This is a genomic window from Polaribacter sp. WD7 (assembly GCF_003335085.1).
Lineage (GTDB): Bacteria > Bacteroidota > Bacteroidia > Flavobacteriales > Flavobacteriaceae > Polaribacter.
The window spans coordinates 1-57,671 of record NZ_QPEJ01000018.1 but is presented as its reverse complement, the minus strand read 5'-3'; the positions used below and the strand labels follow the sequence as shown (position 1 = coordinate 57,671).

Annotated in this window: 53 protein-coding genes and 1 tRNA gene (1 of these 54 running past the window's edge); 19 read left to right on the top strand and 35 right to left on the bottom strand. The window is 30.1% G+C overall.

Annotation, left to right across the window (positions count from 1 at the left end):
* The 7 genes from DUT90_RS13375 to DUT90_RS09435 all read left to right on the top strand — a co-directional run.
* A protein-coding gene (locus DUT90_RS13375) for a DUF2452 domain-containing protein (RefSeq protein WP_181858181.1) crosses the window boundary here: on the top strand, positions 1-42 show its final stretch. The gene continues 384 nt to the left of window position 1, outside the view; only the last 42 of its 426 coding nucleotides appear in the window; its start codon lies beyond the left edge, outside the window; the stop codon is at positions 40-42.
* Entirely contained in the window at positions 43-399 is a 357-nt protein-coding gene (gene folB / locus DUT90_RS13370; RefSeq protein ID WP_181858180.1) for a dihydroneopterin aldolase, read from the top strand.
* Positions 400-459: 60 nt separating this feature from the next.
* Positions 460-531, top strand: a tRNA-Cys gene (locus DUT90_RS09455).
* A gap of 173 nt (positions 532-704) precedes the next feature.
* Entirely contained in the window at positions 705-884 is a 180-nt protein-coding gene (locus DUT90_RS09450; protein WP_114426941.1) for a hypothetical protein, read from the top strand.
* Positions 885-1,046: 162 nt separating this feature from the next.
* A complete protein-coding gene (locus DUT90_RS09445) occupies positions 1,047-1,889 on the top strand; it encodes an MBL fold metallo-hydrolase (RefSeq protein WP_114426940.1) in 843 nt (280 codons plus the stop codon).
* A gap of 13 nt (positions 1,890-1,902) precedes the next feature.
* Positions 1,903-3,597, top strand: coding sequence for a S8 family serine peptidase (locus tag DUT90_RS09440; protein ID WP_114426939.1), 1,695 nt, complete (start codon positions 1,903-1,905; stop codon positions 3,595-3,597).
* Between the two features lie 15 nt (positions 3,598-3,612).
* Positions 3,613-5,448: a M1 family metallopeptidase gene (locus DUT90_RS09435; protein WP_114426938.1), complete on the top strand. Its 1,836-nt coding sequence runs from the start codon at positions 3,613-3,615 to the stop codon at positions 5,446-5,448.
* A gap of 91 nt (positions 5,449-5,539) precedes the next feature.
* Here DUT90_RS09435 and DUT90_RS09430 read toward each other — a convergent pair whose 3' ends face one another.
* The 5 genes from DUT90_RS09430 to metG form a co-directional block, all read right to left on the bottom strand.
* Positions 5,540-6,205 carry a LysE family translocator gene (locus DUT90_RS09430; protein ID WP_114426937.1) on the bottom strand — a complete coding sequence of 222 codons (666 nt, stop codon included), beginning with the start codon at positions 6,203-6,205 and terminating at the stop codon, positions 5,540-5,542.
* Positions 6,206-6,352: 147 nt separating this feature from the next.
* On the bottom strand, positions 6,353-7,060 hold the full coding sequence (locus DUT90_RS09425) for an OmpA family protein (RefSeq protein ID WP_114426936.1): 708 nt from the start codon (positions 7,058-7,060) through the stop codon (positions 6,353-6,355).
* Position 7,061: 1 nt separating this feature from the next.
* A complete protein-coding gene (locus tag DUT90_RS09420; RefSeq protein WP_114426935.1) occupies positions 7,062-7,520 on the bottom strand; it encodes a lipocalin family protein in 459 nt (152 codons plus the stop codon).
* Positions 7,521-7,737: 217 nt separating this feature from the next.
* Positions 7,738-8,640 (bottom strand): histone deacetylase, encoded by a 903-nt coding sequence (locus DUT90_RS09415; RefSeq protein WP_114426934.1) that lies wholly within the window; start codon positions 8,638-8,640, stop codon positions 7,738-7,740.
* Complete coding sequence (gene metG, locus DUT90_RS09410) at positions 8,640-10,733, bottom strand: methionine--tRNA ligase (RefSeq protein ID WP_408962311.1); 2,094 nt, start codon at positions 10,731-10,733, stop codon at positions 8,640-8,642. Before metG ends, DUT90_RS09415 begins: the two co-directional genes overlap by 1 nt.
* Before the next feature lie 121 nt (positions 10,734-10,854).
* Here metG and DUT90_RS09405 point away from each other — a divergent pair, with 121 nt between their 5' ends.
* Positions 10,855-11,838 carry an LD-carboxypeptidase gene (locus DUT90_RS09405; protein ID WP_258848538.1) on the top strand — a complete coding sequence of 328 codons (984 nt, stop codon included), beginning with the start codon at positions 10,855-10,857 and terminating at the stop codon, positions 11,836-11,838.
* A gap of 1 nt (position 11,839) precedes the next feature.
* Here the strand turns inward: DUT90_RS09405 and DUT90_RS09400 are convergent, their stop codons facing one another.
* The gene (locus DUT90_RS09400) at positions 11,840-12,736 is read right to left on the bottom strand and encodes a DUF1207 domain-containing protein (RefSeq protein ID WP_114426931.1); all 897 of its coding nucleotides are present in this window, start codon (positions 12,734-12,736) and stop codon (positions 11,840-11,842) included.
* A 161-nt stretch (positions 12,737-12,897) separates the two neighbouring features.
* Here DUT90_RS09400 and DUT90_RS09395 point away from each other — a divergent pair, with 161 nt between their 5' ends.
* Together DUT90_RS09395 and DUT90_RS09390 are read left to right on the top strand one after the other, a co-directional pair.
* Positions 12,898-13,257: a YraN family protein gene (locus tag DUT90_RS09395; RefSeq protein ID WP_114426930.1), complete on the top strand. Its 360-nt coding sequence runs from the start codon at positions 12,898-12,900 to the stop codon at positions 13,255-13,257.
* A 69-nt stretch (positions 13,258-13,326) separates the two neighbouring features.
* Positions 13,327-14,226 carry a DMT family transporter gene (locus tag DUT90_RS09390; protein WP_114426929.1) on the top strand — a complete coding sequence of 300 codons (900 nt, stop codon included), beginning with the start codon at positions 13,327-13,329 and terminating at the stop codon, positions 14,224-14,226.
* Here DUT90_RS09390 and DUT90_RS09385 read toward each other — a convergent pair.
* Positions 14,221-15,582 carry a thioredoxin family protein gene (locus DUT90_RS09385; RefSeq protein ID WP_114426928.1) on the bottom strand — a complete coding sequence of 454 codons (1,362 nt, stop codon included), beginning with the start codon at positions 15,580-15,582 and terminating at the stop codon, positions 14,221-14,223. The genes DUT90_RS09390 and DUT90_RS09385 overlap by 6 nt on opposite strands.
* Positions 15,583-15,624: 42 nt before the next feature.
* Positions 15,625-15,981, bottom strand: a complete 357-nt coding sequence (locus DUT90_RS09380; RefSeq protein WP_114426927.1) for a hypothetical protein — start codon at positions 15,979-15,981, stop codon at positions 15,625-15,627.
* A gap of 80 nt (positions 15,982-16,061) precedes the next feature.
* Here DUT90_RS09380 and DUT90_RS09375 point away from each other — a divergent pair, with 80 nt between their 5' ends.
* Complete coding sequence (locus DUT90_RS09375; RefSeq protein ID WP_114426926.1) at positions 16,062-16,577, top strand: CvpA family protein; 516 nt, start codon at positions 16,062-16,064, stop codon at positions 16,575-16,577.
* 49 nt (positions 16,578-16,626) lie between these two features.
* Positions 16,627-17,007 carry a hypothetical protein gene (locus DUT90_RS09370; protein ID WP_114426925.1) on the top strand — a complete coding sequence of 127 codons (381 nt, stop codon included), beginning with the start codon at positions 16,627-16,629 and terminating at the stop codon, positions 17,005-17,007.
* Here DUT90_RS09370 and DUT90_RS09365 read toward each other — a convergent pair.
* A complete protein-coding gene (locus DUT90_RS09365; protein WP_114426924.1) occupies positions 16,994-17,929 on the bottom strand; it encodes a LysR family transcriptional regulator in 936 nt (311 codons plus the stop codon). The two genes, DUT90_RS09370 and DUT90_RS09365, sit on opposite strands and share 14 nt — an antisense overlap.
* An 86-nt stretch (positions 17,930-18,015) precedes the next feature.
* On the opposite strand from DUT90_RS09365, the gene DUT90_RS09360 reads away from it, so the two are divergent.
* Positions 18,016-18,978, top strand: coding sequence for a sodium-dependent bicarbonate transport family permease (locus tag DUT90_RS09360; protein WP_114426923.1), 963 nt, complete (start codon positions 18,016-18,018; stop codon positions 18,976-18,978).
* Here the strand turns inward: DUT90_RS09360 and DUT90_RS09355 are convergent, their stop codons facing one another.
* The 14 genes from DUT90_RS09355 to DUT90_RS09290 form a co-directional block, all read right to left on the bottom strand.
* Positions 18,979-20,529 (bottom strand): SulP family inorganic anion transporter, encoded by a 1,551-nt coding sequence (locus DUT90_RS09355; protein ID WP_114426922.1) that lies wholly within the window; start codon positions 20,527-20,529, stop codon positions 18,979-18,981. It abuts the gene before it with no gap.
* 185 nt (positions 20,530-20,714) lie between these two features.
* Positions 20,715-21,467, bottom strand: coding sequence for a tetratricopeptide repeat protein (locus tag DUT90_RS09350; RefSeq protein WP_114426921.1), 753 nt, complete (start codon positions 21,465-21,467; stop codon positions 20,715-20,717).
* Between the two features lie 2 nt (positions 21,468-21,469).
* Positions 21,470-23,233, bottom strand: coding sequence for a BatD family protein (locus DUT90_RS09345; RefSeq protein WP_309477134.1), 1,764 nt, complete (start codon positions 23,231-23,233; stop codon positions 21,470-21,472).
* 30 nt (positions 23,234-23,263) lie between these two features.
* Positions 23,264-24,073, bottom strand: a complete 810-nt coding sequence (locus DUT90_RS09340) for a tetratricopeptide repeat protein (protein WP_114426919.1) — start codon at positions 24,071-24,073, stop codon at positions 23,264-23,266.
* Between the two features lie 68 nt (positions 24,074-24,141).
* On the bottom strand, positions 24,142-25,188 hold the full coding sequence (locus tag DUT90_RS09335; RefSeq protein ID WP_114426918.1) for a VWA domain-containing protein: 1,047 nt from the start codon (positions 25,186-25,188) through the stop codon (positions 24,142-24,144).
* Position 25,189: 1 nt separating this feature from the next.
* On the bottom strand, positions 25,190-26,194 hold the full coding sequence (locus DUT90_RS09330; protein ID WP_114427654.1) for a VWA domain-containing protein: 1,005 nt from the start codon (positions 26,192-26,194) through the stop codon (positions 25,190-25,192).
* Positions 26,181-27,113: a BatD family protein gene (locus DUT90_RS09325; protein ID WP_114426917.1), complete on the bottom strand. Its 933-nt coding sequence runs from the start codon at positions 27,111-27,113 to the stop codon at positions 26,181-26,183. The genes DUT90_RS09330 and DUT90_RS09325 overlap by 14 nt, the downstream gene beginning before the upstream one ends.
* A 67-nt stretch (positions 27,114-27,180) precedes the next feature.
* The gene (locus DUT90_RS09320; RefSeq protein WP_114427653.1) at positions 27,181-28,050 is read right to left on the bottom strand and encodes a DUF58 domain-containing protein; all 870 of its coding nucleotides are present in this window, start codon (positions 28,048-28,050) and stop codon (positions 27,181-27,183) included.
* Positions 28,051-28,126: 76 nt separating this feature from the next.
* Positions 28,127-29,116, bottom strand: coding sequence for a MoxR family ATPase (locus tag DUT90_RS09315; protein ID WP_114426916.1), 990 nt, complete (start codon positions 29,114-29,116; stop codon positions 28,127-28,129).
* Between the two features lie 109 nt (positions 29,117-29,225).
* The gene (locus DUT90_RS09310) at positions 29,226-29,990 is read right to left on the bottom strand and encodes a UDP-2,3-diacylglucosamine diphosphatase (protein ID WP_114426915.1); all 765 of its coding nucleotides are present in this window, start codon (positions 29,988-29,990) and stop codon (positions 29,226-29,228) included.
* 36 nt (positions 29,991-30,026) lie between these two features.
* Positions 30,027-30,770, bottom strand: a complete 744-nt coding sequence (locus DUT90_RS09305) for an MbnP family protein (protein WP_114426914.1) — start codon at positions 30,768-30,770, stop codon at positions 30,027-30,029.
* On the bottom strand, positions 30,760-32,112 hold the full coding sequence (locus DUT90_RS09300; RefSeq protein WP_114426913.1) for a hypothetical protein: 1,353 nt from the start codon (positions 32,110-32,112) through the stop codon (positions 30,760-30,762). The genes DUT90_RS09305 and DUT90_RS09300 overlap by 11 nt, the downstream gene beginning before the upstream one ends.
* On the bottom strand, positions 32,112-33,347 hold the full coding sequence (locus DUT90_RS09295) for a choice-of-anchor B family protein (RefSeq protein ID WP_114426912.1): 1,236 nt from the start codon (positions 33,345-33,347) through the stop codon (positions 32,112-32,114). The genes DUT90_RS09300 and DUT90_RS09295 overlap by 1 nt, the downstream gene beginning before the upstream one ends.
* Complete coding sequence (locus tag DUT90_RS09290) at positions 33,334-34,770, bottom strand: choice-of-anchor B family protein (protein WP_258848536.1); 1,437 nt, start codon at positions 34,768-34,770, stop codon at positions 33,334-33,336. Before DUT90_RS09290 ends, DUT90_RS09295 begins: the two co-directional genes overlap by 14 nt.
* 106 nt (positions 34,771-34,876) lie before the next feature.
* On the opposite strand from DUT90_RS09290, the gene thiL reads away from it, so the two are divergent.
* Entirely contained in the window at positions 34,877-35,923 is a 1,047-nt protein-coding gene (gene thiL / locus DUT90_RS09285) for a thiamine-phosphate kinase (RefSeq protein WP_114426910.1), read from the top strand.
* 302 nt (positions 35,924-36,225) lie between these two features.
* On the opposite strand, the gene DUT90_RS09280 is transcribed toward thiL, so the two are convergent.
* From DUT90_RS09280 to DUT90_RS09270, 3 genes are all read right to left on the bottom strand, one after another.
* Positions 36,226-37,071 (bottom strand): hypothetical protein, encoded by an 846-nt coding sequence (locus DUT90_RS09280; protein ID WP_114426909.1) that lies wholly within the window; start codon positions 37,069-37,071, stop codon positions 36,226-36,228.
* A gap of 184 nt (positions 37,072-37,255) precedes the next feature.
* Entirely contained in the window at positions 37,256-38,704 is a 1,449-nt protein-coding gene (locus DUT90_RS09275; protein WP_114426908.1) for a serine hydrolase domain-containing protein, read from the bottom strand.
* 59 nt (positions 38,705-38,763) lie between these two features.
* Positions 38,764-39,597, bottom strand: coding sequence for a DUF5694 domain-containing protein (locus tag DUT90_RS09270; RefSeq protein ID WP_114426907.1), 834 nt, complete (start codon positions 39,595-39,597; stop codon positions 38,764-38,766).
* A 167-nt stretch (positions 39,598-39,764) separates the two neighbouring features.
* On the opposite strand from DUT90_RS09270, the gene DUT90_RS09265 reads away from it, so the two are divergent.
* On the top strand, positions 39,765-41,465 hold the full coding sequence (locus tag DUT90_RS09265; RefSeq protein ID WP_114426906.1) for an AraC family transcriptional regulator: 1,701 nt from the start codon (positions 39,765-39,767) through the stop codon (positions 41,463-41,465).
* A 38-nt stretch (positions 41,466-41,503) separates the two neighbouring features.
* Here DUT90_RS09265 and DUT90_RS09260 read toward each other — a convergent pair whose 3' ends face one another.
* The 8 genes from DUT90_RS09260 to DUT90_RS09225 form a co-directional block, all read right to left on the bottom strand.
* Positions 41,504-41,971, bottom strand: a complete 468-nt coding sequence (locus DUT90_RS09260) for a hypothetical protein (protein WP_114426905.1) — start codon at positions 41,969-41,971, stop codon at positions 41,504-41,506.
* A 109-nt stretch (positions 41,972-42,080) separates the two neighbouring features.
* Positions 42,081-42,248, bottom strand: a complete 168-nt coding sequence (locus DUT90_RS13365; RefSeq protein WP_181858179.1) for a hypothetical protein — start codon at positions 42,246-42,248, stop codon at positions 42,081-42,083.
* Positions 42,249-42,274: 26 nt separating this feature from the next.
* Positions 42,275-45,421, bottom strand: coding sequence for an Ig-like domain-containing protein (locus DUT90_RS09250; RefSeq protein ID WP_114426903.1), 3,147 nt, complete (start codon positions 45,419-45,421; stop codon positions 42,275-42,277).
* A gap of 144 nt (positions 45,422-45,565) precedes the next feature.
* Entirely contained in the window at positions 45,566-47,875 is a 2,310-nt protein-coding gene (locus DUT90_RS09245; protein ID WP_258848535.1) for a TonB-dependent receptor domain-containing protein, read from the bottom strand.
* A gap of 62 nt (positions 47,876-47,937) precedes the next feature.
* On the bottom strand, positions 47,938-48,999 hold the full coding sequence (locus DUT90_RS09240; protein ID WP_114426901.1) for a serine hydrolase: 1,062 nt from the start codon (positions 48,997-48,999) through the stop codon (positions 47,938-47,940).
* Positions 49,000-49,139: 140 nt separating this feature from the next.
* On the bottom strand, positions 49,140-50,255 hold the full coding sequence (locus DUT90_RS09235; RefSeq protein WP_114426900.1) for an AraC family transcriptional regulator: 1,116 nt from the start codon (positions 50,253-50,255) through the stop codon (positions 49,140-49,142).
* A 2-nt stretch (positions 50,256-50,257) separates the two neighbouring features.
* Positions 50,258-51,175 carry an AraC family transcriptional regulator gene (locus tag DUT90_RS09230; RefSeq protein WP_258848534.1) on the bottom strand — a complete coding sequence of 306 codons (918 nt, stop codon included), beginning with the start codon at positions 51,173-51,175 and terminating at the stop codon, positions 50,258-50,260.
* Between the two features lie 239 nt (positions 51,176-51,414).
* On the bottom strand, positions 51,415-52,200 hold the full coding sequence (locus DUT90_RS09225) for an alpha/beta fold hydrolase (protein WP_114427651.1): 786 nt from the start codon (positions 52,198-52,200) through the stop codon (positions 51,415-51,417).
* Positions 52,201-52,244: 44 nt separating this feature from the next.
* Here DUT90_RS09225 and brnQ point away from each other — a divergent pair, with 44 nt between their 5' ends.
* Positions 52,245-53,513 (top strand): branched-chain amino acid transport system II carrier protein, encoded by a 1,269-nt coding sequence (brnQ, locus tag DUT90_RS09220; RefSeq protein WP_114427652.1) that lies wholly within the window; start codon positions 52,245-52,247, stop codon positions 53,511-53,513.
* 501 nt (positions 53,514-54,014) lie between these two features.
* On the opposite strand, the gene DUT90_RS09215 is transcribed toward brnQ, so the two are convergent.
* Entirely contained in the window at positions 54,015-54,593 is a 579-nt protein-coding gene (locus tag DUT90_RS09215; RefSeq protein ID WP_114426898.1) for a Crp/Fnr family transcriptional regulator, read from the bottom strand.
* A 98-nt stretch (positions 54,594-54,691) separates the two neighbouring features.
* Between DUT90_RS09215 and DUT90_RS09210 the strand changes: the two genes are divergently transcribed.
* From DUT90_RS09210 to trxA, 3 genes are all read left to right on the top strand, one after another.
* A complete protein-coding gene (locus tag DUT90_RS09210; protein WP_114426897.1) occupies positions 54,692-55,831 on the top strand; it encodes a glycoside hydrolase family 26 protein in 1,140 nt (379 codons plus the stop codon).
* A gap of 53 nt (positions 55,832-55,884) precedes the next feature.
* Positions 55,885-56,724 (top strand): helix-turn-helix domain-containing protein, encoded by an 840-nt coding sequence (locus tag DUT90_RS09205; RefSeq protein ID WP_114426896.1) that lies wholly within the window; start codon positions 55,885-55,887, stop codon positions 56,722-56,724.
* Between the two features lie 291 nt (positions 56,725-57,015).
* The gene (trxA, locus tag DUT90_RS09200) at positions 57,016-57,330 is read left to right on the top strand and encodes a thioredoxin (RefSeq protein WP_114426895.1); all 315 of its coding nucleotides are present in this window, start codon (positions 57,016-57,018) and stop codon (positions 57,328-57,330) included.
* The last annotated feature ends 341 nt before the right edge of the window (positions 57,331-57,671 follow it).

The window sequence follows — 57,671 nt, the reverse complement described above, 5'->3', positions numbered from 1 at the left end:
AAGATGTGGGAAAAAATAGAAGTAGCTCCAAAAGAAGAATAAATGGGTACAATACAGGTAAATAACATCAAATTATATGCAAACCATGGCTGCTTAGAAGAAGAAGCAAAAATTGGTTCTTGGTATAGAGTAGATGTAACGGTAAAAGCAGATTTAAAAAAATCGGCCAAAACAGATAACTTAACAGATACTGTAGATTACGTGCATTTAAACCATATAGTAAAAGAAGAAATGGCAATACGTTCTAAATTATTAGAAGAGGTTGCACAACGTATTTTAGATCGTTTTTTTAAAGAAATACAAATGCTTAAAAAAGCCACTGTATCTGTTGCAAAAATAAATCCGCCTATTGGAGGAAACGTAGAAGAAGTAGTTATTATACTCTCAAAAAAGCGATAAGCACAAAAAATACTTGCAGTAAACTTAAAAAACTGTAAATTTGCAATCCTTTACAACTATGGTGTCGTGGCCGAGGGGCTTAGGCACTGGTCTGCAAAACCAGTTACAGCGGTTCGAATCCGCTCGACACCTCAAAAAGCTTCAGTTTTACTGAAGCTTTTCTTTTTCAGTTGATTACATAAATAAAGTATTTATATATTGTAATTTACAATTCACCGAAAACAATGTGTCTTTTATCGAAAAATGATAAAATAAACTTTAGTCTTATAATACCTTTGAAGAGCAAATTATAAATACTAAAAGTTATGTTTTTACAGATTTTACCAGCAGATAAATTAACATTTACAGAAATTGTATTAGAAAATCAACTTGCATTTGTTGTTTTAGGAATGGCAATTAGTGCTTTTGCAATCATTAGAGCTGCTAAATATTTAAGTAAAATTAAAATAGTTAGAGTTTCAAATAAACCAAGCTATACTTCTTAAACGAGATATATTTTAAGTGTAATAATTAGTTTTTTATTAACATAATCTCACATAATTTTCAACATCTTTGTGTTCTGTGTGCTCAAAAAGGAGCATTTAAAATAATTTGTATCATCATATTGTTATTTTTATAAATAATTTTAATGATGTTAATTATACAGAATGAAGATATATCCTATAGAAACTGGTAATTTTAAGCTAGATGGAGGTGCAATGTTTGGCGTTGTACCTAAAACTATTTGGCAAAAAACCAATCCTGCAGACCAAAATAATTTGATAGATATGAGTATGCGCTCTATACTTATAGAAGATGAAAATCGATTAATTTTGGTTGACACTGGTTTGGGTAACAAACAATCGGATAAGTTTTACAGCTACTACTATCTCTTTGGCGATTTTTCTTTAGATACATCATTAGAAAAACATGGTTTTCATAGAGATGATATTACAGATGTTTTTTTAACTCATTTACATTTTGACCATTGTGGCGGTGTAATAGAAAGAAACCAAAACGGGGTATTGGTTCCTGCATTTAAAAATGCAAAAGTTTGGAGCAATGATAAACATTGGAAATGGGCTACAGAACCCAATCCAAGAGAAAAAGCTTCATTTCTTTCAGAAAATATACTACCAATTCAAGAAAGCGGTCAACTAGAGTTTATTCATAGCAATTATAAAGAACAAATAGGTTTTGATGTCTTATTTGTAGATGGTCATACAGAAAAACAAATGTTACCTAAAATTAGTTACCAAGGCAAAACCATTGTTTTTATGGCAGATTTATTACCAACAGTAGGGCATATTCCGTTGCCATATGTAATGGGTTATGATACAAGACCTTTATTAACATTAAAAGAAAAATCAGCATTTTTAAATTTGGCTGCAGACCAAGACTTTTACCTTTTTTTAGAACACGATGCACAACATGAACTGTGTACGGTAAAACATACAGAAAAAGGAATAAGATTAAAAGAAACCTATTCATTTAAAGGCATATTTAATTAATATATAGTAGATTATGAGAATTATAAAACCAGTTTTATATACCGCAGTTGCGAGTTTGATAATAACAAGTTGTAAATCTATTTCTAAAATACCTGTTCCTAAAGGAGCAGAAAATGTAATAAGTATTCCGGCTAAAACAACACCGCTTTCTGAACAGGAAATGCAAAGATGGAGCCACTTAGATTTGCTTACAGACTCTATACCAGGAATGAGTATAGCTAAAGCCTACGATTTCATTTCAGATAAACAAGGTGTAGAAGTTATTGTGGCTGTAGCAGATTCTGGTATAGATGTGGAACACGAAGATTTAAAAGACGTAGCTTGGGTAAATCCAAAAGAAATAGGAGGAAACAAGATAGACGATGATAAAAATGGATACACAGATGATATTCATGGATGGAATTTTTTAGGAGACGCTTCTGGCAAAATGATTTACAAAGACCAGTTAGAAATAACAAGAATTGTAAAAAGAGGAAACGAAAAATTTGGGGATAAAAAAGCATCAGAAATTTCTGAAAAAGACAAAGCAGCGTACCAACAATATCTTAAATTAAAAGAAGAATTTAAAAACGTTGTAGATAAAAAAGAACAGGAAATAGAAAACCTTAAAAAAACAGAAGAAAGAATTCTACAAATAGAAGAGGCTTTTACAGCAGTAAAAAAACTAGCTGGTAAAGAGCGTATTACAGCATCTGATTTAAAAGATTTAAAGACAGATGATGCCAAACTTTCAGACCAATTAAACATGGTTACCATCATGATGGGTAGAGGAATGACAGCCGAAGGCCTTCAAGATTATAAAAAGCAGTTAAAAGACTATATGGACGGTCAGTTAAATGGTAAACACTACGATTTAGACTTTAACGAGAGAGCATCTTTAGGAGATGACTTGTATGATATTAATGATAAATATTATGGAAATAACAACGTTATTGGTTTCAAAGATTCAGAAAGTCATGGTACTCATGTTGCTGGTATTATTGCTGCAAGTAGAGACAATAATTTAGGTGTAAACGGAGTTGCTCAAAATGTAAAAATTATGGCAGTTAGGGTTGTGCCTGATGGAGATGAGCATGATAAAGATATAGCATTAGGAATTAGGTATGCGGTAGATAACGGAGCAAAAATCATCAATACTAGCTTTGGTAAAAGGTTTTCACCAAACAAAGAGTGGGTTTATGAAGCCATTAAATATGCTGCAAAAAATGACGTTTTAATTGTTAACGCAGCTGGTAATGATGGTAAAGATATAGATGTAAATAAAACATACCCTAACGACTCTAAAGACTTAATTAGCGAAATTTCTGATAATGTGCTAACCATAGGAGCTATGAGTTTAAATTATAACGAAAATTTGCCAGCCACATTTTCTAATTACGGAAAAATTAATGTCGATGTTTTTGCACCAGGAGTAGATATTTATGCTACTTTTCCTGCAGACGAGTATCAGGCAATTAGTGGAACGTCAATGGCAGCACCATCGGCAGCAGGTGTAGCCGCTTTGGTACGTTCTTATTATCCAGCACTTACTGCTAGTCAAGTAAAACATATTTTAATGAACTCTGGGATAAAAATTAATTTTGACGTTATCAAACCAGGGACTAAAGATGAAAAGATATCTTTTTCAGAACTATCTGTTTCTGGTAGAGTAGTGAATGCCTACAACGCCTTAAAAATGGCAGATAGAATGGTAAAAGGAAAAAAATAATTTAAAAATAATAAGATGAAAAAAATTTTATTTTTTGCATGTGGAATTTTGTTTCTAGTTGCCTGTGCACAAACAAAAAATGTTGCTTCTACTCAAAAAGCACAATCAAATACGTATTGGCAACAGCATGTAGACTATACTATGGATATAGACATGAATGTAGATACACATCAGTATAAAGGAATACAAAAATTAGTATATACCAACAATTCTCCAGATAATTTAGATAGAGTTTTTTATCATTTGTATTTCAACGCTTTTCAACCAGGATCTCAAATGGACGTTAGATCTTTAAACATTAAAGATCCAGATAAAAGGGTAGGAAATAGAATTAGCAAATTAGAACCTAATGAAATTGGGTACATTAAAGTAAACTCTTTAAAACAAAACGGAACTGAAGTAACTCATAAGACAGTGGGCACAATTTTAGAGGTAGAATTGAATCAACCCATAAAATCAGGAGAAAGTGTAGTTTTAGAGATGAGTTTTGATGCCCAAGTACCTTTGCAAGTAAGACGTTCTGGAAGAAATAATGCAGAAGGTGTAGCTTTGTCTATGTCTCAATGGTATCCTAAATTAGCAGAATATGACTTTCAAGGTTGGCACACTCCACCATATATTGGTAGAGAGTTTCATGGTGTTTGGGGAGATTTTGATGTAACCATTCATATTGATAAAAAATACACGGTAGGTGGCTCTGGATATTTACAAAATCCGCAAGAAATTGGACACGGTTATGAAGACAAAACAAAACCACTAAATGTTCCGGAAACTTCAAAATTATCATGGCACTTTAAAGCACCTAACGTGCACGATTTCATGTGGGCTGCAGATTCAAACTATAATCATGATGTGGTAACTATGAAAAACGGAATAGATTTACACTTCTTGTATAAAAAAGATTTAGATGGTAAATATTTAAAAAACTGGAAAGATTTACAACCCAAAACAGTTGAGTTAATGACTTATTTTAGTGAAAATGTTGGCCAATATCCTTACAAGCAATATTCCGTAATTCAAGGAGGTGATGGTGGTATGGAGTATGCAATGTCTACGTTAATTACCGGAAAACGTAATTTTGGTAGTTTATTTGGAGTTACTGCACACGAAATGGCGCATACTTGGTTTCAGTTTTTATTAGCATCGAATGAGAGTTTACACCCTTGGATGGATGAGGGTTTTACAACCTATATATCTAATAAAGCATCTCAAGAAATTTTAAATAAAAATAATGAAAATCCGCATCAAGGTTCTTACAGAGGATATAAATATGTGGTAAAAAACGGTATGGAAGAATCGTTATCTACGCATGCAGACAGATACAATACCAATACAGCGTACAGCATTGCAAGTTATTCTAAAGGTAATATCTTTTTATCGCAATTAGAATATGTAATAGGTAAAGAAAACGTAGCTAAAGGATTAAAAAAATATTTTACGGACTTTAGTTTTAAACATCCAACACCTAATGATGTACAACGTACTATGGAAAAAGTATCTGGTATTCATTTAGATTGGTATATGAATGAATGGACACAAACAACGCACACTATTGATTATGGAGTAAAATCTGTAAAAGGAAAAACCATTACTTTAGAAAGAATAGGTAAAATGCCAATGCCATTAGATATAGAAATAACTTATACAGACGGAAGCAAAGATAATTTTAATGTAGCTTTAGAGATGATGAGAGGTAACAAACCAACAAAAGCTATTCTTTTAAAAGATTGGGGTTGGGCGTATCCAACATATTCTTTTGAGGTTTCAAAACCAGTGCAGTCTGTTTATATAGATAAAAGTGGTTTAATGGCAGACATTGACTTAGAGAATAATGTGTTTAAGGTGAAATAATAAACTTATTTTTAATAAACAAAAAAGCGAGGTTTTTAACCTCGCTTTTTTGTTATGATACTTGTTAAGTATGCTTAATTTTAAAAGACGATTAATACATTAAATTATCGATTTTTTCATTGGGAATAAATCCTTTAAGCATTAAAAAAACGCCACAGACTATTAAAATTATCCCCATAATTCTCTTTAATCTATAAATAACCAAAGGAGTCATTTTTTTTTTAAGCTGCTTTGCTAGTAAAATTTTAGCAAAATCCGTAATTATATAGCTCGTAACTACGGTAGCAAAATACCAAAGTATGTACTTCGGATTCATGTCTAAAGTAGGTCCAACAACTACAACTATACCAAGCCAACCCGCTAAAACGCCCACATTGATAAAATTTAAAAAGAAACCTTTAAAAAATAATTTTACGTAATTGTTTTTTATAGGAACTTCTAAAATTTTGGCAGATTCAAGAGCTTCTTTTTTGTTTTGTTTATCAAAATAAGTAATAAGTCCATAAACAATAAGCACCAAACCCCCAATAAAAAATAATCTTGGATCATCTTTAATTTTTTCTAGTAATGTTTTACTACCAAAATAAGCAATTAAAATAAAGCAGATATCTCCTAAAACAACACCAAAATCAAAAACAACAGCTGCTCTTGCCCCTTTTAAAATACTAGTTTGTAAGAGCATAAAAAAAACAGGACCAATCATAAAAGCCATGAAAAAACCTATTAAAAAAGCATTTTTAAAATCGTAAAAGTCCATTGTTTAAAAATACTATTTTTAAATGAAAAGCTAAAATAAAAGCATATTTGGTAAAAGCTTTATTTTTTAGCTTGATAGAAAGTTTTGTACCCAAAAAAGAGCCATTTTAAAATGGCTCTTTGAGATTTAAATAAATACTGTAAAATGTTATTGTTTGTTGGCTTCTACTTTAGCTTCTTTTACCATTTTTTCGTTAGGTACAATGGCTAAATTTACTCTTCTGTTTTTTGCCCTTCCTTCTGCTGTAGTGTTGTCATATTTTGGTTTTGTTTCTCCATACCAAAGCGTTTCAAACCTGCTTTCTGCCACACCATCATTGATTAAATACGCAGTAACTGATTTTGCTCTCTTTTCTGATAAAATTAAGTTGTAATCATCTCTACCAGAACTATCTGTATGCCCAACAACTACAATTTTAGTATCAGGAAATTCTAAGAAAACCTTAGCTAGTTTATCTAGATTTGCTTTAGACTTTGCATTAATATCAGATTTGTTAGTATCAAAATAAACACCACTATTTTCATCAAAAGTAACTACAATACCATCGTCTACTCTTTCTACTTCAGCTCCAGGTACTTCAGTTTCAATTTTCTTAGCTTGGTCGTCCATTTTTTTACCAATTAAAACTCCAGCGCCACCACCAACAACGCCACCAATAACGGCGCCAATTTTACTGTTTTTACCGTTACCTACATTGTTACCAATAATAGCCCCTAAAAGAGCACCAGCACCGGCACCAATTACAGCACCTTTTTGTTTGTTATTTGCATTTTTAGTTGCTTCACAGCTGCTAAAAGAAACTGTAACTAATAGAGCTAATGCAACTATACTTATTTTGTTTATTGTTTTTCTCATCTTATTGTTTTGTAAAATTCATATTTATTAAAAATGGAGTTCCGTCTATAATGATTTTTTGTCTCCATAACATTTCCGTTTCTGTCAATTCTTTTAAATCTATTCTGTAGCCTAAATTGCCTTCATTATTTTTTGGTTTCAACATAAAATCGTAGTAACCAGAATTGGCATCTATTTCTTGAATGACAAAGATAAATTCTCTTTCTCCGGCTACACAACCAGATTCATTAATAGTATACACACCACTGTTGTTGTTTGGTACAAATTTCCAAGAGCTACCTTCTAAACAATCTTTGCTGGCATCACCAAAAAAAGTAACATTATAATTACCGGTTTTACTGTAGGTAATTTTTGATAAGGTCCAATTTCCTTTTATGGTTTTCTTTTTTGTTTTTAGGGTTTTTGTTGCTCCACAAGAAAACAGTGTAGCAGTTAGGACTAGTATTAGAATTTTTTTCATAATTGATAACTATAATTTTGTTCACTCAAAATAAGTTTAAATCTTATTAACTTTTTAACTCATACGATAATAAAGTTGATGTATTTCAGAGAAAAATATTTTTACGAGCTTAAAAGAAATAAACTTATTTAGTTTAGTTGATATCACAAAATTAGATAAATAATAAATGAGAAGTTAGAAAATTCGATGAAATGTAAGATAAACTCCTTATGAGGCATTAAAAGTATATTTCTTGAGCTAATCTAAAGGTGTTTGCATGTGCATTTACAATAATATTAATATCTTTAGAATAGCCACCGCCCATAGAACACATTACAGGTATTTTGTTATTAAAACAAGTTTGTAATACAAAATAATCTCTCTCTTTACAACCTTCTATAGTTAGTGCTAGTTTTCCTAATTTATCGGTTTCTAAGACGTCTACACCACATAAATAGTAGATAAAATCTGGTTTTTCTTTAAGAATCAATTTAGGTAATGTATTTTTTAAAGTAGATAAGTATTTATCATCTTTTGTATTGTTTTCTAAGGCAATATCTAAGTCAGATTTTTCTTTTACAAAAGGATAATTGCTTTTTCCATGCATAGAAAATGTAAATACAGAACTGTCATTTCCAAAAATTTCTGCAGTTCCGTTTCCTTGATGTACATCTAAGTCTACAACAAGCACTTTACTAACCAGACCTTTGTTTTGTAGATATTTTGCCCCAATTGCCTGATCATTTAACATGCAAAAAGCTTCTCCTCTATTAGAAAAAGCATGATGCGTACCTCCAGCTATGTTCATGGCAATACCGTATTGTAGTGCAAATTCTGAAGCTTTTATTGTGCCGTCTGCAATTATCATTTCTCGTTCTATAAGAACTTCAGATAGCGGAAAACCAATTTTTCTTGCTGCTTTTTGGGGCAGGGTAATGTTTAACAATTCAAAGAAATATTCTGGATCATGAACCGAGAAAAAATGTTTGTTATTTGGAATTTTTGGTTCAAAAAAATTTTCTGAATTGCATGTTCCTTCATACAACAACTGTTGCGGTAACAAATCATATTTTTCCATTGGGAAGCGATGTCCTTTTGGTAATGGGTGTTTGTATATAGGATGGTATGCTATTTTTAGCATTAACTTACCTGTTGCCCATCTTTAACCATTTTTTCAGGTTCTATAAAAGCCAATTTTCCATCAGGAGTATCTGTCATTAAAATCATACCCTGACTTTCTACTCCTCTTATTTTTCTAGGTGCTAAATTTACTAAAACAGAAACTTGTTGCCCTATAATATCTTTAGGAGAAAAACTTTCTGCAATACCAGAAACAATAGTTCTTGTATCTATACCCACATTAACCTTAAGTTTTAATAACTTTTTGGTTTTAGCTACTTTTTCTGCTTCTAAAATAGTACCAATTCTAATGTCTAATTTTGTAAAATCATCAAACTCTATTGTTTCTTTTTGAGGCTCTACAACCTTATTTTCTTGTTCATTAGACAATTTGGTAGCTTCTAATTTTGCCAATTGAGCATCAATGGTTTTGTCTTCAATTTTTGAGAATAGCAATTCTGCTTTATTGATTTGATGACCTGCAGGAATTAATATATCTTTTTGGGTAACGTCGTTCCAAGAGTTCTCGATACGATTCTCCTTTGTCGAATCACTCGAACTGACATTTAAAATTGATTTTAACTTTGTTGATGTAAATGGAATAAAAGGTTCAGAAACAACCGCTAAAGCAGTTGCAATTTGCAGTGCCACATACATAATCGTTTTTACACGCTCTTCATCAACTTTAATTACTTTCCAAGGTTCTTCGTCTGCCAAATATTTATTTCCAAGTCTAGCTAAATTTATTAATTCTTGAGAAGCTTCTCTAAAACGGTACCTCTCTATAGATTTACCAATTGTGTTTGGAAATTCTTTTACAGCAGCTAAAACATCTTCATCAACTTCTGAAAAGTTATTTGGAGCTGGAACAATTCCCGAGTAGTATTTATTAGTTAAAACTACAACTCTATTGATAAAATTACCAAAAATAGCAACCAATTCGTTGTTGTTTTTTGCTTGAAAATCTTTCCAAGTAAAATCATTGTCTTTACTTTCTGGTGCATTTGCTGTTAAGGTATAACGTAAGACATCTTGCTGATTTGGAAATTCTTCTAAATACTCATGCAACCAAACTGCCCAGTTTTTAGAAGTTGATAATTTATTGCCTTCTAAATTTAAAAACTCATTGGCAGGTACGTTTTCTGGCAAAATATAATCACCATGTGCTTTTAACATTGATGGAAAAATGATACAATGAAACACAATATTGTCTTTACCAATAAAGTGTACCATTTTGGTATCGTCTTTTTTCCAATAATCTTCCCAATTTTTACCTTCTCTTGCCGCCCATTCTTTGGTTGATGAAATATATCCAATTGGCGCATCAAACCAAACATACAACACTTTACCCTCTGCACCTTCAACAGGAACAGGAATTCCCCAATCTAAATCTCTGGTTACAGCTCTTGGACGCAAACCATCTTCAACCCAACTTTTTACTTGTCCGTAAACATTAGGTTTCCAATCTTTTTTATGCCCTTCTAAAATCCATTCTCTTAAAAAAGCTTCGTGCTTATCTAAAGGTAAAAACCAGTGTTTGGTTTCTTTTACAGTTGGCACATTACCTGTAATTGCAGATTTTGGGTTAATTAAATCTGTGGCGTTATGAGATGTTCCACAGTTTTCACATTGATCTCCGTAGCTTTCTTCAAAACCACATTTTGGGCAAGTACCTACAACAAATCTATCAGCCAAAAACTGATCTGCTTCTGCATCATACAACTGTGCTGTAACTTCTTCTACAAACTCACCATCATTATATAATTTTGTAAAAAATTCTGATGCAGTTTTATGATGAATTTCTGCAGATGTACGAGAATAGTTGTCAAAAGAAATCCCGAAATCTTCAAATGATTTTTTAATAATAGTATGATACTTATCTATAATGTCTTTAGGAGAAACACCTTCTTTTTTAGCCCTCATAGGTATGGCAACTCCATGCTCATCAGAACCTCCAATAAAAGCAACATCTTTACCAATACCACGTAAATAACGAGCATAAATATCTGCAGGAACGTAAACACCTGCTAAATGGCCTATATGAATTGGACCATTAGTGTAAGGTAATGCTGAAGTAATTGTGTATCTTTTTGGTGCACTCATGCGTTTCTCTATTTTGTGGACTGATTTTTGAACAGCAAAAGTACGAAAAAGCAATTTTTTAAAACCACTGAAAATAAATACATTTACCAATATTCTATTTTTAGATTTTTAACTATTAGAAATTAAACTTATTTTGAAAAAGTACTTCCTTTTGTATGGCTTTTTACTGATGATTTTACCATCTGTAACGGCACAAAAACAACAAATAAAACCACCCTATTTACAAAAGGGAGATAGTATTGTAATTCTAGCACCAGCAGGAATTTTAAAACCAAGCAGAAAACTTGTAATTTTGAAAGCCAAAAAATTAGCAGAAAGTTGGGGGCTACATGTTGCTTTAGGTAAAAATATGTTTCAGCAAGAGCATCATTTTTCGGGTACAGATGCAGAAAGAGCAGCAGATTTTCAGCAAGCGTTAAATAACACAAACATTAAAGCTATTTGGGCTGCAAGAGGTGGTTATGGATCTGTGAGAATTTTAGACAAATTGGCGTATTCTCAATTTTTAAAGCATCCAAAATGGATTATTGGGTATTCAGATATTACTGCTTTTCACAATCATATTCATAATTTAGGAGTAGAAACCATTCATGGAATGATGGCAACCAGTTTGGAAGGTAATCCTCAAGAAATTATTGAAACCATTTCAAGTTTCAAAAGTGCGCTTTTTGGTGAGAAACTAAGCTATACAATTACTTCCTCAAAATACAACAGAAAAGGTGAGGTAAGTGGACAAATTATTGGAGGAAATTTAGCCATTTTAACCTCAATGTTAGGGTCTAAAAGCCAGTTAAACACAGATGGAAAAATTTTGTTTATTGAGGAAATTGGCGAATATAAATATTCAATAGACAGAATGTTGCAAAGCTTAAAAAGAGCAGGGTATTTTAAAAATGTAAATGCTGTTATTGTAGGAAACATGTCATCTATCAAAAAAAATTCTACAAAATGGGGATCATCTATAGAGCAATTAATTTTAGATGTTTTGCCCAATAATATTCCTGTTATATTTGATTTTCCTGCGGGTCATGAAGCAGATAACAGATCTTTAATTTTTGGAAGAAGAGCTCAGTTGTCTATAAATGAGAATGAGGTAACTTTAGAGTTTGAAACGTAAATTACAATTCTAAATTGTAATAATAAGCCAAAGAAACCCAACTTGTTTTTACTTCTCTTTCTAACCTGCTGTAGGGTAGGTGGCCATTGTAGTATTCTAAACGTAAACTGTTATTATTTCTAAAAGCATAGCCAATTCCTCCATTAAAATCAGCATTAAAATTATTGTTTTCTAAAAAACGAACATCATATCCTATAAAAACTCTTTGCCAAAACTTACTTTGAGACCTAAAATTTTTAAAAACACCACCTGTTTGTAAGGTCAATTTTTTACGATTGCTATCTGTTCTAATAATATAAGATACACCTGTGTATACCCCTATATTTTTTGTGTTAAAAGCATATAATACTTCTATAGTTTCATAATTACTTGGGTCATTTGCCCAATAATCTGGATTGGTAATTGTGGTGAATTCATTTTTCAGTAGAAAATCATCACCTAAGTGTGATGATCTGTGGAATAAATTGATGCGTAAAAAGTTACGTTCATTCAATACAAAATCATTATGCAGATATAAAAAATAATCTGTATTAAACAAAGAATGTGTTATGCCACTAAATCTTTCTGAACGTTCTTCACGAAACACAAATTGATTGTCTATAAGACCACTAACTGCTAATTGAAAATTACCTTTAGTGTATAGTTTTTTAAAGACGTTTACCTTTAGATTTACCAAAACTTTATAGGAATTGAATTGAAATCCGCTTGCGGTTTTAGCCAAATTTGGTTTTACAGTAAACACACTACTATTGTCTGTAGGACTAAATACTAAAAAAGGAAAACTTCTGTCTTTTTGACTTAAAAAAGGTTCATAAATATTGTTGTTTTTTTGCGCAAAACAGAAAAAATAACATACAGAAAAACAGTAAAAAAGAAAGGTTTTTTTTGTGGTTGACATTACATATAATTTGATTTTAAAAGTACTAAAATCATTATTATCTACAAGTTCTTATTTTACTTCTGTATGATAGTTATTCTATTTTGTAAATACAATTTTAAAGAATTAAATAAGAAATATAAATGTAAAAGGAATACACATTTTTTTTATACATTAACATTATGGCACAACACAATGAATTAGGAAAAAAAGGAGAACAACTGGCTACAGATTTTTTACTTAAAAAAGACTATGTAATTCTTGAAAAGAACTATAGATACCTTAAAGCAGAAGTAGATATTATTGCACAGAAAAAAAATCTACTTTGTGTAATTGAAGTGAAGACAAGAAGCAGCGTTTATTTTGGAAAACCAGAAGAGTTTGTAAATCCCAAAAAAATAAAACTATTACTTTCTGCAATAGATAATTATGTTGTAGAAAGAGATTTAGATGTTGAGGTTCGTTTTGACATTATTGCCATTATTACAAATAAAAAAGAAACAAAAATTGAACACATAAAAGATGCCTTTTTGCATTTTTAAGTGGCTTAGGTATCGTAATTCTATGTTTATTAGATAAGCTAACGCTTTACCAATTGGTATTTTTAAGTAATGAAAGAAAAACGGTTTTGGATTGGTATTTTATTGGGGGTAATTGGTGTTGTTCTTTTTTCTTCTAAAGCAGTTATGGTAAAGCTGGCCTACAAATATAATGTAGATTCTATTACTATATTATTGCTTAGAATGTTGTTTTCTTTCCCTTTTTACGCTGTAATTGCCTTATTGTATAGTAAAGAAACGAATAATATTCTCATAAAGAAAATAGATTATGCATGGGTAGTTTTTTTTGGTTTGGTTGGGTATTATTTAGCAAGTTATTTTGATTTTGTTGGATTAAAATATATTAAAGCTAGTCTAGAAAGAATCATTTTATTTGTCTATCCTACAATAGTGATTATACTTAATAGGCTGTTTTTGCAACAACCGATATCAAAAAATCAAACAATAGCAATTTTTTTATCTTATTTGGGCATCATCATTGCTTTTTCTAATGAAATTGAAATTTCTGGGAACAATATTTACTTAGGAGGTTTTTTTGTACTGTTAAGCGCAATAACCTACGCATCTTATTTGGTAGGTAGCGGATGGTTAATTCCTAAATTTGGTGTTGTAAAATTTACAGCTTATGCAATGTTGGTTTCCTGTTTCTCAGTATTTATTCATTATAGTTTTATAAATGAAACAGACTTGTTTGCTCTACCTTGGCAAGTCTATGGTTTAGGACTTTTAATTGCAATTTTTGCAACTGTAATTCCTTCTTTTTTAGTAAGCACTTCTATAAAAATGATTAGTTCTTCAAATTTTGCAATAGTAGCAGGTATTGGTCCTATTTCTACGATAATTTTAGCTTCATTTTTCTTGGGTGAAGAACTTAGCCTAATTCAGTTTTTCGGAGCATTACTAGTTATCATAGGAATTATAATTACCTCTATTAAAAAAGATAAACTATAATTCTAAGAATGCTTTTACATCTTTTATAGTATCTGGTTTGGCAATAATTTTCTTGTTGGTATTTAGAATAAAATAGGTAGGTGTAGCCATAATATTATACGTTCTAGCTATTTTATTTTCCCATTTGTTGAGACCTAAAACATGATGCCAATTCGGTAAGTTTGGTATGTAGTTTTTCCAACCAAAATCATCATTTTCTAAAGAAAAAGCAACAACTTTTATAGCATTATTTTCTTGTAAATATTTATGTAACTGAGGTATTTCTCTAAGGCAATGAGAACAACTAGTACTCCAAAAAACCAAAACGTAAGTATCTGCTTCATTTAAAGTTGATAATGAAAAAACCTTATTAGCCTCTTTCCAAGTAAAATCAGGAGCAGTTCTACCAACTTCTGCCATAAAAAGTGCTAACTTTTCAGTTTTATATTTTTTATTCTGAACACCTTCAGGAAGTTTATCATAATAGTTTTCAAACAAATAATCAATTAGAGATACGTTTTTAGTCTTTTCAAATTCGCCAACTAAAAATTCTATTATATCTTTTTTAAAGATTACTTCATTAATTTTAGACATTACGGTATCAACGGATTCTTTAAATAGTCTTTCTTGTACCTCAGTATCATCAGAATAATTGATATAAAAAACGTAATCTGTAATTCTATCTACTAAAAAAGAAGAATTTAAAAGCGTTTTATCATTAAAATCTATTTTATCAAAAAAAGTGTTAACCAAGTTAGACATGTATTGTTGGGCAGATAAAATAAGTTTTTGAGAATTACTTCTAAAAGAGGCTTTTATAAAAGGTTTTATGTATAAATCTTTGGCATCTTCTAAAAAACTTTCTTGAATATTATCTGCTTTTAAAAGTGCATCTTTATATGTAGAGGTTAAATTTAAATCAGGATTTCTGAGAGAAGCAATTTGAACGGAATCTATACTTTGCTGAGCAACTGCAATAGCATCTAAATAATTTTTATAAAAGATATTTTCTTTAGATTCATAAAATTGAACAGATTGGTTTGGGTATTCTGGATGAAATCCAAAACGAACATCTTCTTTGTTAAATATAAAATCTACGAAACCAGAACTTTCTAACTGATAAGTTACTCTGTATGCACCAATCTTAGTATCTTTTGGTAAAGTAAAACTAAAATTACCAACAGCTTGTTTATTACCTTCAACTAAAATAGAATCTATGGTTATTTTAGTGTTTTGCACAAATTTCTGTTTTGCACCTTCAATTTTGTATAATATAACCCAATCGCTTTCTAAAGTTTTTGTCATGGTACCTTGCACAGTATATTGTGCAAAACAGCTAAAACTGAACAACACCAAAAAAGAGAGTATGTTTTTCATTCTTATATTTTTAAGTTAGGTAGTCAATAAGTATACCAAAATTTAATCTAGATAAGATAGTTTTTCAAAGTAATTTACAATGGCTTCTTTCATCAAGATAGTCTGTTCACCAGGTTTCAAATTGGGTAACGTTGTAATAGTTTTGTAGTGAGGCCAACCATCGTCATCAAAAAAATCAAATTCATAATATCCGTATGGCTCAAGTAGTTTGCAAATAGCAATGTGCATTAGGTTTACTTTTTCATCTTTTTTAAAAGTTCTATGACCTTGCCCTAACTCTTGTACACCTACTAAATAAATAATTGCGTCTATATTAAGCATATCACCATCTGCAAATTGAAGTGTTAGTTTTGCTAACAAAACATTCCATTTTTCTTTAAGTGATTTTATCTCTGGCATACTCCTTGTTTAAGAGGTAAATATACAACTCACATTTTTAAATTTTAAAAAAAAGATGTAGGTTTGACCAAATAATATAGATGAATATATTTGATATAGTTATAGCAGCTTTACTACTTTTTGGCTTTGTAAGAGGGCTTATGAAAGGCTTATTTGTAGAGGTAGCATCTTTGGTAGCTTTGGTTGGTGGTGTATATGGTGCTATTCATTTTTCATATTATGTGTCAGATTTTCTAAAAGAATCCGTATCTTGGAAACCAGAATATATAGCATTAACAGCTTTTGCTATAACTTTTGTTATTATTATTCTTTTGATAGCGTTACTTGGTAAAGTTTTAACTAAATTGGCAAACTTTGCTGCATTAGGTATTTTAAATAAGATTTTAGGAGGTGCTTTTGGAGCTCTTAAAATTGCTTTAATTTTGAGTGTTATCTTTATTTTTTTTGGTAAAATGAATGATACAATTCCCTTAATAGAAAAAGAAACGCTAGAAGAATCCATTTTATATTCCCCTGTAAAACAAATAGTACCTGCTATCTTTCCTTCAATAATAAAGAAAGAAAAACAGGTAAAAACCCCTGCTGAAATCGTATAAAATCAGGCAACTTTTTTGTAAATTGCTGCCGTTAAACAAACCATATAAAATGAAAAAAAGTTTTAAAATATTAACATTACTAGGGGTAATGATGTTAATGTCTTTTACTGCTGACAAATGTTTTATTCTAAAGAATAACACATTTACCTATAGAAATTCAAAGAAAGATGTATTAGTAATTTTTAAAGAAAACAAGCACGTAGAATATCATAATGATAAAGAACATTACATAAAGTCTGATATAGAATGGGTAACTAATTGCGAATACTACTTAATTATAAGAGAATGTAATTTGCCTAATTTTCCTTTTAAAATGGGTACAAAAATGCACATTGTAGTAGATAAGGTTAGTGGTAAGAAGGTATATTATACTTCTTCTTTAGGTGGAAGATCTTGGGAAGGAAGAATGACAAAGGTTAAGAAGAAGTAACCACGCTTTTTAACCAATTGAAGTAATTGTTAAAAACAGTTTCTTTTTCAGACTCAACGTACTCTAAAAAAGTTTTTGCTACTGGCGAAAGCTTTTTCTTTTTTAAATAAATAAGTTTCCATTGAGATTTTAAAGGTAAACCTTGAACAGGAATTACTTTTAATTCATTCTGCAATAACTCATTTTTAATACTTAACAAAGAAACAATAGAAACACCAATATCTGCAATAACAGCTTGTTTAATGGCTTCATTAGAAGTTAATTCTAGTTTTATTTTGGGTGATATTTTTGCTTTTCTAAAAAACTGTTGCATGGTATGTCTTGTTCCTGAGCCTTCTTCTCTATAAATTAGTGGAATAGAATTAAAAATAGAATCTCTTTTTTCTTTGTCTGTAAGTTGATTGTCTTTAGAAGCTACCAAAACCAATTGGTTCTCCATAATAGGATGTTCTTTAAGATCTAAATGACTAGGACTTACGGTTACCAGGGAAAAGTCTACTAAGTTTTGCTCCAAGTCTCTAATTACTTGTGTTTTGTTAGAAACATCCATAACCAATTCAACATTACGATGTTGTTTTAAAAAACCATTTAAAAAGAAAGGCATTACATAATTGCCTGTAGATACTACAGATATTTTGAGTTTGCCAGAAAGCAATCCTTTAAAAGCTTCTGTTTTGTATTGAATTTCTTCAGTTTTGTTTAAAATATCACGGGCAATTTGATAAATTTCTTTTCCAAAATCCGTTACATAAAATTGTCTTCCTACGACTTCAGAAAGTGAAATGTCAAATTGATCTTGAAAATTTTTAAGTTGAATTGATGCTGCAGGTTGCGTCATGTTCAACTCTACAGCAGCCTTAGTTATACTGCTATTTTCTACAATAGTGGTAAATACTTTTAGTTGATGTAATGTAAAATTCATAAAAAAAATTAATGTATCGTATAACAAATTTAAATAAAAATATATGAATTATTGCATATAGCTTTGCAGCAACAAAACTTAATATAATGAACATAGATGTATTAATTAGTAATTTAACAAACCCAGTACTCCTATTTTTTGTACTTGGAATTATTGCTACAACCTTAAAAAGTGATTTAAAAATTCCTGAGTCCTCCTCTAAATTTATATCATTATACTTATTATTTGCAATAGGATTTAAAGGAGGTCAAGAATTATCTCATAGTAGTTTTGATGCTGAAATTCTCTACTCTATAGCATTTGCAATTTTACTGTCTACAATTGTACCCGTTTATACTTTTTTTGCATTAAGAAAAAAAGTAGGTGTACCAAATGCAGGTGCTATTGCAGCAGCTTACGGATCTGTAAGTGCCGTAACTTTTGTAACAGCGGTGTCTTTTTTAGAAAATCAGGGTATTTCTTTTGGAGGGCATATGGTTGCTATTATGGCAATTATGGAATCTCCAGCAATAATAGTAGGTGTAGTTTTAATTGTACTTTTTGATAGATCTAAGAAACAAAATAAATCCATTCCTAAACTAGTAGCGCATTCTTTTACAGGAGGTAGCGTATTAATGCTAGTGGGTAGTTTGGTAATTGGTTTAATAGCAGATGCAAGTCAAGCTAGGGGTATAGAACCTTTTACAACGGATATTTTTAAAGGATTTTTATCATTATTTCTTTTAGAAATGGGAATGGTAACTGCAAGCAGAATTAAAGGATTTAAAAAGCACGGAATATTTTTATTCGTATTTGGTATTGTAGTGCCTTTATTAAACGGAATTATTGTTGCATATTTAAGTGGTTTTGTAACTGAAAGTGATGGAAATAGATTGTTATTTGCAATTCTTGGGGCAGGAGCATCTTATATTGCAGTACCAGCCACCATGAAATTGGCAGAACCCAGAGCAGATGCAGGTATTTATATACCTATGGCATTAGGAATTACATTTCCTTTTAATATAACTTTAGGAATGCCTATTTACTATGCAGTAATTCAGATGTTCTAATTATTTTTGAACTCTATCTGCTAAAGGATGATGAGATAGTGCCTGTAAATCTTCTAGATGTAAAATTTCTAAAACAATACCTTGTTGGTCTTTTCTGTTCTGTAAAGCTTTCAAATGTTTAACTACGGTATGTCCAACAAAGGTAGTTTGTTTAAAATTGATACTAATTTTTTTACAAGTTTTAGGCATACTATCTATCTGTTTTTTTAAAGACAAATAATTTGAAAAAGTTTGAGACCCTTCTAAGTTAATCACGGTTTCTGTATCGTTTTGAGCAATGCTTAATTTTGATTGAAAAAACTCGTTTAGTTTTGCACCATTTAGTATTGAAAAAACATAATTAGCTACTATACCAATAGCAATACCAACTATTAAATCTGTAGCTAAAACTGAAATAAGCGTAATGATAAATACTAGAAATTGAATTTTTCCAATGTTGTACATCTCTTTAAATTCTTTTGGAGACGCCAATTTAAAACCAGTAAATACCAACATAGCAGATAAAGCAGAAATAGGAATCATTTCTATAATTACAACACCGATAAAAAGATAAATGAGTAAAAATAGACCATGATAAAAATTTGCCCACTGTGTTTTTGCTCCGTAAGAAATATTAGCAGAAGAACGTACAATTTCAGAAATCATAGGTAAACCTCCAATTAAAGACGCTACAGAAGAACCTAGTCCCATAGCAACTAGATCTCTATCTAAATTAGACTCTCTTTTGTAAGGATCTAAGGTGTCTACGGCTTTGGCACTCAATAAGCTTTCTATACCAGATACCAAAGCAAAACCGATTACAGCTACCCAAAATGCAGATGAAGCAATTTTGCTAAAAGAAGGAAATTGAAACCCCTCATTACCAAATAAATCGTCTGGCATATCTACCATGCTCAAATGTTCTGTACCAATAATTGCAGCTGTAGAAATTGAAAAAATGAGAACCCAAAGCGGAGCAGGTATTGCTTGAAACCATTTCACTTTTACTTTTGGATGAACTATTAAAATGATAATTGTGCCTATAGCAATGAACAAACATTCGAGATTTGTTTCTGTTAATTTCTGTGGCAGCTGTAGTAGCAAAGAAAAGATACTTCCTTTTACAAATGAAATTCCTAATGCAGGAAACAATTGCTTTACAATAATAATGACGCCAATTGCAGCTAACATTCCGTGTACAGCAGGTAAAGGAAAATAGTCTCCTATTTTACCAACTTTCAAAAAACCAAAAGCGGCTACAAACAAACCAGCTACAAAAATTGCACCCAAAGCATTTGAATATCCTAAACTTTCAACAGCACCTAAAGAGATAACAATTAAACCAGCTGCAGGACCACTAATAGTTACAAAAGTGCCAGAAATTCTAGAAGCAAAAATACCGCCTACAATTGCAGTTACCAAACCTGCTAGAGGTGGCACTCCAGAAGCAATTGCAATACCTAAACACAATGGCAAAGCAATTAGAGAAACACTAAAACCTGAGATAATATCTGATTTGAAATGAGATTTTAATGCAGCAAATCCCTTTTTAGGTATATTAGAAGACTTCATTTTTTATACTTAAAAGCATCAAAACGAGCTAGCAATCTAAAAATTGCCAAACGTTTATTTTTTAAACAATTGAATTTAAACCTCTTATAAAACGAAAAAAGATTTTATAAGATGGTTTAAAAATAGAATTAAAAATTAATTTTCTGCTATTTTTAGAATATAAGTTTACAAGAATTAAGACAGCACTAAAGTTCTTTGATTTCAGAAGCAATAATCCAACCTAATTTACCGTCTGCTAATTTTATTTTTTTCCAATTATCAACAGCATCTAAAACCAATACTTTTGTACCTTCATGCAGTACAAAGATTTCTTCAGAATTTAATGTTGGTGCATTTCTTATCTCTGTCTTCTCTGCAAAAACAATTGCTTTTGTATTGTTTTTTGAAAAACTGAATTGGTTATAAGTAATAAAAATTGAACCAATCAATATTAAAAAACAAATGATACTAGTAATAAAAAACAATCTTTTTTTAGATGATGAATATGAAAAATAGTACAATAAGAAAAGTGTAGCAGCTAAAAATGAAAATAGAATAGATACAATTGCCCATTGATTATAGGAAAGCGTTTGTAAATAATTGGTATTTATTTTTTGAAATATAGTTTGAGGTAATGCCTCAATATTATCTAGAGCCAAACGTGTGGCAAATACCAAGTTGTTTGTAACGTCTTCATTTAGCGGATTCAATTGCAGTGCTTTTTCATAATAATAAATAGAAGGCCCTACTTTATTGAGTTTATAATATGAATTTCCTAAATTATAGTATAATTCAGAAGAGGCTACTTTTTTACTTTCAATAGCCTTATATTGTACTATTGCTTCTTCAAATTTTCCATTTTTGTACAACTCATTAGCACTTGTAAATAAACTATCTACACTTTGTGAAAAAAGTGACTGTGCAACTGTAATCAATAGTAAAAACAATATTTTTTTCATCTTTATAATTGTTTATCTAATTGGACAATAACTTGTTTTGCGCGCTCAAATTCTGCTTCCATTTCTGTACTTGTAATTGGCGTGTATCTTGCAAAATCAGAACTTTTTAAAACGTCTATAAATTGTTGTATGCTAGTATCATCTATATTTTTACTTTGTAAAATTTGAGTAATTTTTTCTTTACTAATGTCTGCTGTTTCTATCCCTAATTTTGCTTTTAAATAATTATGTAAAGCACGTTCTAAAGCCTCGTAAAAAGCCTCTTTATTACCCAATTGCTTTTTAGCTTCAGAAAGGTATTTTTTGGCTAACTTTTCTGCTTTTCTTAGTTTATTACCAACAATATCATTGCTTCTTGCTTCGCTTCTTTTTGCAAGAATTACACCTATAGGAATCGCTATTAAAGGTAAAAACAACAGAATGTAAAATAAAGCAGATTTAAAAAAGTCTTTGTTTTCTAAAGACTCAAAAGTACTTTTAGTTTGTATATATCTAAAGTTCTTTCCTGTTAATTTTACAGTCTGTTTTTGTATTTCAGTATTGGTATTCTCTGTGTTGGTTATCAATTCTTTGCCTTCAATTACGTCTACATACAAATCTTCAGAAGATAGTGTATAGTATTTTTTTTCTTTCGGGTTAAAATAAGAGAAGTTTACATTGGGTATCTTATATTTACCTTTGTATTGTGGTACAACAGTATATGTATCTGTTACAGAGCCAGAGATACCTGAAGAAGTAACACGAACTTTTTCTTTTCTTTCTGGTTGATATTTTTCTAGTTCAGTAGGTGTTGTTACCTCTGGTAATTCAAACAATTTTAAATTTCCTTTACCAGTTACGCTAAGTTTAATTTGAGAACTTTCATTAGACTTTAAGATGTCTTTACTAAGGGTTACTGCAAAATTAAAATCACCAACAGCACCCGTAAAATTTTCTGGTTTGCCTTCTAAAGGAAGACGTTTAGGTTGTATTATTTTTTTTGGCGATGCAAACTCTTTTCTAATGTTTCTAGTAATAACGTTACCAAAAAAATCGGCTCTTCCAGTAGGTACCCCAATGACAATATCCATTTTCATAGGGTCAATTTCTAATTTACCCGTTTTTGTAGGAATTAGTAAAGCCTTTTGCAAGACAATATACCTGTAATCTTCTCCATTGTATTTTCCCATTTTTACAGGAAAACCATTAATTTTAATATCTTGATTCCAAAATCCGTTGTATTGTGGTGGTTCAGTTACACTGGTATCGTAAACACTAATATTTTCACTAACATATAATCTATACTCAACATAAATACCTTCACCCACATAAGGACTAGACTTGGAAACTTCTGCAACCAAATGAATATTTTGTTGTGCAATATAATTGGGATCGTTCGGATTTTTTGGCAATTCTACAGCATCTAGAGCAATTACTTTTACAGGTTCTGATTTGATAGTTTTTCCTGCAATTTCTATGCTAGCAGCTCCAATGGTAAGCTCTCCTTTTCTTTTGGGTTGAATAATATAGGTGTACGATTGATTGAAGCTCGCTTTACCATTAATCAAAGATTGACTTATAGACTGACTTGGCCCCCCAACAACCTTAAAATTTGTAAAATTTGGGGGAGAAAAATGATCTCCACCTTGCTTATTGATAGAAAATTCAATTCGTAAACGTTGATTTACACCCAATTTATTTTTGCTCACTTTTGCAGTAAGTTTTGCTTCTTGTGCAAAAACCGAAACTGTAAGTAGCGTTATTAATATTGATATGTAAAATTTCATCTTCATCATCTGTTGCTTAAAATTGGCAATTTACCAATCTTTTTCTTGTTTTATTTTTTTGCCTTTTGCCTTTTTAGCATTCATTTTCTTCTGCGTCTTTTTTTCTTCGTTGTTTAAACTTTCCAACAATTGTTTAATTTGCTCAGGAGTCATTTTCCCTTGTTGAGGCTTAGGTTTTTGTTGGTCTTTTTTGTCTTCTTCTTTGTTGTTTTTTGGATTTTTTTTCTGGTCTTTATCACCATCTTTATCATCTTTCTTATCCTTGTCTTTATCGTCTCCGTCCTTATTTTTATCTTTATTTTTATCGTCTTTATCTTGCTTATCTTTGTCTTTATTATCCTTGTTATCTTTGTTTTTGTCGTCTTTATTTTGTTGGTTTTGTTTGTCTAACAGTTTTTGAGCAACTGCTAAATTATAACGAGTCTCATCATCATTTGGGTTGTTTCGTAACGCGTTTTTATAAGCATCTACAGCACCTTGATAGTTCTTAGATTCCATCATGGCATTGCCAATATTATGAAAAGCTTCTGCTTTGGTAAATTTATCTTTTGCAGTTTTTGCAGTAAGCTCATACTGCGGAATTGCTTCTTTAAAGTTTTTACTTTGGTACAAAGCGTTACCCATATTGTAGGCAGCCTTATCATAATTAGAGTTATTGCCTAAAGCTTTTCTATAGGCTACAGAGGCATCTGTAAATTTTTCTTGTTGGTACAAATCATTACCTTGACGTAGTAATTTTCTTGCTTTACGTTGCAATGCAATAGAGTCTTTTTGAGCTAAAATTTCTTTGGATGAAAATAGCATCGTAAAAACAATTAGTATGTATTGTAATTTTTTCATAATGTTCACTTTAAGACTTCTCGGTACAATTTTTTTCGTTCTTCAAAAATCACTAGAAGCGACAATAATTATTTTTTAACTTTTTCTTCATTAAATAAATCTACCTTTTTTAACCATTTTGTTTTCTTTTCAAATAGAAATATATCTGCAATTAAAAATAGCAAACCTAATGCCAAAAACCATTGAAATTGGTCTTTATAATCTGAAAACTGTTTTGTTTCAAATTCGTTTTTTTCTGCGTTAGCAATAATTTCTGAGATTTGTTTAACAGGGTTTTCTGTAACATTTCCATCAAAATATTTTCCATTGGCAGCATCTGCTATACCGCGTAAAACATCTGGTTGCCTTTTGGTAATTACCGTTTCTCCTTTTCTATCCTTTTTATAGCCAATCATAGACCCATTAAGACGTATAGGAATTGGACCTCCCTTTTCTGATCCTACACCAACGGTATAAATCTTAACCCCTTCATTAGATATATTGTTGGCAACTTGTTTGGTTTCTTCTTGATGGTCTTCACCATCAGAAATCATAATTAAAAACTTATTGGTTTGCTCATCATTATTATAATAGGTTTTGGCCAATTCTAAAGCTTCGTTTATTGCTGTTCCTTGGCTAGAAACCATATCTGGATTTGCATTTTGCAAAAACATATTTGCGGCTGCGTGGTCTGTAGTTATTGGTAACAGAGGGTAAGAATTACCTGCATAAATAATAATACCCACTCTGTCTGAACCTAATTTATCTATTATTTTAGAGATAATCTGTTTCGCTTTTTCTAAACGATTTGGAGCAATATCTTCTGCCAACATACTTTTAGAAACATCTAAAGCAAAAACGACATCTACACCTTCTCTTTTTACAGTTTTTAGTTTGGTTCCCATTTTTGGGTTTGCCAAAGAGATGATTAAAAATGAGATACCAATTAAAAGAATTATTAACTTTAATGTTGATTTAAAAACAGATGAATTTGGAGCCAACCTTTGTAATAAGGTACTATCAGAAAATTTCTTTTGGGTTCTTTTTTTCCACCATAAAACCAATAGAAATACCACAATCATTGCAGGAATGATTAGGAGTAGCGTAAAATAAATTGGTTCTTCTATTCTGTACATTTTATATAAAACTCTTAAATAATGTATTTCTTAATATAAATTCAAGTAGTAAAAACAGGAGTCCTAAAAACACGAAAATTCTAAATTTCTCTTGATAGTTATAGTACTTAAACTCCTCAATCTTTGTTTTTTCTAGAGCATCTATCTCATCATAAATTTCTTTTAAAGAAGTGTTGTCTGTTGCTCTAAAATATTTACCCTCTGTTTTAGAAGCTATGTCTTTTAGTAGTGCTTCATCAATTTCTACTTTTTGTTTTCTAAATCGCAATTTTCCTGTTCTGGGGTCTTTTGCCCACGGAAAATCTGCCATTCCATTAGTCCCAATACCAATGGTATAGGTTTTAATACCCAATTCTGTAGCCAATTCTGTAGCAGTTCTTGGGTCTATATTTCCAGAATTGTTTACCCCATCTGTTAATAAAATAATAACTTTACTTTTTGCTGTACTTTCTTTCAAACGATTTACCGCAGAACCTAAACCCATTCCTATAGCTGTACCGCCTTCTAATTGGCCCCACCTAAGATCTGAAATGGTTCTTTTTACAATACCTTTATCGCTTGTAATTGGTGTTTGTGTAAAACTTTCACCGGCGTAAACTACAATTCCAATTCTATCATTAGGTCTTCTATCTACAAAATCTATAGCCACATTTTTTAGTGCTTCTAAACGGTTTGGTTTTAAATCTCTAGCAAGCATACTTGCAGAAACATCTATGGCCATAACAATATCAATTCCTCTATTAGACTTTGTTTTTTTGCTTACAGAAACGTTTCTTGGTCTTGCTAAAGCTATAATAATTGCAGCCAACGCTAGTAAACGCAACAAATACAAAAGTGGTTTTAATTTTGCTATTAAAGAATCTTCATTAAAACCTTTAATACTAGGTATGGTTAAGATAGCGACATCTTTTTTACGTATAAAAAAGTACCAAACTGCTAGCAATGGTACTAGAATTAGCAACCATAAGAATTCAGGACTATAAAATTCAAAATTACTCCAATTCATCTGCATCGTCTTTTTCTTCTACTATAGGTTTTGGTTTTAAATTGGCAACAATGTATTCTGCGTCTTTTCTGTCTTCTTCTATTTCTGGAGCTAAGGGTTTAGATTTTGCAAATTTTACCAAATCTGCCTCTCTTAATAAACTGTTTAATTTATCTATGGTTTCTTGAGAGGTTAAGATGGTGTCAGACTTTTTAAAGTCTTTTAGCATATCTAAAATCTCATCTGTAGTTTTTTCTAATGCAGGCACACTTAGTTCACGTTCTATATAACCTCTAACAATTTCTGTCAACTCGCTATAGTATTCTTTAATTTGGTTGTTTTGCCAAAGTTGTTTTTCGTCCAATTCATTTAGGCGATAGATAGCTTCATCGTAAGGAGGTAAGGCTTTGTAAGTAGGAGTTTCTTCCTCTTCTTCTTTTCGTTTTCTTATTACAAACCAATAAATCCAAAAGCCTATAATAGCCAAAGCTGCTAAAATAATGTAGATATATACCTTAAAATCATCAAACGTATACGGTTCACTTTTTATAGATTTAATAGGAAATTTTTTAACCTTAGTGGTGTCTATGGCAACAGTTGCCACATTAACCAATAAAGAATCTGTAAGATAGGCTTGATTTTTAACAAAAATTTGTTGTTGAGGTATATAATACGCACCACTATCAAAACCTGTTAAAATGTACTTTTTAATCAGCGTATTTTTTACGGTATCTATTTTGGTAGAATCTACAACTTCTAATCCGTTTAGTTGTAATTTAGGAATGATAACATTCTGAATCTCTTCTACAGAAATTTTTAAGTTAAACTGTTCGCCAATTCTAATATTGGTAGTATCTATTTCAGCCTTAACCACAGGTGTTTGCTGAGCATAACTAACAGTAGAAATTAATAGTAATATGTAGAATAATTGTTTTTTCATTATAATAGTTCTTAATACAAATTTGTTCATTTTTTCTCAAATTTATCAGAACTGATGTTTTTTTAAATTAACGACCTTTATGTTTAAAATAACCTAATAGTTTTTTTACGTATCCCTCATCTACCCTAACGTTAACTGTACCTGCACCACTTCTTTTAAACATGTTTGTAAAATAATTAGATAAACGTAGTGCGTTGGTTTTGTAGTTCTTACGAATAGATTTTGATGAAGTATTAATCAATTGTACGCTACCAGTTTCTGCATCTAGCATGGGTACCATTCCTAAATTTGGGATTTCTTCATCGTGTTTGTCATATATTCTTATGCCTGTTAAATCGTGTTTTTTTCCTGCAATTTTTAGTGTTTTTTCATAATCATCATCCATAAAATCAGATAGTAAAAAGACAATTGCTCTTTTTTTCATGACACTAGACAGAAATTTTAAGGCAATAGCTATGTTGGTTTTTTTACTTTTTGGTTGAAATTCTATCAACTCTCTGATGATTCTTAAAACGTGACTTTTTCCTTTTTTAGGCGGAATGAACAACTCGATATCATCAGAAAACAAAATTAAGCCTACCTTATCGTTATTTTGTGTGGCAGAAAACGCTAAAGTTGCTGCAATTTCTGTAATAGTTTCTCTTTTAAATTGATTTGAAGTACCAAATAATTCTGACCCAGATACATCTGCCATCAACATCATGGTAAGTTCGCGTTCTTCTTCAAAAACTTTTACATAAGGTTCATTATAACGTGCTGTAACATTCCAATCTATAGCTCTAACATCATCTCCAAATTGGTATTGACGTACTTCAGAAAAAGTCATACCTCGTCCTTTGAATGATGAATGATATTCACCACCAAAAATATGATCAGACAAACGACGTGTCTTAATCTCTATTTTACGAACTTTTTTGAGTATTTCTTTGGTATCCATTTTTTCAATTGTCAATTATCAGTTATCAATCATCAATATTATTTTTTGATAATTGTTCTTGTATATTGATAATTGTCTAAGGTACTTCTACTTCGTTGATAATTGAGTTGATAATATCTACAGAAGTCACATTTTCGGCTTCGGCCTCGTAAGTAATTCCTATTCTATGACGCAAAACATCTGTAACTACAGCTCTTACATCTTCTGGTATTACATAACCTCTTCTTTTAATAAAAGCATAACATTTAGCTGCTTTTGCCAAATTGATACTTCCTCTTGGAGAAGCTCCAAAACTAATTAAATCTTTTAAATTTGAAAGGTTGTATTTCTCTGGGTAACGTGTTGCAAAAATGATATCTAAGATGTATTTTTCTATTTTTTCATCCATGTATACCTCGTTAGCAGCTTGTCTTGCTTTTACAATTTGCGCTACAGAAATTACAGGGTTTACTGTGCCAAAACTACCATTTAAATTGCTTCTCATAATGGTTTGTTCATCCGATAATTTAGGATAATCGATAACCACTTTTAACATAAAACGGTCTACCTGTGCTTCTGGTAAAGGATATGTACCTTCTTGTTCTACAGGGTTTTGTGTTGCCATTACTAAAAAAGGTTCATCTAGTTTAAAGGTTTCATCTCCAATAGTAATTTGACGTTCTTGCATAGCTTCTAACAATGCAGATTGTACTTTAGCAGGTGCTCTGTTAATTTCATCTGCTAAGACGAAGTTGGCAAAAATAGGGCCTTTTTTTATTGAAAAGTCATTAACTTTCATATTATAAATCATGGTACCAACTACATCTGCAGGTAATAAATCTGGCGTAAATTGTACTCTACTAAAACTACCTTGTACAGCTTTAGATAATGTATTTATGGCTAGGGTTTTTGCCAAACCTGGAACTCCTTCTAAAAGAATATGCCCGTTTCCTAAAAGACCAATCAACAAACTTTCTATCATCTGTTTTTGCCCAACAATTACTTTATTCATTTCTAAAGTAAGTATGTCTATAAAGGCACTCTCTCTTTCTATTTTTTCATTAATAGCTCTTACATCTACATCCATTTTGTTACTGTTTAATTTTTATTACAAACAAAGCTACAATTTTAACAAAATTATTTTGTTAAAACAAGGTTAAAAGCATCTAGTGTTTATAGTGGTTTTAGGCTATTTGTTAGTTAAACTTTGTTAATTGAAAATTACCGTTGCTAAAAGTGCCAAAAGTGAAGTAGGTTATCCAATCTCCAAGGTTAAAATAGGTAGAGTTTTCTTGTAGTTTTATATCTAGTGGAAGGTGCCTGTGCCCAAAAATAAAATAATCATAGTGTTTTTGGGTTAATATTTGTTTGCAATACAAAACTAACCATTCGTTTTCATCACCTAAATATTTGGCATCTTCATCACCCGAAATAAGTTTGTTTTTTACAGACATGTAATGCCCCAAACGAACTCCCAAATCTGGGTGAAACCACCTAAACATCCATTTAAATAAGGGAAAAGTAAATACTTTTTTCATTCTTTTATAACCTTTATCTCCAGGTCCTAAACCATCTCCGTGACCAACTAAGAATTTTTTATGGTCTATAAGTACTTCTTGAGGAGAATGAAAAATAGGAATATTAAGTTCTTCTTCAAAGTAATCATTCATCCATAAATCGTGATTACCTACAAAAAAATAGATAGGAATTCCAGAGTCTTTAATTTCTGCTAATTTGCCTAAAACTCGCACAAATCCTTTAGGAACAACTGTTTTATACTCAAACCAAAAATCGAACAAATCTCCTAATAAAAAAATAACTTCTGCATCTTTTTTTATAGTATCTAACCAAGCTATAAACTTTTTTTCGCGTGGAAAACTCAATTCTGGAGTAGGTGCACCCAAGTGTTGGTCTGATGCGAAATAGACTTTTTTATTTTTAGAAGTAGTAATTGTTATCAAAAAAGAAACAGATTTAGGACGTAAAAATAGAAAAACTTATTGACTAATATTGCCTAAGCTAAATACTGTTTTTCCGTTTGCACTCATTAGTTTTTGAGCTTCAAAATTTGGCATTAGTACTGTGTTTAGGTTATTTAAATTCCATGTATTAGGGTTTTTAAACCATTCTGCAATATTAACTTGTATTTCTATAGTTGTATTGTTACTAATGTTTACTGTACCTAAATTTACCGTAAAAGAGGTGTCTTTAAATTGTAAGTTGTCTGGGTTATTTCTGTTAACAGCTCTAATGGTGTGGTAGTTAAAGTTAGCATCTAGGTTGTTGGTATCTTTATATTTACCATCAAATTGCATGTAATGATACCCTCCGCCCAACATTGTAGGAACGTTAAAAGAAACAGCATTTAAATCTTGATAGATACCGTCTTGATTATCTGTATCTGCAAAACCGAATGTGAATGTTATAGGTTGATTACCTGTCTGTACATCGTCTATTTTTAATGATAAACCTGAAGCTTCACCAATATTTATAAGTTGATAATTGGTGGTAACCTCTGCAACAGAAATATTAGAAAGTACGTATCTTAAACGATTGATGCTGATTTGCTCACCATTTTTATTGGTGAATTTAAAATCATTAAAGTCTGAAGCATTTATAGTTGTTCCATCCCAATGATGTGTAAAAAGTAAGGTTACATTTGCATTTTGTGATAGCGTATCATTGTCGTCACAAGATAGTATTAAGGTTAGCAAAATGAGTAGGATAGTATTATTTTTCATCTGTTTGTATATTGATAATTAGTGCGTCAGAGAATCCTTTATTTTCTTTTATATCTCCGTTATTACTGCTGCTTTCTCCTACTGCAATTATACTTTTATTTTCTAACTCTATAGCATCGTATAAAAAATCAATTTCAGAACCTCCAATGGTTTTTTGCCATTGTAAAATTCCATCAGCATCAATTTTAATTAAGAGCGCATCATTTTGTCCTTGATTAACAAATCCATTATCTGCACTTCTAGAACTCCCAGAAATTAAAAATCCGTTATCTTGAGTATTACTGATTGAGCGAGCAACGTCAAAACTGGCAGCCCCAATGGTTTTTTCCCAAATTAAATTACCATTGGTGTTTATTTTTATGATCCAAATATCTGCACCGCCATTGTTTATTTTTATATCTTTATCAGTACTTCTTGTATCTCCAACAATGATAAAATTACTATCATTAGAAGTAGTAATGGCTCTTGCTTGGTCAATCTCAGAACCTCCAAAGCTTTTCTGCCAAAGAAGTCTTCCGTCAGCAGCAATTTTTAAAATCCAAAAATCATAAGAGCCTTTGTTGTTGGTAATATCGATATCATTACTATCTGAAGAACACGCTAGTATGTATCCATTGTCTTCAGTTTTTACCACCCCTAAAGGGGTATCTGTAAAAGAACCACCATAAAACTTACTCCATTCTGTGGCTCCATTATTATTAATTTTAATAGCCCAAACGTCTCCTCCTGCATGACGTCTTGCTGTTTTGGCATTACCTAGACCATTAGAAGCTGTTACATCTAAACTTCCTGTAATTAAGTACCCATTATCATTAGTTTCTATACAAGTTGTGCCAAAGTCTGCCCCTGAAAAGCCAAATGTTTTTTGCCAAAGAATGCTTCCTTTTTCGTTTAATTTGAGTACCCAAAAATCTTGATTACCAGCATTTTTAGAAACATCTAAATCGTTACTTCTACTGTGGCCTGTTACTAAAAATCCGTTGTCATTGGTTTGAATGATGTCTGCACCTCTATCATCTTTAGAACCTCCGTAGGTTTTTTGCCATTGTAAGTCATTGTTTTTATCATATTTTAAGAGCCAATAATCAAAACTTTCATTGTCTTTTGTAGCAACGTCTTTATCATTGCTTTGTGTATAGCCTAAAGTAATATATCCTTTATCTGTAGTTTTAATTACAGCTTGTAATACGTCATTTTTAGAGCCCCCAAATGTTTTTGTAAAACTTTCTGGATTCTTGTTTATAATTGGTGTTTCTGGTTCAGCTATCTCAATATTTTCATTAGAACAACTGTAAGAAATTAAAATACAATAAAGAATGTATCTAAAGTTTTTAAAACCCATTAAGACTTACTTTTTCTAATGACAAAAAGACCTCTATCAATATCACTTACAATAATGTTTCCGCTAGGAAAAAAAGGATACACGTTCCAAGCTCCATCAAAAAGAGTACTGTTATTTTCTGGATGTGTGTCAAAAAAACCAACTTCTGTAAACGATTTGCTACGAATCTGAGAAATATCTATAATTCTGACACCGTTTGTATAACTTGCTTGAAAAAATAAATCTCCTTTTACATATCCGTTATGGTCTATGGCTTCAGTTTCTCCAAAATAATCAAAATGAAAAGTAGGGTTGTCTAAATCTGTCAAGTCAAAAATAATTGTTCTGGTATTGCCTCCAAAATTTTGTTCGTCCAATTCATCTCCTAATAAAAAATATCTAAAATCTTCTGTAAACCAACCTTGATGTGAATAACCAATATTAGGATAGGTAACTGATGAAATTGCTGTTGGATTTTCTTTGTCTGTTACGTCTACAATAACAATTTCGGTTTCGTTACTACCAATTAAAATTTCTCTATTTGTATAATCAGTATCAGGTCCATTATAAGTGACAACCTGTGCATCATGAGAGTAAGTACCCTCTGCAAAACCACCTGCAGGTATAGGGTTAAAAGGGCTATTTAAATCTACAAAATGTGGGCCACCATCAAAAGTAGAAGTTCCTACTGCGTAGGCATAACCTGTGTCTTCATTAATTACAAGATTATGCGCATTTCCAAATTCGCCATAAAAGGCATCTTCAGTGAATTCTATAGGAGGATTTACAACATTTCTTAGTCCTATTAAATTAAATAACTGCATTCCATGATTAGGAGCTTCACTGACAATATAGGCTATAGAATTGTGCACTTTTATATCTCGCCAAGGGCTGTTTTCAGTTTTTGTTTTTAAAGTTCCTAAAATAATAGATTTGGCAGGATCTGTAATGTCTACAAAAGTAACTCCACTGTTTGTGCACATTAAGGCATATTCTTTTAAGGTTTCAGGATCTGTCCATCCCCAACAGTCATTTCCTTTTTCTGCACCAATTTCTTCAAGAGAAATATGGGTAAGTAAATCGTAATCATTACATGGATATTCACCAGCAAAACCGTTTATGCATTCTGCCATGGGAGTAATGATAATTTGTTCTCCGCTCTCAAAAACATCTTTTTTAGAGCAGTTAACTAAAAATACCAACGTTAGTACATAACTAGTATTTTTTATAGGATGATATAGTTTATTGAACCACATATTTTTGAGTTTTTAAATTGTTAATTTTAATGAAATAGACACCTTTACGATAGTTTTTTATGTTTAAAACGTAGCTGTTTTGATTTATATTATCTTGTTCAAAAACTTTTTGACCTAAGATAGAAAATAGCTGTATGTTATTAATGTTTTGATTGCCTGAAGATTGAATAGTAACCCTTTCTCTGGCTGGATTTGGAGCTATAGAAAACAGATTTGCAATTAAGCTATTATTGGCACTTAAAGTTCCGCTTTTTCTAACCACAAAAAGACCTTTTTCAATATCATTAATCACAATATTTCCACTTTTAAAGTAAGGATACACACTCCAAGCTCCGTTAAAATCTGTAGCATTATTGTCTGGAAAAGTGTCAAAATAACCAACTTCTGTCATCGAATTTGTACTATTTGCAATATTGGTAAGGTCTAAGATTCTAAGACCAGCTCTGTAGCTTGCCATAAAAAAAAGATTTCCATTTACGTAACCATTATGATCTATAGCATTAGAGTTTCCAAAATATACAGAAGAAAGTTTTGGGTTGTTTAAATCAGAAAGATCAAAAACGAGAGTTCTGGTGTTCATTCCAAATCTTAACTCGTCAGTTTCATCACCTAAAATAAAATAACGATGATCTTCTGTAAACCACCCTTGATGTGTGTACCCTATTTGAGCATAACCAATGTCTGCCAATTTTACGACGTTTAATTTATTGGTAACATCTAGTATGACCATTTGATTTTCATTGCTACCCACATAAATTTCTTTACCTCTATAATTTATATCAGGTCCTTGATATGTAATTACTTGGGCATCATGAGAGTAACCGTCTTGAGTATAATTTCCTAAAGCAACAGGGTTTGTTGGGTTAGAAATGTCTAAAAAAATAGGACCCCCACCGTTTGCAGACCTACAACCTACTAAATAAGCTACAGCTGAGTTTTCATTAATAAAAATATTATGGCAGCTGCCAACATCTGTATAAATAGCGTCAGCCGTAAAATTTTGAGTAGAAGACACATTTCGTAGACGAGTTAAATCAAAAATTTGCATTCCATGGTTACCAGCATTATCAGCAACTATAAAGGCATAATTGTTATGTACTTTTACATCTCTCCAAACACTATTACCTGCGTTAGAGTCTAATCTTCCTAAAAAAACAGGGTGTATAGGATTGCTAATATCTACAAATGCAGTACTGTTAGACATAGCTACAATAGCGTATTCTTTATTTGTTGTAGAATCTGTCCAACCCCAAATATCACTTCCGTTTGGGTTTCCGTTAGTATTGGCTAAAGTAGCAACAGGTACGTTAACAAGTAAATCATAATCTTTACAAGGATATTGTCCTGCAAAACCATTAATACATGGAGTTTGAGCAGTCATGTGTTGTACAAATACAATACAGAAAAGTAGAAGTTTTTTCATAGTAAACATGATAACTATCTCAAAAATACTATATAAATTGAAAAATAAAAGGATAACAATGTTAAAGTAACTGTATCTTTTTTTAGAATGTACCTATCTTTGTAGCATGTTAGAAGATAAAAATACGCAAAAAACATCATTGGCTGAACTTGGTGAGTTTGGTTTAATTAATCATATTACTCAGTATTTTAAAATTAATCATTCCACTACTATAAAGGCTATAGGAGATGATGCCGCAGTTATAGACGCATCTAAAAAACAAACCTTACTTACTACAGATTTGTTGATTGAAGGTGTGCATTTTGACTTAAGTTACATGCCTTTAAAACATTTGGGTTACAAAGCTGTAATGGTAAATTTATCTGATGTCTATGCCATGAATGGAGAAGCAGAACAAATAACAGTTTCTATTGCTGTTTCTAACAGGTTTCCGTTAGAGGCAATTGAAGAATTGTATGCAGGAATTCAATTGGCATGTGATACCTATAATGTAGATTTAATTGGTGGAGACACTACGTCATCAACTAAAGGAATTTTGATTTCTGTAACTGCAGTTGGAAAAGCAAATAAAGAAGAAATTGTTTACAGAGATGGAGCAAAAGAAACCGATTTGATAGTGGTTTCTGGAGATTTAGGAGCAGCATATCTAGGATTGCAAGTATTGGAAAGAGAAAAGCAGGTTTTTCAAGTAGACCCAAACAATCAACCAGATTTAGATAACTATACGTATTTGATAGAAAGGCAATTAAAGCCAGAAGCACGTAAAGATATAGTTGGTCTTTTTAAAGAATTGGATATAAAACCAACAAGTATGATTGATATTTCTGATGGATTGTCTTCAGAATTATTTCATATATGTACACAGAGTAAAGTAGGCTGTAAAATTTATGAAGATAAGTTGCCTTTAGACCCTCAGGTAATTTCTGCTTGCGAAGAGTTTGAACTTGATTCTACTATGGTAGCTTTGAGTGGAGGAGAAGATTATGAATTGTTATTTACAGTACCTATAGCCCATTTTGATAAGATAAAAGGGAATCCTAATTTTTCAATAATTGGACATGTTACTGCAGAAAACCAAGGTTTACAATTGATAACAAGAGCCAACCAAGAAATTGAATTAAAAGCTCAGGGTTGGAATGCTCTGAAGGCGTAAAACAATCGTAAAAAAGTAATAAAAAAGCGGAAAATTTATTTTTCCGTTTTTTTATTTATATCACAATAATCAAAGTAAGTACACTTGATATTGTTTGTTAACAAGTAAGTATTCTTAACTCGTTGTGCATTTTGGCGTAGAAACTAGATAAATGTAAGTTCGAGTGATTTTGAGGAACGAAAAATTGTATCGAGAACTATTTATAAGCTAAAAATTCTTATTCTCGATACAAATTTTACTCATTTCAATCATAAAATCTATTCGAGTTGACAGAATTTTTCAAAATGCACAACAGGTTATTCTTAATTTAAATACAAATTAAAAAAATGTTCAACATTTTTGATGTAGTTTAGGTTCAAAATCCAACAGACCTCAGAGAGGTCAGAGAAATCCAAACCACCTTGTGCTATGTGTTTGTTGTTGTATCTCTTGTCTTTGCCATTGTATTGGTTAGATATATCTATTGCACGTTGCCATATTTTTAACAATTTAGCGTTTTTAATTTCGTTTTCCCAATTTACAAAAGCAGCGTCACTAAATCCTGGCGAACCATTTGCTACAATATTACCATCTGGTATTTTATGATAATTAGTATTGTTTTTTACAAATGCTAAACTTTTTGGAGCAGTAGATTTTTCATTCCAACTACTATGTTGTACCAAATGCACGCGTTGTGTAATATTTACTTTTGGTAAATCGTTTTGAAGGACTTTAATAAGTTTGGCTGTAAAATCTGATTGACCCGCTTCTGCAATCCAAATATCTCCGTTTTTTCGTAATATCCTTTTCGTAATTTTCGTAACTTTTTTTAATGCTTTTTCAACATCTTTATGTGCGTCTGTCCACTTATTTCCAAAAGCGAGGTCAAATAAATCATTTGGCGGAACGTATAAACCTTTTTGAATACCGTAGGTTCCTGTTACAGGATGATACTTTAATTTTGAATATTTAGGATTTGCTACTAAAGTAGCAAATGCAGCCACAGTGTGTAAATCGTCTACATCTGTTTTGCAATCAAATTGTACAAGAAGAAGATCTTTTTCTATATTAAATTCTTTAGTTAACGTATTCTTGTAATCGCTATTGTCTATTGCGAAGAGCAAAAAAGGAGTTGTTATTAGTACAAATGATAATAATTTTAATTTCATATTTCTAATTGATGAATTCGTGTTGGGATAGATGTCACTAAATAATTTACTTCAAAATTATTTTTAACCTTATGATAATTATAAAAAATAAGTTGCTAAACGAATTTAGTTATTTTTTTGTAAATAAAATTTTATGTTGTTTTAAAACCTTTTTTTGTAGAACTGTTCTCTAATTTTATAGCAATTACAATTGATTTATCTTTTCAATCATCAATTTTGCATTTTCATTAGCAGGATTTAATTCCAGTGATTTTAAATAGTTAATTTTAGATAATTCGTATTGTTTGTTATTGTAGTAGCCCTCTGCTAAACTATCAAAAGCATTTGCTGATTTGGGAAATAATTTTGTGTTTAATTTAAAAACTGCAATTGCAGCATTTAATTTATGTTGTTTTAAATAACGATATCCAAGACTGTTTAAAGAACGTTGGTTGTATACGAGTTTATTTTCTTGTATAGAGTGGTAAATTTGAGTATAAATTCCAGTAAAATCTTTAGTTTCAACTTTTGCCAAAATTTGATTAATTACAGGTATTTTAGGTTGTTGGTAGTTGGTTTTCTCTAAAATACCATCTATTGAATTGATTATCTCAGTCATTGGTAATTTACTTCCATGATTGGTTAGTAAAATATAATCATAACCATCACTCAAATTTTTCTTAATTAAGGTTCTAAAACCGTCTACAGAACCATCATGATTTACATATTTCTTTCCATTTTTATACTGAGTAACCCAACCAAAACCATACCCAAATTCTTGACCCAATATTTTTAGTGAAATTTTACCATTATTTAGATTTCCGTTTGTAAAAGCTAAGTTTAAAGTTTCTTTAGTAACTAATGTATTTTGGTTTAAAGCTAGGTTCCATTTATACAAATCATTTAGTGTAGAGTATATTCCACCAGGACCAATAACTGAAGATTTATAGCTCGATTTTTCACCTGTTAAACTGTACCCAATTGCCATGTTTGTTAGATTGTTAACCTCATCTTTTATTGCAGTAGTATTGTTCATTTGCAAAGGAGTAAAAATTTCATCCTTAAAAAAATCTGCTATATTTTTTTGCGCTACTTTTTCTATTATTGTTGCTAACAAAACATAACCACTGTTGCTATATCTAAAAAATTGATTTGCGTCAACTTTGGTGTTAGTATTTTGTAATAATACCTTTAACACATCATCATTACTAGGGTTTATTAATTTGTAGTATTCGTTATCTAAAATACCTGAAGTATGATTTAGTAACTGTTTTATGGTGATTTGTTTTAAACGTTCTGGATATTCTGGAAAAAAATCTTCAACTTTACTATTAAAAGATAATTTACCTTTTTCTTTTAAAAGCAGAATAGCCATTGCTGTAAATTGCTTAGAAACCGAAGCTAAATAAAAAACCGAATTCTCATCTATATTCTGTTTCGTTTGCTTGTTTTTGTATCCAAAACTTTTTTTGTAAACAATAGCATTGTTTTTTGTGACTAAAACAGCACCATTAAAAAGATCATTTTTGAAACTGTATTTAAAAAGAGAATCTAATTGTTTAACTTGTTTTTCTTTTGTAATATCTATTGTTTTATGAGAACAAGAGAACATTGAAATAAAAAAAAATGTGAATACTATTAATTTGAGTTTCATATTTGGTTCGTTTTATTATTTAGATACTCATAAAAAAATTAAACGTTGCAATTTTTACGCTATTTTATGATTTCTTTAAGTTCTATGGTTGTCCACTCTGGGGTGTAATCTATAAATTCTTTAAACATTGCAATGTGGCTAGCACCAGATACAATTAGTATTTTTTTATCATTTTCTTCTATTGTTTTTTGTATAATAGCATACATATATAAATTTCTTCTGTACCATTCAGAAGCCAAATGTGCACCTACAAAATTGTTTTTTTCGCCTCCTTGGTTTGCAAGATTTACATACCAATTAATATCTTCTTTTCTTCTTTTATCATCGTTGTAATAGAACAAAATTTCTGATAATGTTTTATTTGATGAAAATAGAGCATTTTCAGATTTTTCAATTTTGTTTAACTCTAAACTATCTTTTTTTATGAGTGTAAATTGTTTTGCTTTTTTCATTTGAGTAAATAAACTATCAAAAGGAAACACAGTTCTAAGGTCATAACCAAAAATCTTTTTATGGTTTAAGTTTTTAGCAACTCTAAACCCTATTTGATAATTTTCACTTCTTTTTACTTTACTATAATCTGTTGTTGTAAAATTTAAAAAAAGAGAATCTAATTGTTCTTGTTTACGAAAAGGATATTCTATAAATACTTTATCAGGATTAAAATCGCTTATTTTATCTGTAATATATTTTAATTCTTTTTGGTTTTTTGGTGTTAAAATATCACTAACAGAGATGTTAACAACATCTCCGTTTTTACTAGGATTAAAATTTTGAAAATGAAAAGTACCAAAGAGTAATACAGTAAGTTTTTCATTTACTTTTTTTAGATTTCCTTCTTTATTAACACAAGATAAACTTGTAATAAGTAATATTAAAAGTATTTTTTTCATTACAGATAAAGTATTACACTTTTTTCAAATGTAAATAATTACGGTTATTTGGGTTAATATAAAGAATTTATTTGTTTGTATTTTATAAAATGAATGATTGTATTAATAGATATTTAATCCATGTTATTTCAAAAGAGCTATCTTTCAAAAAAATATTTTGAATTTTAATGCATACAGAACAAAAAAAACTTTGTTTTAAAATTTTATTAGTTGCATTTGTTTTATCTAATGCAATTATATCTAATGCGCAGTCTAATTTAAATAATGACACTACAGCCTTAGAAAATTTAGAAAATAAAAGTTATTTAGATTTAGAAAAGGTATTTTGGAGTGATTTAGATAAATTTGATACTGTAAAGAAACTTAAATATGCAAAAGCTTACTTAAGAAAAGCTAAAAAAGAAAAAGATACTTTAGAAATTGCAGATGCTTATTTCATGATGACCTATTGTTCTAAATTAAATACTTTATCTTATTTAGATTCTATAATTGGTGTTACCAAAAATAAAACATTTAAAAACCAACCCATAAATGCTTATATTCTCAAAGCTAGCATTTTTGGCCAAAAAAATGATTATAAGCGTGCTTTACTTAACTTAGAAAAAGCTAATTTTTATGCAAAAAAACAAGGGAGTGTTTTACAGTTAAATGATATTAAATATTTTATATCTAGATTTAAAACTAATCTTGGGGATTATGAATCTGCTAAAAAACTTCAAAAAGAGCTTGTCTTGTATTATAAAAACTCTAATGATTTTTATTCCAAAAGAGCCTATGTTGTTGTTTCAGAAGCTTATGCAAATTCACTTAATTTTCTAAATAAACCAGATTCTGCTCTTTTAATTGTTAAGAATTTAATACCCTTAAGTTTAAAAACTAAAGATAGCATTATCTACAATAAATTATTAATATCATCTGCAATATCTAATTACCAAACAGGCAATTACAAAATAAGTTTAGATAGTATTAATAAACTTAAAGAATACAATAGAAGAAAAGTTTTTAGCACAGATGTAGACATTTTGATAAACCTATACGAAGGTAAAAATTATTTAGAACAACAAAAAAAGAAGCGTGCTATACAATGTTTTAAAAAAGTAGATTCAATTTCGAGTGCTAAAAACTATTATCATAGTTATGTTAGAGAAAATTATACGTTAATGTATAACTATTACAAGAACAATAATGATATTAATAACCAATTGCATTATATAGATAAACTTTTAGTTACTGATAGTATTTTAAATAATGATTTTAAATATTTGGCTAAAAATGTAAATGATAAGTTTACAAAACCAAACCTCATAGATAGTAAACAGAAAATTATCAAATCCCTAGAAAAAGAAAAAACTAAAAGAATTTCTCTAATGTTTGCTCTATTGTTTTTAATTATATTGATAATAATAATTACTTTAAGAAATATTAAAAGAAAAAAATTATATAAGAAACATATTGCAAATTTAGAAACCCCCAAAAAAGTAAAAAGTTATTTAATTGATGACAAAACTACTTTGAGAATATTAAATGATTTATCTAAAATTGAAGAAACAGATTTCTTACTAAGTAAAGATTTTAGTCTTGTATTATTAGCAAAAGAACTTGAAACAAACACCTCTTATTTATCTAAAATAATCAATGAACATAAGAAAAAAACGTTTAAACAGTATTTAATTGATTATAGAATTCGGTTTTTAATTCAACAGTTAGATACAAAATTAATCATGAGAAAATATTCCATTGAAGCTTTAGCAGAATCTGTAGGTTATACAAATGCATCGTCTTTTACTAGGATTTTTAAAAATTATACAGGTAAAAGTCCTTCTGAATTTTTAAAGAGTAGATATTCTACTGATGATAGTCTCTTTTAAATTGATTGATTCAATTAGTTTTTACCATTTGGTGCATTTTATAATGCTACTACAATCAAATATTGTCTTGGCGGAAACTCCATAAGCTGTAATTCTTTATCATTAAAATTGACACTTTCAGGTTGAAAAAAAGAGACATTACAAAGCGCATTAGTTAATACCAATGTAAAATCTAAAACAATAGTTTCAAAATCATTTATAGCAACTGTGTATCGAAAATCAGATTCGTTTGGAACAGTTAACGCAATAGAATTGTCAAATTCATTAAAGTCTCCAAACTGACCTTCTGGAATAAAGGTAAATGATATGTTAGAAGAATTTTCTTCTATGGTAATATTGGTCGAATTTATTGTTCCATTTTCAATTAAGTTTACTCCTTCATTATTAATTATTTTGATAAAAAGCTGAGGCCTCTCTATTTCAAATGTTAAACAATTTATATTTTCTTTTTCATAACAACTAATAATTACCCCAAACCCTAGAACTAATAATATCAATTTTTTCACCTTTTTTACTTTGATAGTTGTTGTTATATTTAGATATAATTGATTTAAGGTTGCTTTTAAGAAAAGTGTAATTAGTTGCTAACAACTAAAATTTCTCTTGTATATTCAATTAAAATCCTAACCCAGGAGCTTCAGGGCTTTGGGCCTGTGCTTTTTGTGGATTTAAAATCAAATAGGTTCCTAGAGCAGTCAAAGCTGTGTATTTTCCGTAACTCCCAATTTTCTTTAAAGCTTCTTTTCGAGTAATAAAATGAGATTCGTTTATATTTTTTTTCATAATTTGTTTCTTTTTATTACCCATTATTATTGTAAAGTTATTTTTTTACTTAGTTGTCCTTTAGATGTTTCTATTTGAACAATATATATACCAGATGCTAATGTTGGTAATTGTATATCTTTTGATCCATCAGAAGTAAAGGTATCACTCCATATTTTTTTACCCAATATATTATAAAGGCTTAATAATGTATTCTTTTTAGAGAACCCTACAATTCTTAGAGTAGAATTGTTTAATGTATATACTTTAATATTTTCTAAGGTAGTTTGTTCATCTACACTTAAAACGTTTTTAGATGTTGTATGTAGATAAAAGCGGCCAGTACCTGTTAATTTTTCTGTTGTAATTAAATTATAATTTTCAGAATCTTGATCCAAACGTATGAATCTGTTTAAAAGCCTATCTTCTAAATAGATTTTTAAACCTTTTGGAAAATTATTCTTATCAATAGAAATAGAAATTTCTTTTCCACTCTCAGCAATAACACCAACAGGAACAATCATGTTTTCAAAATTATTGTCAGGTAAAGCTTGTATGGCAAAATCAACGTTAGTACTTTGATCAACTAAATGAGAAAATATGTTAAGATTAGTGCTTTCTCCAGTAAACGTACCTACGTCAGAACCAATATCTAAACCTTCGGTTTTATTGCTGATATATCTAATTTTAGTGAATACGTTATTTTTATTTTCTGATAAATTCAAGATAATTTCTGGGTAAGAACTTGTATTTTTTAGAAAAATGTCTCCCGTTTCATGTGTTTGCATTGCTTCTGTAAAAGAAACAGAAGTACCTCCATTATCTGGTGCATGTACAAAAAAAGCTTGCCCAGGAGCAATAGAAAAAGCTGCATCATCTATAGATTTTATTTCATAAGGTGTAGCACCGTTCCAAAGATATAAACCAGCCCTTGTAGGATCTAAACTATTGGTGCTTATATTTGTTTTTAGAAAATTATCTGTAGTATTAGAGGCGTTGTTACCGTGTATTGCAGAGGTGTATGGGTTACCAACTAAATTCCATCTACTTCCATTAGGATTATCTCCACCATCTTTTATAGCTATAGATTCTCCAGCATTATCAACATTTAGAGCGCCTGTAAAAGAGATTGTACCCGCTACAGTACTTTTTTGAATAGCATATCCTTTAGCAGTTAAAAAATTACCAGCATCATCAATATCATTTGTTCCTGAGTTATCTGTATAGTAATTATATCTTAAAAGAGATGTTGTATTGTTAACATAAGGGGCTATGGCAAATCTATTTCCGTTTGTGTTTACTTGACCAACTAACGCATTTAAAGGGTAGTTTTCAACAGGAGCAGCAATTAAATGCCAATTTGTAGAAACATATCTTAAATAGGTAACATTTCCTGCAGAAGTTCCTCTTACAATCAGAGAACCATTTGCAGTAGCATTTGATAAAATATTTAATGTTCCGTTTTGAGTTAAATTACCATTAATTGTTAGTGCATTGCCAGATAAAATATTTAAGGTACCAGATATATTAGTGGTTATGTTATTTACTGAAACAGTAGCCAAATCTAGATTAATAGTTTTACCTGTATCAACTATAATATTATCAGTAGTTATTGGTAATCTCCCTAATGACCAATTGCTAGCATTAGACCAATTACCGCTAAAAGGATTAAATGAATTGATTTGATTTGCCTCTGATATGAAATTATATGTTGTATTTGATGTTATACCAGAATAATTATTATTTGCAGCATCTTTAAAAACAGTATTATCTATTTCTATATGATATGCTGTGTTTAAATCCAAATTATTTACAGGATTAACAGTTGCAACATTAAAAGCGATTAAAACTTGAGTAGAAGAAACATTTATAGTTTCAAAAATGCTACTATCAGATGTTCTTTTAATAACTATATTCCCTGTCCCTTTGCTAATATTTTCATTAAAAGTTAATGTTATATCTTGATTGATAAGAACTCCTGTAGCGTTATCTGTAGGGTTTGAACTGGTTAAGTTTGGAGCAACAGTATCTACAGTATGCACAGCACCATTTGTAAACCCCCCACTTATTCCATTATTACTTGCATCTATAATACTGGTTCCACTAGCTTTTAAATCGACACTTAAAGTTCCTGATCCAGATACTGAACCAACTGTAACTATATAATTAGAACCACTACCAGAAACATTGGTGATACTTCCTGTAACTCCAGAACCATCTACAGTAAAATCGTTAGTATCTACGCCAGTTACGTTTTCACTAAAAGTAACATTGTAGCTTACGCTTGTAGCATTAGTAGTTGGAGAACCATTTACTGAAATATTTGTAACTGTAGGCGGAGTTGTATCTGCTGGTGTTGCAACTTCTACCTTAAAATCATCAAAAGCAATATCTTCATCAGTACTTGTCAAGTGCTCTATATATATACGAATATGAACATTTGTATTTGCTCCTGTTTCAAAAGTATCTTCAAAATTTGTAAAACTAGCATTAATTATAGTTTTTGGAACATCTCCAATATTATCACTGTTGCTATCGAGAACAGGAGCTGCACCAGTTCCACTTGATGATGTATTGTCACCAATAATAGAAAAAAGACTAATCCAGTTGCTGTTATCAAAAGAATATTGGATGAATACCCTTGAAGCATTTCTAATACCATTAAAAACATCCCAATCTTCACCGCCATCTGAAGCATCACCTTCTGCAATTAGAGAACTTACTTTTATAGTAGTTGAAGCAGGTACCGTAATATTACTCCAATTTATAGATACGAATCTTGTTGCTTCGTCTGTTGTTATGTCACCATCATCTGGTCCACCATAAGTATCAATTGCATCGTAATCTGAAGCTCCAAAAAAACTTGAGCCATTAAAATTAGAAAAATTTAAATTATCACTAGGGTCTAAATCACTTAATCGTAATCTACCAAAATAGTCTTCTGCTAATACATCAACAATATCTTCTACTAATGGTAAATTGTTTGAGTTATCTCTTAAAGTGTAACCAACAGTACTATCTTCAAAATCTTCGAAAACTAAAGTTTGGGAATAACTTTGTAAACTGATAATAAGTAAAAAAGAGGTTATTGAAAATTTAAAAATCTTTTTAAAGGTGTAATTTTTTTTCATAATTTTATGAATAACGATAGAGTTTCTTCCAAAACTAATTGAAAAGGTTGTTCTTATTTGCATAAAACTTAAGGTTGTCTTTGTGTTTTATAAAATGTAATGCTGTAAAGTATTAAACAAAAGCTTTAAAGACTCTTGTTCTTAATGTCTCACTAGGGTATTTTCTGAATAGAAAGAGACTCGCTATTTGTATTCTAAAAAAGAATATTAATTACTCCTTCTTTGTTCATCATCATTACCAAAACGTCTGTTTTTAACCTTTACTTTTTTGTTTCCAAAATTGTAAGACAATGAAATTCTAAAGTTTCTAGAGCTTGCATTTTGACTATAACTTTGTTCTATACCATTTACAGTAGAGTTGTAATCTCTTAAACTACCAGTGTTTAAAACATCGCTAAATAACATAGAGAGTTTTAAGTTATTCTTAAAATCATGTTGTAGCCCAAATGATAAGTGAAACAATTGCCCGATACTAAACAACCCGTCATTATGAAAAGAACTGTACCAAGCATTAGCCTGCAATTTTGTGCTTTTATTTAAGAAAAACGTATTGTTTGATTCTGCATAAAATTGAATACCATTATTAACTTCGGCATCAATGTCTTTTGTCAATTCTGTAATGTATGCTAATACATTGATGCTATTTTGGCTCTTAAACCAAGAGATTTTAGAATAAGAAAAACTTTCTTGAAGTGTGTAAATGTATTTTTTGAAATAATTTTCTCGAGTTACAATTTGATCTTGATTTATGATATCTGTGTTAAAAAATACTCCAAAACCATCTGTAGTTATGTTTAAAGAAAAACTGGTATTAAAGTTGTTTTTGTAGAGATGAGAAATTTCAAAATTATCAGAAAAAGAAGGTTGTAAAAACGGATTACCTACACTATAACTGTTGTCATTAATATAAAAACGAAACGGATTTAAATCTCTAAAATTAGGTCTGTTTATTCTCTTACCATATGAAAAATTGAAATTATTATTTTCATTCTTAGTATAAGACAAATATAAAGTAGGAAAAAATTTACTGTAATTATTTATATTTTCTTGATTGGTATCTGTGCTAATTCCTATTGTTTTGGTGTCTTCAAAACGCAATCCAAACTGCATTGTTAATTTGTCATTCAATTTTGAGTTTCCAGAAAAATAAGCTGCCAAAACGTTTTCTTCATATTTAAAATCTGTGGATTGATTTGGGTCTAAAACCTCCATTCCAGAAGTAGTATCAAAAAATAAAACGCCACTATTGGTATTGGTAAAACTTACTTTTGTACCATAAGAAAGGTTTACCTTTTTTAGCGGAACATCTATATCTATTTGACTGCTAAAATTTTCTATCTTTTGGTTTGCTATGTTTAACGCAGATGAACTTATGCCTTGAGAGTTTCCGTCAATATCAAGCTGTTCTGTAAAATAATCTAAAGTTCTATCTGATGTGAAGGTGAAATAATCTGCATCAAAAGAAATTTGTTTTCCCAAATCATTTAATTTAGAAATGATATGAAAATTTGCAGAATGGTTGTTGTTTTCTACTTCATTTTGAGCATGGTTTTCTTGACTTCTTTCAAAAATATTATTGGTGTCAAATATCTTTGAAGTTGTTACAACGTCAATCCCAGGTGTGGTAGTATTTCCTAAATATTGAAAACCGAAGGTAGTTTTATCAGAAACGGCATAATCAATTAAAAAACGACCTGATATTTGATCTGTTTTTTGTTTTCCTTCTATATCAATATCCCAAATATTTGTTGGATACTCTATAACTAATCCTTCTAAGTTTTGGAAATTGCCTATACTTCCATTAACACTTGCAGATAAAGAAATTTTGTTTTTGTTGTAAAAAAAGTTATTGTTTAGCGTTGTAAAATTATACTTGTTTTGATTATAAGAAAGAGTAGTTGCATTTTTCCAAGAGTTTTGAGCTCCTTTTTTTAAGATAATATTAATTAATCCTCCGTTTCCAGAAGCATCATATTTTGCTGGAGGGCTAGTAATTACTTCAATTTTTACGATATCATCAGCAGCAAACCCGCTTAAAAAAGCAATCAATTCATCTCCCGCTAAAGGAGACAATCGTCCATTAATCATTACTTGAGTTGCTCCTTTGCCTAAAATAGATAAAGCATTATTTTGTAACTGTACACCTGGTGTAACTCTTAATACATCAACACCATTACCACCAGTTGCAGCAATACTTTTTTCAACGTTAAAAATAACTCTATCTATTTTTCTTTCTAAAACTCTTTTTTCTGTTTTTACCACAACTTCATTTAATGCTTGTGCATCTTCTTGTAGTAGTAGGGTTCCTAAATTTAGATTGCTTTTAACATTAATGTCTTTTGTATAGGTTTTGTATCCTAAAAAACTTATTTCTAAAGTATAGTTGCCTGGTGTAATTTTGAGTTCAAACAAACCGTCGTCTGAAGTAGTTGTTCCGGTTACAATAGTATTTTGTTGTTTTAAAACAACATTAGCAAACGGAATTACATCTAAGTTGTCTGTTACTTTTCCTGTCATTGTTTGTGATAATAATGAACTAGAAAAAAGCAAAAATATAAGTAGTTTAAATGGTTTCATCTTTATTTTGTTTTAATGATTTCAAATATGTTTTTAAATAATTCTTGTCTTAATGAATGATTTCTTTGGTTTAAAAAAAAGACAAGTCCCCATTTATGTTCTCTGTCATAAGCTATTATTGAAGATTGCCCTAATACATCTCCTGTTTTAAGAAAAACAGTATTTTTTTTGTATTTTATTATGTTTAAACCTAACCCTAATTGCCTTCCATCTTTGTTATATTTAATCTTTTCGCATAAAATAGCAGCTTTTCCTAAACGGCTTTTTTGGTTTAAAACAATTTTTAAATAAGTAACCATATCTAAAGTATTCGATTTTACCAAACCAGCAGGACCAGTAATGCCCCAGTTAAAAAGTTCTTGTGTTCCACCTTCTGAATTATAGCCCTGTACCTTATTATCAACATTAAAATCTGTTGAATACGTACTTGTTAATTTTAAAGGTTGTATTAAATTTTCATTTAAAATTTCTGGATACGTTTTTTTGTAAACAGTTTCTAAAATTTGACCTAATAAAATGTAGCCAATTGTAGAATATCTATAGTTGCCGAAATCAATTAATTCGTTGCAATTGTTTATTATTTTTGATAATGTCTCTTGATTTACAGCATCTGTAGGTTGTTGAGAATTTGCCATAATTAATGACCTGAAATCAATATCTGGTAAACCTGATTGATGAGAAGCTAAATCAGAAATTTTAATTTTTTGCTGTAGATTTTTATTTAGTTGATATGCATTGGGCAAATAATCATCAATAAAATCAGTAATTTTTAATTTTTGTTCTAGTTGTGCCTGTGCAATTAAATTTGCTGTTATAATTTTAGTGATAGAAGCAATCTCAAAAAGTGAATTTTCATCAACTTTTTGATCACTTATTCTACTTAAATTTCCGTAGGCTTTAAAATACAGTTGATTATCTTTTACAAGACCTAAACTTATACTAATATTCGGATTTTTTTGGTGTGTTACTTTTAAAATAGAATCTATTTTCTGATGAATATTTTGACTAAATGACTTAAATGTAATTGCTAAAAATAAAACTGTAATTGTAACTGTTGTTTTCATCGTATTTGTTTTTGTTGCTGCAAATGTGCAATGGAAAGCAATACTGTGCGACCGAAAACATAAAGTCGAACGGATTTCTACTATAGAAATCCGTTCGACTTTATTTGTTAAACGTTCGACTTTACGCTAAGTAATTGATTTTAAATAGATTTACGAAATTGAGTAGGTGTTAATCCCGTATGTTTTTTAAAGGCGGTATTGAAAGAAGATTTTGAATTAAAACCCACTTCATACAAAATTTCTAATACCGTAAACTCTTTTTTAGATGGATTTTTCAAGATGTTTTTGGCTTCTTCAATTCTATATTCATTAATAAAATCAAAAAAATGTTTGTTTAAACTTTGATTGATAAGAACCGATAAATCTCTTGTATTCATTTGAATTTCTTCTGCTAAATGTCTAAGTGTTAAAGACGGATTTAAATAGGGTTTGTTCTTTATCATAAATAAAGAAAGTTGCTCAATCTTTTTTGTATTTTCTTTTGTATTTAATTTTTTAGCCAAATCTGTAGATAACAATATTTTAGAATCTACCCCTGTAAATAATTGCGGATATCTTAACGCTTTTAAAACATACCAACACACAAAACTTAATACAGAAATTACTAAGATTTTATGCGAAATTTCAAAAAATTCGGGTGCTCCAAAAAACTTTAAAACATTTTTTATAATTGCAAAACCATAAAGAAAAGCAGTAAATAATAGCAACTGAAATAACCAATTGTATGTTGTTATAGTGTTGCTAGAGTAATTTTCTTTAAAAATCTTTTTGGCGCGTTTTAAAACAATAAAACCAGCCGTAAGATAAAAGACAGATTGTAAATGTAATGCAATATGAGAAAAGTAAGATTCGTATAGCGAATTAAAATTAGTGAATAACTCAATTTTTTGGGTTGTAGATCCCATATAAAATCTAGGTAGCATTACCAAATTACCAATAATATAAGGTATAGCATGCCATAGGTGTTTCCATTGCAATTTAAAATCAGAATAGCAAACTGATAAAATATACAGAAATAAAACAGGCATTTGCAAGTAAGAGAATTCTCTTGAAGCAACCAGTAAATTATTGGGTTCATTAAAAATAAGAGAGCTATAAAAACCTGTAAATTCTATGGCATTAAGAACCAGATAAGAAGCAAAAAGTTTATTGCTAATTTTATTTGATGAGGGTACAGAATAAATAAAAAAAGCTAAAAGTAACAATATAAATGTTATGATAATTCCAATAATATTAGTAAAAGTTACCGTTTCCATTTTTAGTTGTAAAATTGTTTTCTGTACTCAGAAGGTGTTGCTCCTGTATGTTTTTTAAAAGCAGTATTAAAAGAAGATTTTGAATTAAAACCTACGTCATATAAAACCTCTAAAATGGTGTATTCTTTTTTAGAAGGATTTTTTAAAATATTTTTAGCTTCGTTAATTCTATATTCATTAATAAAATCAAAAAAATGTTTGTTTAAGTTTTGATTGATTAAAATTGATAACTCTCTAGAATTGATTTTAATTTCTTGAGCTAAATTTCTGAGCGTTAAAGATGAATTTAGATAGGGCTTTTGCTTTTTCATAAAATTATCTAGCTTTACTAAATGCTCAGTGTCTTCCGTACATTTTGTTTCATCAGTACTAAAAACTTCTATTTTAGAATCTACACTTTTAAACAATTCTGGATATTTTAAGGCTTTAAAAACAAGCCAGATCACTATAGATAAACCAATTATGCTAACTACTATTTGTGCAATAGGAAAACTAAAATTACCATCTACATACTTTAAAATACTTTTTATAATTACAAAACTATGAGCTATAGCAGAAACTAAGGTAAACTGAAATAACCAGTCGTAAGTCTTGGTAGCTGTATCTGAAAAATTTTGATAGTAAATTTTTTTGTATTTGTTTAAAACAATAAAAATTAAAACAATATAAAATATAAATTGTAAATGAATTGAAAAATGAATAAAAACTAGTTCCCAAATGCCATTAAAATCTTTCCATAAATTGGCAATGTAGCTAGCATCTTTAGTATAAAAACGATTTACTAAAATTAAATTACCAACAACAAACGGAATACAATGAAATAGATGTTTGGGTTTTAGCTTAAAATCACTGTAGCAAACAGACAGCACATAAAAATAAAGAATGGGCATTTGTAAATAAGCCAATAAGCTTTTAGCCATTACAAAATTGCTAAATCCTTTAAAAAATAAGTTGTGAAAATAAGCGCTAATATCTATGGCGGTTAAAAATAAAAAAGAGGCAAAAAGTATATTGCTTATGCGGTTTTTTGATTTTACAGAAAGTAAAAAAAAACCTAATAATAGGCATAGTGTAAAATACACAAAAGATATAAACGTAATTGAACTAACTCCTTCCATTATTTTTATAAGATAATCAAAGATAGTTTATATATCTAGTTTTAGCAACGTTTAATAAAAGTCTGTAAAGTACTTATCAACTCATCTTTATTTTCTATATGACTCATATGCCCTCCAGAAAAAACAACAATTTCAGAATTTGTTGTTTTTGCCTCTTTAATTGACGTTTTAAAATCTAATACAGGATCTTTTTCACCAAAAACAATCAACTTTTTAAAATTATTTTCACTTAAAATACCGTTGTTTTTTTTTCTAATACGCATACCTTCATTAGCGGCTATATATCCTTGTAAAGAAGTTTTTAGCGCTTCTGTTTTTACAAAATCTATTTCTTTTTTAAATTTAGATAAATTTTGTGGTTCAAATAAATTTGAAATAGACATTCTTACCATGTTTTCAAAATTTTGCTGTACCATTTTATTGGCTCTCAATCTTAAATTTTTTCGATCTTCAGAATCTTCATTAGAAGTAGAATTTACTAAGCAAATTCCCTTTATTTTAGTACTATTTTTTTGGGCAATTGCTAAAGAAACATAGCCACCTAAAGAGTGCCCTACCAAAATATATTTTCGAATTTTTAGCTGTTTTAAAACAGCTTCAATTGTTTCTGCAAACAATTCCATGGTATGCACATAGCCTAAGCAATCAGATTTTCCGTGACCCAATAAATCAACTGTAATTACACGGTTTCTTTGAGAAAGATGAGGTACAACTGTATTCCACATAGTGGCATTTTCTAGAAACCCATGTAGTAAAACAACTGCAGTACCTTTGCCCACATCTGAAAAAGAAATAGTTGCATTTTTAAAAGTGATTGACTTTTGCATCAAACAAAAATATGTATATTCCAACAATAAAAATTCATAAAACAATGAACAAAACTAAAGAAATTTGGATTGCTGGTTTTGCACTTTTTTCGCTCTTTTTTGGTGCAGGAAATTTGATATTACCACCAACTTTAGGGGTTAAATCTGGTTTAGATTGGTGGGTTGTAGTGTTAGGTTTTGTAACAACAGCAGTAACTATCCCTATTTTAGCTATTTTTGCACACGCCAAATTACAAGGTACCTTATTCGATTTTGGTAAAAAAGTTTCTCCTTTTTTTAGTACTGCATATTGTTTGTTAATTTACACTATAGCCATTGCAATTCCTTCTCCAAGAACTGCTGCTGTAACTCATGAAATGACTGTACAACCCTTTTTTGGTACAGCACCAGTATTAACAAGTATTATTTACTTTTTCTTGGTTTTTATATTTGCGATGAATAGATCTAGAATTATCGGCTTGATTGGGCAATTTCTAACCCCAGTTATTGTCACAATTTTACTCATCATTATAGGTGTGGCTATATTCTCTTCACCAGAAACTATTCTTCCATCAACATTTAAAATCCCATTTGTAGATGGTCTTTTAGAAGGATACCAAACCTTTGATGCTATTGGAGGGGTTGTTGTAGGTGCAGTAATTATCATTTCTTTAAATTATAGCACACATACTAGCTTTAAAGCGCGAAAAAAATTAATTAGACAAGCAGGAATAATAGCAGGTTTAGGTTTGTTTTTGATATACGGAGGTTTAATTTTAAGCGGTTCTTTATTCTCATCTACTTTTGTAGAAAACGCTTCAAGAATTGAAATATTATCTAGTTTAAGTGCCCAAACCTTAGGTGGTTTAGGGGCAAGTTTTTTAAGTATTTTAGTGGCTTTGGCCTGTTTTACAACAGCAGTAGGTATTGTAACAGGAACTGCAGATTATATAAAAGGCATATGCAATAACTCTCAAAAAGCGTATACTATTACAGCTGCAACAGCCTCTATTATTGGTATTGTTGTAGGTAGCTATCAAGTAGACTTTATTATTACCATAGCAGTGCCAGCACTAATGTTTTTATACCCAATAACTATAGTTTTAATTTTACTAAACATTGTTCCAGAAAAATTTGCTTCTAAACGGGTGTTTAGAGCTGTAGTTTTGGTAACATTTCTATTTAGCATCCCTGATTTTTTAGGGTTTGTAATTCCAGAAGAAAACTTAACAGGAATAAAAAATAGTATTCCTTTAGCAAATTATAGCTTAGGTTGGGTAATTCCTGTATGTTTAGTTTTTGTAGTCTTTAATTTAATGAAAAAAACACCTTAAAGTTTTATTTTTGTAACTCATTTATAATCAGGTAAAATGTACCAATTTTAATCTTACTCAATTTAACGGCAAAGAAACGATTAGCACGTTACGAGGTATCAATTGGGTAAAAGAAAATATTACTCATTTAAAAAAGATGGTTATTATGAGTAAAAGTTATATATAACCTTCTCTTTAACAAAAAAGAAATTACAGATGGCAAGCAGGTATTGGGTTAGAATTTCCAATTTTTAAATTTCAAAATAAATTATCTACATACTTTTGAAAGCTAGGTTATACAAAAGTAAAAACAGCAAGATCGGTTTATTACTTTAGGCTTTTCAGTAAAAAATTTTTAGAAATACATTAAAAAGAGCGTAAGTTTTAACTTACGCTCTTATAAACATATTTGAAAATTAGATTTGGGGGGTAATATCTTTAAATGTTTTTCATAACTATGTGTGTATACAAAAATAGGGTCCATCCCACAGTAAAAAAATGACCTATGATAAGAAATAAACTTTACGAATTTGATTTACGAATTCTACTCAAACTCTCATTGGTAATACCTAGATAAGATGCAATATGATAATTTTTTACTTGTTGTTCTATATCTGGGTAATTGGTAATAAATTTTATATACCTGTCTTTAGCAGAAAGTGTTAGGTGTTCTAAAATTCTTTTTTGAAAGTTAGCAAAAGCTTTTTCTAGTTTTATTCTAAAAAAAGACTCTACTTTAGGTATGGTTCTGTATAAGATTTTTGTGTCTGATTTAGAAATTTTATAAATCTGAGCATCTCTAATACAATCTATACACATTACAGATTTTTCTGTTGTAAAGAAAGAGGTGTAATCACTAATCCACCAATCATTTATAGCAAATTGTATGGTGCTTTCTTTTCCATAATTATCAATAAAATAAGAACGTAAACAGCCACTATAAATATAATATTGATACTCAGCAGACATACCAGGGTGCAAAATAATATCTCCTTTTTTTACTTCAACCATTTCAAACTGAGCATTAATAAACATTACCTCTTCTCTAGAAAGAGGATAATTTTTAAAAATTTCTAGGGCTATAGAAAATTCAGCATTCATAGGTGAGTAAGTTGCAATCTTTTTTTAAAGATAACAAAAAAGAATAACATTTTTAAACTTGCATGTAAAAACAATGGGCTTTAAGCGACATAAAATGTATGAAGAAATACTTATCGCTACTATTTTCTATCATAATTCTTTTTTCAAGTTGTACTAAAGAAGAAGATTTATTTGATATTAATGCAGAAAGATTGCCTCTATTAGTTACAAATCCAAATAACTTTGCAGATCAAAATATAAATCAACAAACTAGAGATCTATACAACAGACTCATAGAGATTACACAAAGCGGAATTGCTTTTGGGCAACAACAACCTTTTGGAACAGGTAATAACTTTCCAGTTAACAACGAGCTAGATAACGATTTTTTTGAGGTTACAGGAGATCATCCAGCTATAGCTGGTTTCGATTTAGAACTAATAGGTTTACAACCAGAAGGAAGTTTCTTAGAGGGTTTTATCAATCAATTTGCAGAAAAAGTAATACAAGCACATGAAAACGGAAGCATAATTACCATAAGTTGGCATTATGCAAATCCAAATGGTTTTAGTTTATTAGGAGATAGAAGAAATTTTAATGGTATTGTAACATCGCTTTTAGAAGGTGGTCAATTTAGAGAGTCTTTTATACAACGTTTAGAAAGAGCAGCTCTACTTTTAAATCGTTTGGTAGATACAAACGGAAATCCTATTCCGGTTTTATTTAGACCTTGGCACGAAATGAATGGCGATTTCTTTTTCTGGGGAGAAGGTTTTAGAACTACAGAAGAATACAAACAACTTTGGCGAGATACTGTTCAAATTCTGTCCAATCAATTTAACGTTCACAATTTAATTTATGTGTACGCACCAAACTTTGTTTCTAGTAGGTCAGAATATTTAAGAAATTATCCTGGAGATGATTTTGTAGATCTATTAGGCATAGATGTGTACGATTTTAGAAACAGAAGATTTTTAAACACAGCCATAAAAAACTTACAAATAGTAGAAGAAATTGCTACAGAAAAAAACAAACTTTTTGCACTTACAGAAACAGGATTAACAAACTTAGTAAATAACAATTGGTTTACAGAAAGTTTATACAAAGCCATTAGAAGTAGCAGTATTAGTTATGCAATGATTTGGAGAAATGATATGACAAACTTTTTTCACGCTCCATTTTTAGGGCATCCTTCTGAAGCTGATTTTAATGAATTTTTAAATAAAGAAATTATTTTATTAAGTACAGAACTTTTTTAAAGAAGATTAATAACTTTGAACTAAATTGCAATCAGTCCAAATCAACCAAACAAATGGCAGTTCAAGAAATAACAAAATATACCTATAAAGACATCTTTACATTAAGTACAGTAGAATTTGAAAAGGCGTGTACTATAGATCATTCAGTACAACAAAATGCCTATTCTATTTATTGGATACAAGAAGGTAAAGGAACCTATAATATTGATTTTGAGCAATTTGAATTTCAAGACAATGTGTTGTTTTTCTTATCTCCCGGACAAGTTTTTACGGTAGATTCAGAACAAATAAAAACAGCCTATAAATTTACTTTTGTTAGAGATTTTTACTGTATTCAAACCCACGATAAAGAAGTAGCCTGTAACGGAATTTTATTTAACAACGTTTACGAAACGCCGTTTGTAAAACCTTGTAAAAAAGACACCAAAAAACTCCAATTTATTTTAGAAAGCTTAGTAGATGAGTTTCAACAAAACGAAGCTGCTCAGTACGATATGTTGCAAGCTTATCTAAAACAATTTATGATTTGTGCTGTACGTGTGCAAAAAGAAAACCACGTTATTAAAGAAGACACAGAAACCCGTTTGTTTAAAGATTTTAGTGTACTCGTAGAGCAAAATTTTAGAAATTTACACTCCGTTACAGATTACGCAAATAGGTTGGGTGTTTCTCCAAAATCCATTAGCAAACATTTTCAAAAAATAGGCAGTAAAACACCTTCAGATTTTATTAAAAACAGAATTATACTAGAAGCCAAACGCTTACTTATTTACACAAATAAAAATGTAAAAGAAATTGCGTTTGAACTCGGTTTTAATGACCCTGCTTATTTTACTCGCTTCTTTACCAAAGCCATTTCTAAATCTCCTTTGCAATTTAAAAAGGAGTATTAATCTTATACATACTTTACGTTTTTTATTTTGGGCGTGCCCTTTCAGGTCAGGCTTTCACAACTCGCTTTTTTAAGTTTTATCAAACTTAAAAAGAGCTCAAACATCTTGTTCAATCCTTCACGCAAGCATTTTTGCAAACTTTTTTTCATAGTCCAAGCAGTAAGAACTTTTGTCCATTTTTAAACCTTCTTTTCGGTTGCATCTTTGCAGTGTCAAAACAAAACAAAAGAATTTAAAACAAATACGAATCATAATTCTTAAACAAATAAAAGAATTTAAAAAACAACCAAAATGGAAACACAAATAGAACACCTAAACGTAAAAAGTATTATAGAAAATAACGGTAATGTCTTATTAGATTTTTATGCAGAGTGGTGTGGCCCTTGCCAAAAATTATTACCAACTATTCATAAATTAACAGACGAGCTAAAAGATGATGTTCTCATTCAAAAAGTAGACGTAGATGACTATCAAGAATTAGCAGCAAAATATAGCATCAGAAATATACCTACGCTTATTTTTTTCAAAAACGGAAAACCGGTAGACAGACATACAGGGCTAATTACAGAAAGAAACTTAAGAGACAAAATTAACAGATTAGCATAAAATCTCTTCAGTCCAAACAGTAAGAACTTTTGTCCATTTTTAAACATAAATGTTGGTTGCATCTTTGCAACATATAAAAAATAATCACTTAAAAACATAAAATTATGAGCAACATAGAAAGAACAGATTGCCCAAACTGTTGGGGATATCAAACATACGAGAACAACAATTTAGAACAAGAATTTTGTACAAATAACGAACAATAATTAACAATCAATAAAAAAAAGTCCTGTTTGCAGCAGGCATAAAATTATGAGCACATTTAATGTACCAACCAAAAACGAAGTATCAGAAAACAATCAAGCAATTTTTGCACAATTAGAAAAAGGATTAGGCTTTGT

Bases quoted from the DNA above. Each gene is read 5' to 3' on its own strand.
- DUT90_RS09250 (WP_114426903.1), bottom strand. From the start codon at position 45,421: ATGCAAATAAGAACAACCTTTTCAATTAGTTTTGGAAGAAACTCTATC.
- DUT90_RS09270 (WP_114426907.1), bottom strand. From the start codon at position 39,597: ATGAAAAAAATACTTTTAATATTACTTATTACAAGTTTATCTTGTGTT.
- DUT90_RS09435 (WP_114426938.1), top strand. From the start codon at position 3,613: ATGAAAAAAATTTTATTTTTTGCATGTGGAATTTTGTTTCTAGTTGCC.
- DUT90_RS09225 (WP_114427651.1), bottom strand. From the start codon at position 52,200: ATGCAAAAGTCAATCACTTTTAAAAATGCAACTATTTCTTTTTCAGAT.
- DUT90_RS09240 (WP_114426901.1), bottom strand. From the start codon at position 48,999: ATGAAAACAACAGTTACAATTACAGTTTTATTTTTAGCAATTACATTT.
- DUT90_RS13365 (WP_181858179.1), bottom strand. From the start codon at position 42,248: ATGAAAAAAAATATAAACGAATCTCATTTTATTACTCGAAAAGAAGCT.
- DUT90_RS09315 (WP_114426916.1), bottom strand. From the start codon at position 29,116: ATGGATGTAGATGTAAGAGCTATTAATGAAAAAATAGAAAGAGAGAGT.
- DUT90_RS09390 (WP_114426929.1), top strand. From the start codon at position 13,327: ATGAAAGAAAAACGGTTTTGGATTGGTATTTTATTGGGGGTAATTGGT.
- DUT90_RS09385 (WP_114426928.1), bottom strand. From the start codon at position 15,582: ATGAAAAACATACTCTCTTTTTTGGTGTTGTTCAGTTTTAGCTGTTTT.
- DUT90_RS09335 (WP_114426918.1), bottom strand. From the start codon at position 25,188: ATGTACAGAATAGAAGAACCAATTTATTTTACGCTACTCCTAATCATT.
- DUT90_RS09210 (WP_114426897.1), top strand. From the start codon at position 54,692: ATGAAGAAATACTTATCGCTACTATTTTCTATCATAATTCTTTTTTCA.
- DUT90_RS09235 (WP_114426900.1), bottom strand. From the start codon at position 50,255: ATGGAAACGGTAACTTTTACTAATATTATTGGAATTATCATAACATTT.
- folB (WP_181858180.1), top strand. From the start codon at position 43: ATGGGTACAATACAGGTAAATAACATCAAATTATATGCAAACCATGGC.
- DUT90_RS09365 (WP_114426924.1), bottom strand. From the start codon at position 17,929: ATGAATTTTACATTACATCAACTAAAAGTATTTACCACTATTGTAGAA.
- DUT90_RS09380 (WP_114426927.1), bottom strand. From the start codon at position 15,981: ATGCCAGAGATAAAATCACTTAAAGAAAAATGGAATGTTTTGTTAGCA.
- DUT90_RS09300 (WP_114426913.1), bottom strand. From the start codon at position 32,112: ATGGGTTTTAAAAACTTTAGATACATTCTTTATTGTATTTTAATTTCT.
- DUT90_RS09320 (WP_114427653.1), bottom strand. From the start codon at position 28,050: ATGGATACCAAAGAAATACTCAAAAAAGTTCGTAAAATAGAGATTAAG.
- DUT90_RS09425 (WP_114426936.1), bottom strand. From the start codon at position 7,060: ATGAGAAAAACAATAAACAAAATAAGTATAGTTGCATTAGCTCTATTA.
- DUT90_RS09375 (WP_114426926.1), top strand. From the start codon at position 16,062: ATGAATATATTTGATATAGTTATAGCAGCTTTACTACTTTTTGGCTTT.
- DUT90_RS09275 (WP_114426908.1), bottom strand. From the start codon at position 38,704: ATGAAACTCAAATTAATAGTATTCACATTTTTTTTTATTTCAATGTTC.
- DUT90_RS09345 (WP_309477134.1), bottom strand. From the start codon at position 23,233: ATGAAATTTTACATATCAATATTAATAACGCTACTTACAGTTTCGGTT.
- DUT90_RS09355 (WP_114426922.1), bottom strand. From the start codon at position 20,529: ATGAAGTCTTCTAATATACCTAAAAAGGGATTTGCTGCATTAAAATCT.
- DUT90_RS09330 (WP_114427654.1), bottom strand. From the start codon at position 26,194: ATGAATTGGAGTAATTTTGAATTTTATAGTCCTGAATTCTTATGGTTG.
- DUT90_RS09440 (WP_114426939.1), top strand. From the start codon at position 1,903: ATGAGAATTATAAAACCAGTTTTATATACCGCAGTTGCGAGTTTGATA.
- DUT90_RS09420 (WP_114426935.1), bottom strand. From the start codon at position 7,520: ATGAAAAAAATTCTAATACTAGTCCTAACTGCTACACTGTTTTCTTGT.
- DUT90_RS09215 (WP_114426898.1), bottom strand. From the start codon at position 54,593: ATGAATGCTGAATTTTCTATAGCCCTAGAAATTTTTAAAAATTATCCT.
- DUT90_RS09340 (WP_114426919.1), bottom strand. From the start codon at position 24,073: ATGAAAAAATTACAATACATACTAATTGTTTTTACGATGCTATTTTCA.
- DUT90_RS09280 (WP_114426909.1), bottom strand. From the start codon at position 37,071: ATGAAATTAAAATTATTATCATTTGTACTAATAACAACTCCTTTTTTG.
- thiL (WP_114426910.1), top strand. From the start codon at position 34,877: ATGTTAGAAGATAAAAATACGCAAAAAACATCATTGGCTGAACTTGGT.
- DUT90_RS09325 (WP_114426917.1), bottom strand. From the start codon at position 27,113: ATGAAAAAACAATTATTCTACATATTACTATTAATTTCTACTGTTAGT.
- DUT90_RS09290 (WP_258848536.1), bottom strand. From the start codon at position 34,770: ATGAAAAAACTTCTACTTTTCTGTATTGTATTTGTACAACACATGACT.
- DUT90_RS09295 (WP_114426912.1), bottom strand. From the start codon at position 33,347: ATGTGGTTCAATAAACTATATCATCCTATAAAAAATACTAGTTATGTA.
- brnQ (WP_114427652.1), top strand. From the start codon at position 52,245: ATGAACAAAACTAAAGAAATTTGGATTGCTGGTTTTGCACTTTTTTCG.
- DUT90_RS09395 (WP_114426930.1), top strand. From the start codon at position 12,898: ATGGCACAACACAATGAATTAGGAAAAAAAGGAGAACAACTGGCTACA.
- DUT90_RS09370 (WP_114426925.1), top strand. From the start codon at position 16,627: ATGAAAAAAAGTTTTAAAATATTAACATTACTAGGGGTAATGATGTTA.
- DUT90_RS09205 (WP_114426896.1), top strand. From the start codon at position 55,885: ATGGCAGTTCAAGAAATAACAAAATATACCTATAAAGACATCTTTACA.
- DUT90_RS09445 (WP_114426940.1), top strand. From the start codon at position 1,047: ATGAAGATATATCCTATAGAAACTGGTAATTTTAAGCTAGATGGAGGT.
- trxA (WP_114426895.1), top strand. From the start codon at position 57,016: ATGGAAACACAAATAGAACACCTAAACGTAAAAAGTATTATAGAAAAT.
- DUT90_RS09450 (WP_114426941.1), top strand. From the start codon at position 705: ATGTTTTTACAGATTTTACCAGCAGATAAATTAACATTTACAGAAATT.
- DUT90_RS09400 (WP_114426931.1), bottom strand. From the start codon at position 12,736: ATGTCAACCACAAAAAAAACCTTTCTTTTTTACTGTTTTTCTGTATGT.
- DUT90_RS09360 (WP_114426923.1), top strand. From the start codon at position 18,016: ATGAACATAGATGTATTAATTAGTAATTTAACAAACCCAGTACTCCTA.
- DUT90_RS09350 (WP_114426921.1), bottom strand. From the start codon at position 21,467: ATGAAAAAAATATTGTTTTTACTATTGATTACAGTTGCACAGTCACTT.
- DUT90_RS09230 (WP_258848534.1), bottom strand. From the start codon at position 51,175: ATGGCTAAAAGCTTATTGGCTTATTTACAAATGCCCATTCTTTATTTT.
- DUT90_RS09245 (WP_258848535.1), bottom strand. From the start codon at position 47,875: ATGACAGGAAAAGTAACAGACAACTTAGATGTAATTCCGTTTGCTAAT.
- DUT90_RS09430 (WP_114426937.1), bottom strand. From the start codon at position 6,205: ATGGACTTTTACGATTTTAAAAATGCTTTTTTAATAGGTTTTTTCATG.
- DUT90_RS09305 (WP_114426914.1), bottom strand. From the start codon at position 30,770: ATGAAAAATAATACTATCCTACTCATTTTGCTAACCTTAATACTATCT.
- DUT90_RS09265 (WP_114426906.1), top strand. From the start codon at position 39,765: ATGCATACAGAACAAAAAAAACTTTGTTTTAAAATTTTATTAGTTGCA.
- DUT90_RS09415 (WP_114426934.1), bottom strand. From the start codon at position 8,640: ATGCTAAAAATAGCATACCATCCTATATACAAACACCCATTACCAAAA.